51 protein-coding genes and 1 pseudogene (1 of these 52 only partly in view) are annotated in these 57360 nt (G+C 64.5%); 31 read left to right on the top strand and 21 right to left on the bottom strand.

Annotated elements, in window-relative coordinates; genetic code table 11:
* On the top strand, positions 1-527 hold the 3' portion of the coding sequence (locus tag F6X37_RS02535; RefSeq protein WP_316251928.1) for an amino acid ABC transporter ATP-binding protein. 361 nt of this gene lie to the left of the window's left edge; 527 of the gene's 888 nt are visible here — the last part of the coding sequence; the start codon falls outside the window, past its left edge; it ends in the stop codon at positions 525-527.
* On the top strand, positions 524-1336 hold the full coding sequence (hutC, locus tag F6X37_RS02530; protein WP_187610194.1) for a histidine utilization repressor: 813 nt from the start codon (positions 524-526) through the stop codon (positions 1334-1336). The genes F6X37_RS02535 and hutC (F6X37_RS02530) overlap by 4 nt, the downstream gene beginning before the upstream one ends.
* 20 nt (positions 1337-1356) lie before the next feature.
* Here the strand turns inward: hutC (F6X37_RS02530) and hutC (F6X37_RS02525) are convergent, their stop codons facing one another.
* The 4 genes from hutC (F6X37_RS02525) to F6X37_RS02510 all read right to left on the bottom strand — a co-directional run bounded on the left by hutC (F6X37_RS02525) (position 1357) and on the right by F6X37_RS02510 (position 4564).
* Complete coding sequence (gene hutC, locus F6X37_RS02525; RefSeq protein WP_187610193.1) at positions 1357-2142, bottom strand: histidine utilization repressor; 786 nt, start codon at positions 2140-2142, stop codon at positions 1357-1359.
* A 112-nt stretch (positions 2143-2254) separates the two neighbouring features.
* The gene (locus F6X37_RS02520) at positions 2255-2935 is read right to left on the bottom strand and encodes a methyltransferase family protein (protein WP_090810077.1); all 681 of its coding nucleotides are present in this window, start codon (positions 2933-2935) and stop codon (positions 2255-2257) included.
* Between the two features lie 23 nt (positions 2936-2958).
* Complete coding sequence (locus F6X37_RS02515; protein WP_187610192.1) at positions 2959-3795, bottom strand: arylamine N-acetyltransferase family protein; 837 nt, start codon at positions 3793-3795, stop codon at positions 2959-2961.
* Positions 3796-3886: 91 nt separating this feature from the next.
* Positions 3887-4564, bottom strand: a complete 678-nt coding sequence (locus tag F6X37_RS02510; protein WP_187610191.1) for a hypothetical protein — start codon at positions 4562-4564, stop codon at positions 3887-3889.
* A 329-nt stretch (positions 4565-4893) separates the two neighbouring features.
* On the opposite strand from F6X37_RS02510, the gene F6X37_RS02505 reads away from it, so the two are divergent.
* The 6 genes from F6X37_RS02505 to F6X37_RS02480 all read left to right on the top strand — a co-directional run bounded on the left by F6X37_RS02505 (position 4894) and on the right by F6X37_RS02480 (position 12854).
* Positions 4894-6417 (top strand): carbohydrate porin, encoded by a 1524-nt coding sequence (locus tag F6X37_RS02505; protein ID WP_187610190.1) that lies wholly within the window; start codon positions 4894-4896, stop codon positions 6415-6417.
* A gap of 181 nt (positions 6418-6598) precedes the next feature.
* Positions 6599-7693, top strand: a complete 1095-nt coding sequence (locus F6X37_RS02500) for a hypothetical protein (RefSeq protein ID WP_222944741.1) — start codon at positions 6599-6601, stop codon at positions 7691-7693.
* Positions 7694-7726: 33 nt separating this feature from the next.
* Positions 7727-9040, top strand: coding sequence for an iron uptake transporter deferrochelatase/peroxidase subunit (gene efeB, locus F6X37_RS02495; RefSeq protein WP_187610188.1), 1314 nt, complete (start codon positions 7727-7729; stop codon positions 9038-9040).
* Positions 9041-9111: 71 nt separating this feature from the next.
* Positions 9112-10143, top strand: a complete 1032-nt coding sequence (locus tag F6X37_RS02490) for an iron ABC transporter substrate-binding protein (RefSeq protein ID WP_187610187.1) — start codon at positions 9112-9114, stop codon at positions 10141-10143.
* Entirely contained in the window at positions 10144-11748 is a 1605-nt protein-coding gene (locus tag F6X37_RS02485) for an ABC transporter permease (protein WP_090806137.1), read from the top strand.
* A gap of 50 nt (positions 11749-11798) precedes the next feature.
* A complete protein-coding gene (locus F6X37_RS02480; protein ID WP_187610186.1) occupies positions 11799-12854 on the top strand; it encodes an ABC transporter ATP-binding protein in 1056 nt (351 codons plus the stop codon).
* 23 nt (positions 12855-12877) lie between these two features.
* On the opposite strand, the gene F6X37_RS02475 is transcribed toward F6X37_RS02480, so the two are convergent.
* Complete coding sequence (locus F6X37_RS02475) at positions 12878-13735, bottom strand: LysR family transcriptional regulator (protein ID WP_090806141.1); 858 nt, start codon at positions 13733-13735, stop codon at positions 12878-12880.
* Between the two features lie 102 nt (positions 13736-13837).
* Here F6X37_RS02475 and F6X37_RS02470 point away from each other — a divergent pair, with 102 nt between their 5' ends.
* Positions 13838-14770, top strand: coding sequence for a DMT family transporter (locus tag F6X37_RS02470; RefSeq protein WP_187610185.1), 933 nt, complete (start codon positions 13838-13840; stop codon positions 14768-14770).
* A 21-nt stretch (positions 14771-14791) separates the two neighbouring features.
* On the opposite strand, the gene F6X37_RS02465 is transcribed toward F6X37_RS02470, so the two are convergent.
* Positions 14792-16090, bottom strand: a complete 1299-nt coding sequence (locus tag F6X37_RS02465; RefSeq protein ID WP_176078874.1) for an MFS transporter — start codon at positions 16088-16090, stop codon at positions 14792-14794.
* A 205-nt stretch (positions 16091-16295) separates the two neighbouring features.
* Between F6X37_RS02465 and F6X37_RS02460 the strand changes: the two genes are divergently transcribed.
* The 15 genes from F6X37_RS02460 (at position 16296) to F6X37_RS02390 (ending at position 32714) form a co-directional block, all read left to right on the top strand.
* Complete coding sequence (locus F6X37_RS02460) at positions 16296-17066, top strand: GntR family transcriptional regulator (protein ID WP_187610184.1); 771 nt, start codon at positions 16296-16298, stop codon at positions 17064-17066.
* Positions 17067-17086: 20 nt separating this feature from the next.
* Entirely contained in the window at positions 17087-18757 is a 1671-nt protein-coding gene (gene mdcA, locus F6X37_RS02455; RefSeq protein WP_187610183.1) for a malonate decarboxylase subunit alpha, read from the top strand.
* A gap of 2 nt (positions 18758-18759) precedes the next feature.
* A complete protein-coding gene (locus F6X37_RS02450; protein WP_187610182.1) occupies positions 18760-19722 on the top strand; it encodes a triphosphoribosyl-dephospho-CoA synthase in 963 nt (320 codons plus the stop codon).
* 5 nt (positions 19723-19727) lie between these two features.
* On the top strand, positions 19728-20051 hold the full coding sequence (locus tag F6X37_RS02445; protein WP_184038621.1) for a malonate decarboxylase subunit delta: 324 nt from the start codon (positions 19728-19730) through the stop codon (positions 20049-20051).
* Positions 20048-20932 carry a biotin-independent malonate decarboxylase subunit beta gene (locus F6X37_RS02440; protein ID WP_187610181.1) on the top strand — a complete coding sequence of 295 codons (885 nt, stop codon included), beginning with the start codon at positions 20048-20050 and terminating at the stop codon, positions 20930-20932. Before F6X37_RS02445 ends, F6X37_RS02440 begins: the two co-directional genes overlap by 4 nt.
* Complete coding sequence (gene mdcE / locus F6X37_RS02435) at positions 20929-21750, top strand: biotin-independent malonate decarboxylase subunit gamma (protein WP_187610180.1); 822 nt, start codon at positions 20929-20931, stop codon at positions 21748-21750. Before F6X37_RS02440 ends, mdcE begins: the two co-directional genes overlap by 4 nt.
* Positions 21750-22448, top strand: a complete 699-nt coding sequence (locus F6X37_RS02430; RefSeq protein ID WP_187610302.1) for a malonate decarboxylase holo-ACP synthase — start codon at positions 21750-21752, stop codon at positions 22446-22448. Before mdcE ends, F6X37_RS02430 begins: the two co-directional genes overlap by 1 nt.
* The gene (gene mdcH / locus F6X37_RS02425; RefSeq protein ID WP_187610179.1) at positions 22448-23380 is read left to right on the top strand and encodes a malonate decarboxylase subunit epsilon; all 933 of its coding nucleotides are present in this window, start codon (positions 22448-22450) and stop codon (positions 23378-23380) included. Before F6X37_RS02430 ends, mdcH begins: the two co-directional genes overlap by 1 nt.
* Before the next feature lie 314 nt (positions 23381-23694).
* On the top strand, positions 23695-23907 hold the full coding sequence (locus F6X37_RS37560) for a potassium-transporting ATPase subunit F (RefSeq protein WP_316251933.1): 213 nt from the start codon (positions 23695-23697) through the stop codon (positions 23905-23907).
* Positions 23904-25712: a potassium-transporting ATPase subunit KdpA gene (gene kdpA / locus F6X37_RS02415; protein ID WP_187610178.1), complete on the top strand. Its 1809-nt coding sequence runs from the start codon at positions 23904-23906 to the stop codon at positions 25710-25712. The genes F6X37_RS37560 and kdpA overlap by 4 nt, the downstream gene beginning before the upstream one ends.
* A gap of 85 nt (positions 25713-25797) precedes the next feature.
* A complete protein-coding gene (gene kdpB / locus F6X37_RS02410) occupies positions 25798-27882 on the top strand; it encodes a potassium-transporting ATPase subunit KdpB (RefSeq protein WP_187610301.1) in 2085 nt (694 codons plus the stop codon).
* 19 nt (positions 27883-27901) lie between these two features.
* The gene (gene kdpC, locus F6X37_RS02405) at positions 27902-28486 is read left to right on the top strand and encodes a potassium-transporting ATPase subunit KdpC (RefSeq protein WP_090806159.1); all 585 of its coding nucleotides are present in this window, start codon (positions 27902-27904) and stop codon (positions 28484-28486) included.
* Between the two features lie 76 nt (positions 28487-28562).
* Positions 28563-31391, top strand: a complete 2829-nt coding sequence (locus tag F6X37_RS02400; protein WP_187610177.1) for a sensor histidine kinase — start codon at positions 28563-28565, stop codon at positions 31389-31391.
* Entirely contained in the window at positions 31388-32101 is a 714-nt protein-coding gene (gene kdpE / locus F6X37_RS02395; protein ID WP_090806163.1) for a two-component system response regulator KdpE, read from the top strand. Before F6X37_RS02400 ends, kdpE begins: the two co-directional genes overlap by 4 nt.
* A gap of 1 nt (position 32102) precedes the next feature.
* The gene (locus F6X37_RS02390) at positions 32103-32714 is read left to right on the top strand and encodes a universal stress protein (RefSeq protein WP_410451184.1); all 612 of its coding nucleotides are present in this window, start codon (positions 32103-32105) and stop codon (positions 32712-32714) included.
* A 69-nt stretch (positions 32715-32783) separates the two neighbouring features.
* On the opposite strand, the gene F6X37_RS02385 is transcribed toward F6X37_RS02390, so the two are convergent.
* The 3 genes from F6X37_RS02385 to F6X37_RS02375 form a co-directional block, all read right to left on the bottom strand.
* Positions 32784-33080 carry a cation:proton antiporter gene (locus F6X37_RS02385; RefSeq protein WP_316251927.1) on the bottom strand — a complete coding sequence of 99 codons (297 nt, stop codon included), beginning with the start codon at positions 33078-33080 and terminating at the stop codon, positions 32784-32786.
* A gap of 558 nt (positions 33081-33638) precedes the next feature.
* Positions 33639-34736, bottom strand: coding sequence for an alpha/beta hydrolase family esterase (locus tag F6X37_RS02380; protein ID WP_187610176.1), 1098 nt, complete (start codon positions 34734-34736; stop codon positions 33639-33641).
* Positions 34737-34781: 45 nt separating this feature from the next.
* Entirely contained in the window at positions 34782-35207 is a 426-nt protein-coding gene (locus tag F6X37_RS02375) for a CopG family transcriptional regulator (protein WP_018420777.1), read from the bottom strand.
* Positions 35208-35800: 593 nt separating this feature from the next.
* On the opposite strand from F6X37_RS02375, the gene F6X37_RS02370 reads away from it, so the two are divergent.
* Complete coding sequence (locus F6X37_RS02370) at positions 35801-36610, top strand: class I SAM-dependent methyltransferase (protein ID WP_090806167.1); 810 nt, start codon at positions 35801-35803, stop codon at positions 36608-36610.
* Positions 36611-36630: 20 nt separating this feature from the next.
* Here F6X37_RS02370 and F6X37_RS02365 read toward each other — a convergent pair whose 3' ends face one another.
* From F6X37_RS02365 to F6X37_RS02335, 7 genes are all read right to left on the bottom strand, one after another.
* A complete protein-coding gene (locus tag F6X37_RS02365; protein WP_187610175.1) occupies positions 36631-39384 on the bottom strand; it encodes an HAD-IC family P-type ATPase in 2754 nt (917 codons plus the stop codon).
* A gap of 45 nt (positions 39385-39429) precedes the next feature.
* Complete coding sequence (locus F6X37_RS02360) at positions 39430-40377, bottom strand: polyphosphate kinase 2 family protein (protein ID WP_090806170.1); 948 nt, start codon at positions 40375-40377, stop codon at positions 39430-39432.
* Between the two features lie 423 nt (positions 40378-40800).
* Positions 40801-41898: a galactofuranose ABC transporter, permease protein YjfF gene (gene yjfF, locus F6X37_RS02355; RefSeq protein ID WP_018420772.1), complete on the bottom strand. Its 1098-nt coding sequence runs from the start codon at positions 41896-41898 to the stop codon at positions 40801-40803.
* Positions 41895-42938 carry an ABC transporter permease gene (locus F6X37_RS02350; protein ID WP_184068306.1) on the bottom strand — a complete coding sequence of 348 codons (1044 nt, stop codon included), beginning with the start codon at positions 42936-42938 and terminating at the stop codon, positions 41895-41897. The genes yjfF and F6X37_RS02350 overlap by 4 nt, the downstream gene beginning before the upstream one ends.
* Positions 42935-44578 (bottom strand): sugar ABC transporter ATP-binding protein, encoded by a 1644-nt coding sequence (locus F6X37_RS02345; RefSeq protein ID WP_187610174.1) that lies wholly within the window; start codon positions 44576-44578, stop codon positions 42935-42937. The genes F6X37_RS02350 and F6X37_RS02345 overlap by 4 nt, the downstream gene beginning before the upstream one ends.
* A 252-nt stretch (positions 44579-44830) precedes the next feature.
* Positions 44831-45817 carry an ABC transporter substrate-binding protein gene (locus F6X37_RS02340; protein WP_090806177.1) on the bottom strand — a complete coding sequence of 329 codons (987 nt, stop codon included), beginning with the start codon at positions 45815-45817 and terminating at the stop codon, positions 44831-44833.
* Between the two features lie 181 nt (positions 45818-45998).
* The gene (locus F6X37_RS02335; protein WP_187610173.1) at positions 45999-46601 is read right to left on the bottom strand and encodes an alpha-ketoglutarate-dependent dioxygenase AlkB family protein; all 603 of its coding nucleotides are present in this window, start codon (positions 46599-46601) and stop codon (positions 45999-46001) included.
* 140 nt (positions 46602-46741) lie between these two features.
* Here F6X37_RS02335 and F6X37_RS02330 point away from each other — a divergent pair, with 140 nt between their 5' ends.
* Positions 46742-47326: a malonic semialdehyde reductase gene (locus tag F6X37_RS02330; protein ID WP_187610172.1), complete on the top strand. Its 585-nt coding sequence runs from the start codon at positions 46742-46744 to the stop codon at positions 47324-47326.
* Positions 47327-47384: 58 nt separating this feature from the next.
* Here F6X37_RS02330 and F6X37_RS02325 read toward each other — a convergent pair whose 3' ends face one another.
* Positions 47385-47723, bottom strand: coding sequence for a hypothetical protein (locus tag F6X37_RS02325; protein WP_187610171.1), 339 nt, complete (start codon positions 47721-47723; stop codon positions 47385-47387).
* Positions 47724-48123: 400 nt separating this feature from the next.
* Here F6X37_RS02325 and F6X37_RS02320 point away from each other — a divergent pair, with 400 nt between their 5' ends.
* The 3 genes from F6X37_RS02320 to F6X37_RS02310 all read left to right on the top strand — a co-directional run bounded on the left by F6X37_RS02320 (position 48124) and on the right by F6X37_RS02310 (position 50888).
* On the top strand, positions 48124-49287 hold the full coding sequence (locus tag F6X37_RS02320; protein ID WP_090806186.1) for a metallophosphoesterase: 1164 nt from the start codon (positions 48124-48126) through the stop codon (positions 49285-49287).
* Between the two features lie 476 nt (positions 49288-49763).
* On the top strand, positions 49764-50471 hold the full coding sequence (locus F6X37_RS02315) for an MgtC/SapB family protein (protein ID WP_187610170.1): 708 nt from the start codon (positions 49764-49766) through the stop codon (positions 50469-50471).
* Positions 50472-50633: 162 nt separating this feature from the next.
* Positions 50634-50888: a GlsB/YeaQ/YmgE family stress response membrane protein gene (locus F6X37_RS02310; protein WP_187610169.1), complete on the top strand. Its 255-nt coding sequence runs from the start codon at positions 50634-50636 to the stop codon at positions 50886-50888.
* A 104-nt stretch (positions 50889-50992) separates the two neighbouring features.
* Here the strand turns inward: F6X37_RS02310 and F6X37_RS02305 are convergent, their stop codons facing one another.
* The 3 genes from F6X37_RS02305 to F6X37_RS02295 form a co-directional block, all read right to left on the bottom strand.
* Positions 50993-52492 carry an acetyl-CoA hydrolase/transferase family protein gene (locus F6X37_RS02305; RefSeq protein WP_187610300.1) on the bottom strand — a complete coding sequence of 500 codons (1500 nt, stop codon included), beginning with the start codon at positions 52490-52492 and terminating at the stop codon, positions 50993-50995.
* Between the two features lie 177 nt (positions 52493-52669).
* Positions 52670-52888, bottom strand: coding sequence for a hypothetical protein (locus F6X37_RS02300; RefSeq protein WP_187610168.1), 219 nt, complete (start codon positions 52886-52888; stop codon positions 52670-52672).
* Between the two features lie 138 nt (positions 52889-53026).
* Entirely contained in the window at positions 53027-55240 is a 2214-nt protein-coding gene (locus F6X37_RS02295; protein ID WP_187610167.1) for an FUSC family protein, read from the bottom strand.
* A 199-nt stretch (positions 55241-55439) separates the two neighbouring features.
* On the opposite strand from F6X37_RS02295, the gene F6X37_RS02290 reads away from it, so the two are divergent.
* On the top strand, positions 55440-56450 hold the full coding sequence (locus F6X37_RS02290) for a LysR family transcriptional regulator (RefSeq protein WP_187610166.1): 1011 nt from the start codon (positions 55440-55442) through the stop codon (positions 56448-56450).
* Here the strand turns inward: F6X37_RS02290 and F6X37_RS02285 are convergent.
* Positions 56439-56917 (bottom strand): annotated as a pseudogene (locus F6X37_RS02285) (integrase core domain-containing protein); the annotation flags it as partial. The gene F6X37_RS02290 and the pseudogene F6X37_RS02285 sit on opposite strands and share 12 nt — an antisense overlap.
* Positions 56918-57102: 185 nt before the next feature.
* Between F6X37_RS02285 and F6X37_RS36345 the strand changes: the two are divergent.
* A partial coding sequence (locus F6X37_RS36345; protein WP_222944739.1) for a hypothetical protein occupies positions 57103-57360 on the top strand: 258 nt, incomplete at its 3' end.

The following is a 57360-nucleotide window of genomic DNA, read 5'->3' as shown; positions in this document are numbered from 1 at the left end:
TGTTCCAGCAGTTCAACCTGTGGCCGCACATGACCGCGCTCGGCAACGTGATGGAGGCGCTGCTGCGCGTGCGGCGCCTTTCGCACGACGAAGCGCGCCGCCGCGCGAGCGCGATGCTGGAGACGGTCGGCCTCTCGCACAAGGGCGACGCGTATCCGGCGAAACTGTCGGGCGGTCAACAGCAACGCGTCGCGATTGCGCGCGCACTCGCGATGGAGCCGCACATCATGTTGTTCGACGAACCGACCTCGGCGCTCGATCCGGAGCTGGTCGGCGAGGTGCTGCAGGTGATGAAGCAGCTCGCGCGCGACGGCATGACGATGGCCGTGGTCACGCACGAAATGGGCTTTGCCGCGCAGGTCGCCGACAAGGTCGTGTTCATCGATCAAGGCCGCATCGCCGTGCAGGGCAAACCGCGCGACGTGTTTCACGATGCCGCGCAGCCGCGTCTGCGGCAATTTCTGCAAAACTACTTCGACCGCAATGCGTTCTGGACGCGCGGCCCCGACGACACCCCGCCCCTATGAGCGCCACCGTTCGCAACAAGCCTCATGGCAAATCGTCCGCCAGCGCGGCCAGCGCCGCGGCCAAAATCGCGCGCGGCAGCGGCGAAGCGCCGGCCGCGCGCTACGAGCAGGTCAAACAGCACATTCGCCAGATCATCGGCTCGGGCGAACGCCAGGCGGGCGACCGTCTGCCTTCGGAGCTCGACCTCGTCGCGACGCTCGGCGTCTCGCGCATGACGGTCAACCGCGCGCTGCGCGAACTCGCCGACGCGGGGCTCGTCACGCGCCTATCGGGCGTCGGTACTTTCGTCGCGCCGAACAAGCCGCAGTCCACGCTATTGATGATCGCCCATATCGGCGACGAGATCCGCTCGCGCGGCCACGCTTATCGCTGCGATATGGTGCTGTTGCAGCGCGAGACCGCCTCGGTCACGGTGTCGAACGCCTTGGGGCTGGCGCCGGGCGCTTCGGTGTTTCATGTGATCTGCGTGCATCGCGAGAACGGTCTGCCGGTGCAACTCGAAGACCGCTATGTGAATCCGGCCGTCGCGCCGGATTTTCTGCAGCACGATTTCTCGGCGCTGAAGCCGTCCGAGTATCTGCTGACGGTCGTGCCGATGCACGATCTCGAACACGTGGTCGACGCGGCGCTGCCGACGCCTGCCGAAGCAGCGCTGCTCGAAATTCACGCCGAAGAGCCGTGCCTGACGCTGACGCGCCGCACATGGACGGGCGGCGTCGCCGTGACGTTCGCGCGTTTCGTGCATCCGGGTTCGCGCTACCGGCTCGGCTGCCGCTTTTCGCCGAATACCTCGCAGCGCCAGGGATAACGCGCGCTTCAGAAACCGTACTAGACGGTCCCCGCCAGATGAAAACGCGACGCCGGATGCCATAGCCGCACCGACGTCGCGACGTTCTCGCCGACCCACGTGCGCCGCCACAGCAGCAGACACGGCTCGCCGATATCCATCATCAGATGACGCCGCACATGGGCGTCGGGCTTTTGCGCGTAGATGCGAAACTCGGCGCGCTGCACGGGCGCGAGCCGCACCATGTAGTGATTCGGCGTTTCGACCGAGAAGTCCTGCTGCAGATATTCAGGGAACACCTTCGGATTGACGAAGCGGTCCTCGTACTGGATCGGCTCGCCCTCCTCGCTGTGCACGATGCACGAATGAAACGCGGGACCGTTCGCGAGACCGAGCGCTTCGAGCGCGTCGGCGTCGTCGCTCGGTTCGAGCGTCAGCACGCGCGCCGAATGACGATGACCGCGCGCGGCGATTTCATCGGCGATATTGCGGATCTCCAGCACCGTCGATTCATACCGCTGCGGCGCGACGAAGGTGCCCGAGCCTTGCACGCGCGTGAGCACGCGCTCGGCGGTCAGCTCGCGCAGCGCGCGCGACACCGTCATGCGCGCGACGCCGAACTCCTTGACCAGTTCCGTTTCGGAAGGGATCAGCCCGCCCGGCTTCCATGCGCCTTCGCTGATGCGCTGAAGCACGTAGCGTTTGATCTGCTCGTAGGCGGGCATCGCCTTGACCGGCGTGTCGCGATCGCGATCGCGTTCGGCGGAAAGCTGTTTCTGCTCGGCCTGTGCGGCGGGCGCTATACGCGCCTGTGTCGTTGTTTTCACTCCAAACCTCATCGGTGGTTCGCCGGTGGTACATGAGGTACACCGTGGCCGGTTCTCCGACGGCCGGGCCCAATCTTACCCGGTTCGACGGTGGGGAGACGGCTGGAACGCGCTACCAGATAAACGGCACGAAACGGTAACGCACACGAGCCATGTATTGGGTGTAGCCGTCGAGCTGCCCGGCGAGCAGCCGCTCCTCGCGCACCGCGCGCCAGCCCATCCCGTACCCCATCACGGGCAGCGCCACGAGCCCCCACCACGAGCCGAGCATCAGCGGCGTGCCGACGAAGAACACCAGCGCGGCCGCGTACATCGGATGACGGACGTACGCGTAGGGCCCGGTGTCGGCGACCTTGTGCCCGCGGCTCGACTGAATCTTGACCACCGGTGCGGCATAGCTGTTCGCGCGAAACACGAACCGGCACGTGAAGATGCACAGGAACACGCACAACGCGCCGAGGCCCATGAGCCACGACGGCAGCGGCGCGGACCAGCGAAACCGCATCGCGTCGAAACCCATCAGGATCAGCCAGCCGCACCACGCGGCCCCGATCGCGGCCATGAACACACGATCCCAGCGGCTCTGCTGCGCCTGCACGAACGGCGCGAGCCGCTCCGCGAGCAGCGCGGGATCATGACGCGCGAGCCACAAGCCGAGCCACAGGCTCAATACCGCCAGCTCGAACAGATACCACCACGCGGCCGGCCACGCGAGCGTGCCGGCCGCGCCGAACAGCAGCACGCCCATGAAAACCAGCCACGCCAGCGATTGCAGGATCAGACGTGCGACCATCGCGGCTCCCTTGAGCGGTCGGCTCATGCGGCCTCATCGCGCGTGCGCACGCGCTCGAACACGTCGGCGATATCGATGTCCTCCAGATTCAAGCCGAAACGCTCACGCAGACAGTCGGCGAGTTCGGCGGCGCTCGCGAGGCGCCGTTCGTTGACGATCCGCCCTCGTGCGTCGCGCTCGTTGAACTGATCGTTGAATAGCGCCAGGTGCAGTTCGGGCAACACGCGGCACGCCAGCAGGTTATGAACGAACTTCGAATCCGGTGACGTCGACGTGTACCAGTTCGAGGTTTCGTAGTCGATCCACTCGACTGCGCGCAGATCGACGTGATAAACGCGGGTCCAACTCTCGTCCGGCGCCAGCACCTCGAGATAGACGGTGTCGCGCCCCGCGTCGGCGAGACGGAACGTGCCGAGCGGAATCGGCTGCGCGAGGCCGGCGGTCAGCCGCAGCGGCGCGGTCAGCGTCACGGCGCCGAAGCCGACGTCGGCGGTCCATGCGTCGCCGTCGATATCGACGCGCAGCACCATATGCGTGCGCGGCGCAATCGTGCCGGGGTCGCGGCCCCACACGACGCGCGCAAGCATCGGCGTGACCCGGAAGCCGAGTTGCATCAGCACGTTCGCGAACAGAATGTTCTGCTCGAAGCAGTAGCCACCGCGCTTTTCGGTCACGAGCTTGCGTTCCACGGCTTCGAGCTCGAGCCTGACGGGCCGGCGCGTCAACGGGTTCAGGTTCTCGAACGGGATCGCGGCGGGATGGAGCCGGTGAATCGCCCGCAGCACGTCGAGCGTGGCGGCGCGCGGGCCCTGATAGCCGATCCGGGCGAAGTAGTTTTCCAGATTGATGGTGTGGGACATCGGCGGAATTCCGGTTGGGTTGCGGGTTCGACGCGGTCATAGCGGCTTTCGGCGCTGACTCGACCGCGCGCGGGACGAAGCGAAAACGCGCCTACAAGCCCTTCAACGCCGACGTCGCGATCGACGGCACCGTGATGCCGTGGCTCGATGCGAACTGCACGGCCGAGCCCAGCGTCGACATCAGCGACTGCAACTGCCCCGGCGCCGATTGCGCGATATACGAAGCGCTTTGCGCGGTCTGCGGATTGAGGCCCGATTGCAGCAGCGACGACGGACTCATCTGACCGAGGCTGCCGAGCCCCGACTGCAAGCTCGAATACTGGCTCACACCCTTGCCGAGCGACGACAGACCCTGCGTGAACGCTTCCTTGTTGACCGGCGTCGCAGACGCGCCGCCACTTGCATGATTCGCGAACGCATCGGTCAGCTTCTGCGACAGCGACTGCTGGGTGCTGCCGACCTGCGTCAACTGACTGACCGACGGCGTGCCGCCGCTGAGCAGCCCCGCCGCCTGCTGCGCCTGGCCGGCGGCACTCGTCATGCCCATCGCCGACGCGAGGCTCGACTGTCCGCTCAGCACCTGCTGGTTCGCGCCAACGTAACTCTGCAGCAACTGCGACACGCCGCCCGACGACGCCCCGGCACCCGCCGCGCTATCGCCGCCCCCGCCGATGCCGAACTGCTTCAGATTCAACTGCGCGTGCGCTGTGCCGCCCAGCAACAGACCACCACTCACCAGCAACGAAACCAGAAGAATGCGCTTGCCCATCTCTACCTCCTTACTTTGACTTTCGGGGTGACTCGTGCGCTTCGACACCTCGCCGTTTCGCACGTTCGGCCTGACTACATCAATACGTTTTCATTACGCGCCAATGAATATCTGTTTACGTCCTCATAAAGTTTAGACGCAGTCCGTAAATCCGGGAATTACATGCCAGTAATATTGTTGCGAATCGTTCTCATTTGTGTTGACTGCCGCAATACGCCTGCGTACGATCACGCCATCAGCCGCTTTGGCAGCCTGGGACAACACGCGATGTCGCGCCAGGCAGTCGCAGATTGATCACATCGATCGAAACAACACTCATAAGGATTTCGATGAAGTTCGCCCAACTCAATGGATCGCGTGCCAATGCGCGTCCGCTTTGCGACGCTTGCGCAGGTCCCGGCGCAACTCATCGTACGCGTTTGCCTTCGATGCGGCGCGTCGCACTGTGCACGGCCTTCGCGTGTGCCTCGTTGAGCGGCCACGCGGCGCTGGCCGAAGCCAATCCCGATGCGAACCCGGAAGCGCCCGAGGCCGACCTGAACATTCAGGCGACGCAAACCGACCAGTGGACGGGCCTCTGGAACCGCCAGCAATTGCTCGGCGACATGGGCGGCCTGCGTCCGTGGCTCGGCAAGTACGGCATGACCTTCACGCTGACCGAAACCAGCGAAGTGCTGGCCAATCTGCGCGGCGGTCTCGCGCGCGGCGTCGACTACGACGGCCTGACCACCGCGACCTTGCAGATGGATACGCAAAAGGCGTTCGGCCTGCCGGGCGGCCTCTTCAACGTCAGCGCACTGCAAATTCACGGCGCGAACCTGAGCGCGAACAAGCTCGGCACGTTGAATACCGCGAGCGGCATCGAGGCCGACGACGCGACGCGTCTGTGGGAGCTCTGGTATCAGCAGTCGTTCCTGAACAAACGCGTGGACGTGAAGATCGGTCAGCAGAGTCTCGACCAGGAATTCATCACGAGCACGTATGCGGCCCTGTTCCTCAACACGATGTTCGGCTGGCCCGCGCTGCCCTCGTACGACATGCCGTCGGGCGGTCCCGCCTATCCGCTCGCGGGTCTCGGCGTGCGCGTGCGCGGCCAGATCACCCCTTCGTTGACCGCGCTTGCCGGCGTGTATTCGGGCGACCCGCTCGGCAACGACCCGGACAACATGAGCGGCACGAACTTCAACCTGCATAACGGCGCGTTGTGGATCGGCGAGTTGCAGTACTCGATCAACCAGCCGGCCGAAGGCGAAATGGTCGGCATGGGCGGCGGCGGTCTGCCGGGCACCTACAAGCTCGGCGTCTGGTACAACACCAACAAGTTCGCCGATCAGCGCTACGACAACATGGGGCTGTCGCTCGCGAATCCGGCGTCGACCGGCATTCCCGCGAATCACAGCGGCAACTACAGCTTCTATGCGGTCGCCGATCAGATGGTGTGGCGCCCCGACTCCGACGAACCACGCAGTCTCGGCGTGTTCGCGCGCGTGATGGGCGCGCCGGGCGACCGCAACCTCGTGCAAGTCGCGGCCAACCTCGGCGTCGTGCTGAAGGCGCCGTTCAAGGGCCGTGACAACGACAGCGCCGGTCTCGCGCTGACCTACATCAAGGTCGGCAGTCACGTGAACGGACTCGACAAGGACTTCCTGGCATTCAACGGCAGCCCCTACGGCGTGCGCACCAGCGAAACCACGCTCGAGGCGACCTACCAGTACCAGGTCAATCCGTGGTGGCAGTTGCAGGCCGACGCGCAATACACGTTCAACGCCGGTGCGGGCCAGAACCCGAACGACCCGACGCAGCCGCTGCGCAACACCTTCGTCGTCGGCATGCGGACCAATATCAACTTCTGACGCCGCCCGCCGCGCGCTTTCATCCTCGCAAGCACATGCCACCCCACGCAACCGGACCAGCACTTCCCATGCTTTCTATCGTCACCGCCACTCCCGCTTTGTGCACCCGTACGGAGGCCCAATCGTGAATCAACTCACGCGCAAGCTTGCGGCGCGCGCCGCGCGAGCCCTGCTCGCCGCGATGGCCGGCGCCGCCGCTCTCACGACGGCCGCCAGCGCGCAGGCCGAGCCGCAAGGCTTCCTTGAAACGATCAAGCATCACACGACGCTGATCAACACCGTGCCGGATAACGGCGACCAGAATCCGTACGCGCTCGTGGTCGCGCCGGTCAGCGCGGGCACCGTGAAGAAAGGCGACGTGCTGGTCGGCAACTTCAACAACTCGACGAACCTGCAGGGCACCGGCAGCACGATCATCGACTATCACCCGGACACCAGACAGATGACGGTGTTCGCGACCGTGCCGCGCAATCTGAAGGAATGCCCGGGCGGCATCGGCCTGTCGACCGCGATGACGATGCTGAAGTCGGGCTGGGTGATCGTCGGCAGCACGCCGAGCAACGACGGCACGACCGGCACCAAGGGCGCTGGCTGCCTGATCGTGATCGACCCGCAAGGCAAGATCGCGTCGACGATCTCGACGCCGAACATCAACGATCCGTGGGGCAACATGGCGGTCGTCGACAACGGCACGAGCGCAACGCTGTTCGTCAGCAACGCGGGCTTCGGCGTCGGCGACGCGCAAGGCAATCCGCCCGTGTTCAAGCAGGCCACCGTGCTGCGCCTCGACCTCGACGTGCCGGCAGGCAAGCCGCCCGTCGTGAAGCAGGAAACCGTGATCGGCAGCGGCTTCGGCGCGCAGGCCGACAAGGGCGTGTTCCTCGTCGGGCCGACCGGCCTCGCGCTGTCGGCCGATCAGAAGCTGCTGTACGTGTCCGACGCGATCGGCAACCGCATCACCGAGATCGACGATCCGCTCACGCGCGACAGCAGCGCGGGTGTCGGCCGCCAGTTGACCGCCGACGGCCTGCTGCATCGTCCGCTCGCGATGGTCACCGCGCCCAATGGCCACCTGCTGGTGACCAACGCGTTGAACGGCCAGGTCGTCGAGATCGATCCGGCGACCGGCAAGCAGCTGTACGCACGCTGGATCGATACCGACAAGGCGCAATCGCCCCCCGGCAACGGCGACCTGTTCGGTATCGCGATGACGCCGGAAGGCGACGGCTTCTACTACGTCGAAGACGACGTGAACACACTGGTGCTCGCGAAGTAGGCGGCACCCAGGTTTCAGGAAGGTGAACTGACCATGACAAACGATCACCCCCCACGGCCGTCACGGCGCGGCTTCCTCAAGGCGGGGGGCGCGGCGGTCGCCGCCGGCGCGAGTCTCGGCGCAGGCCTCGCGACCTCGCCGCCCGCGCTCGCGAAAGCGCCCGCGCATAGTGCCCAGAACGCCGATCCGCAGTTCGCGGCCGAGCCGTTCTACGGTCCGCATCAAGGCGGCATCGTCACGCCGCAGCAGAGCCACACCTACGTCGCCGCGCTCGATCTGACCACCGACAAGCGCGACGACGTAATCGCCCTGTTGCGCACGTGGACCGAAGCAGCCGCGCGCCTGACGCAAGGCGGCACGGCCTTCGCGCTGGCCGCCGGCGACGGCGGCGGCGACCAGGCCGCCCCCGATTCCGGCGACGTGCTGGGCCTCGGCCCGAACGGTCTAACGATCACGTTCGGCTTCGGCCCCGGCCTCTTCACGAAGGACGGCAAGGACCGCTACGGGCTTGCGTCGCGCCGCCCCGCCGCGCTCGTCGATTTGCCGCGCTTCAACGGCGATCAGCTGATCAAGGAGAAGACCGGCGGCGACCTGTTCATCCAGGCGTGCGCGAACGACGCGCAGGTTGCGTTTCACGCGATACGCCAACTGACGCGCCGTGCCTACGGCGTCGCGGCGATGCGCTGGGGCCAGGCCGGTTTCCTGTCCGGTCCGCGCGCTCAGACGCCGCGCAACCTGATGGGCTTCAAGGACGGCACCAACAATCCGGCGACCGCGAAGCCTGAGCTGATGAACCAGTTCGTGTGGGCTCGCGCCACCGACGACGCGCCGTGGATGGAAGGCGGCACCTACACGGTCGTGCGCCGCATCCGCATCACGCTCGAACACTGGGACAACACCGAGCTCGGTTTCCAGGAACAGGTGTTCGGCCGCCACAAGTACAGCGGCGCGCCGATCGGCAGCAAGCATGAATTCGACGCGGTGGATCTGAAGGCCGAGGACAAGGACGGTAACCCGGTGATCCCCGAGAACTCGCACGTGCGTCTGTCGAATCCGGCGAGCAACAACGGCGCGCAGATTCTGCGCCGCTCGTATTCGTACAACGAAGGCACGAACTTTTATATCGAGCGCTGGCCGCCGTGGCGCCAGGAAACCGAGTACGACGCGGGGCTGATTTTCATCGCGCACCAGAGCGACCCGCGCACCGGCTTCATCCCGATCAACGACCGGCTCGCAAAGTTCGACATGATGAACCAGTTCACGACTCACGTCGGCAGCGCGATTTTCGTCGTGCCGCCGGGCGCGAAGCCGGGTTCGTATGTCGGCGCGGGGCTGTTCGAGACGTGATGCAGCAAATGAAGCACGCCGGGCGCGCAGCACCCGGCTCACTCAACACAATCAAAACGGACTTCTGCAACATGGCTCATTCCTGGTTTGCCACCCGTCTGCGCGCGCTCGGCAGCATGGCCGCGCTGTCGCTCACCGCGCTCGCGACGATGCCGTCGGCGGCTCACTCGGCGTCGATCACGCTGTACAACGCGCAGCACGAGCAGGTCGTCAATCTGCTCGCGAAGGACTTCGAAAAGCAGTCGGGCATCTCGGTGAAAGTGCGCAACGGCGAAGGCCCGGCGCTCGCCGCGCAGATCGTCGCGGAAGGCGCGGCCTCGCCCGCCGACGTGTACTTCACGGAGAACTCGCCGGAGCTGATGCTGCTCGAGGAAAAGGGGCTGCTCGCGAAGGTCGACGAAGCAACGCTCCGCGCGGTGCCGGCACGTTTCAATTCGCCGAGCGGTGTATGGGTCGCCGTGACCGCGCGCGAGAGCGTGCTCGCATACAACACGACGAAGCTGCAGCCATCGCAACTGCCGCAATCGGTGTTCGACCTCGCGAACCCTGAATGGAAAGGCAAGGTCGGCATCGCGCCGAGCGACGCCGACTTCCTGCCTCTCGTGAGCGCGGTGCTGGCCCTGAAGGGTGAAGAGCAGACGCTCGCGTGGCTGAAGGGTCTCAAAGCCAACTCGCAGATCTTCGACGATGACGAAGGCGTGGTCGCCGCGGTCAATCGCGGCGGGGTCGCGACCGGTCTGATCAACAACTACTACTGGTCGCGTCTGCATGCGGAAATCGGCGATGCGAAAACCCGCAGCGCGATCTATCACTTCGGCCACGGCGACGCCGGCGCGCTCGTCAACGTATCGGGCGCGGGCGTGCTGAAGTCCGCGCACAACGCGGACGGCGCGCAGAAGTTTCTCGCCTATCTGGTCAGCGAACGCGCACAGCAGCTGATGGCCAACAGCCACGTGATGTTCGAATATCCGCTGCACGCGGGTGTCGCGCCGGACCCGATCCTCAAGCCGTTTGCCGAACTGACTCCGCCCACGCTGACGATCCAGCAGCTCGGCGACGATAGCCAGGCCGGCAAGCTGCTACGTCAGGCAGGCCTGCTGTAAATGAGCGAAGCACTGTCAGCCGGTCCGCCGGCTGTCCCCCCAGCCCCGGCGCGCGGGCGGACGCGCGCGCCGCGCAGCCTTTTTGCGGCGGCAGCACTCAGCGCTTCGCTGGTGCTGCTGCCGATTGCGTTTACGTTCTGGCGCGCGGCGAGCTTCGGGATCGGCGACGCGCTCGATCTGATCTGGCGGCCGCTCGTCGGCGAGCTGCTCGTCAATACGGTGCTGATCACCGTCACGACTACCCTCGTTTGCGCGGTGATCGGCACGGCCGCCGCGTGGTTCGTCGAGCGCACGCATCTTCCCGGACGGCGCGCGTGGGCCGTGCTATGCGCCGCGCCGCTCGCGATGCCGGCCTTCATTTCGAGCTATGCGTGGGTGTCCTTGAGCGAGGACTTGCAGGACTTCAACGGCGCGTTGCTGGTCTTGACCTGCGCGTATTTTCCGCTCGTCTATCTGCCGGTCGCCGCCGCGCTGCGCGGCATGGACCCGGCACTCGAAGAAAGCGCGCGCGCACTCGGCTGCAACCGCTGGACGAGTTTCGCGCGCGTCGTGCTGCCGCAACTGCGGCCGGCGCTGCTCGGCGGCATGCTGCTCGTCGCGCTCGGCGTGCTATCGGAATTCGGCGCGTTCACGCTGCTGCGCTTTCATACGTTCACCACGCAGATCTACGCGGAATATCGCACCAGCTTCGACGGCGGCGGTGCATCGCTGCTCGCGTGTCTGCTGATCGTGATCTGCCTCGTCGTGCTTGCGTTCGAGTTTCGCGTGCGCGGTGCAGCGCGCTATGAGCGCGTCGATCGCGGCACGCGCCGCGCGGTGTTGCGCTACGAGCTCGGCGGGTGGCGCTGGCTCGTCGTCGCGGGCTTTGCGCTGCTGACGCTTGCGACGCTCGGCGTACCGCTCGGCATGATCGGCTTCTGGCTCACGCAGCCGGGCGCGGCCGCCGTGACGCCCGCCGACGTATCGCCCGAACTGCTGTGGAACGCGACGTGTTCGTCGCTGGGTTTCGGCCTCGCGGCCGCCGCGCTGACCACGTTGCTCGTGGTGCCGCTCGCGTTTCTGCTGGTGCGTTATCCGACGCGTTTCGCGACGCTGTTCGAGCGCACCGTGTTTCTCGCGCAGGGCGTGCCGGGGCTCGTGATTGCGCTCGCGATCGTCTCGCTCGCCGTGCATGCGCTGCAGCCGCTCTATCAAAGCGCGACGCTGCTGATCGTCGCCTACGCGATCCTGTTCATGCCGGTCGCGCTCGTCAGCGTGCGCGCGGCATTCATGCAGGCGCAGCCGCGCCTCGAGGAAACCGCGCGCGCGCTCGGCCTTGACTGGACGCAGACGCTCGTGCGCGTCGTGCTGCCGCTCGCGGGCCCCGGGCTCGGCGCTGCCGCTGCGATGGTGTTCATCTCGGTCGTCACCGAACTGAACGCGACGCTGCTGCTGTCGCCGCTCGACACGCAAACGCTGGCGACCCAGGTGTGGGCCGACACGTCGACGATGGCGTTCGCCGCGGCCGCGCCGTATGCGGCGCTGCTGACCGGCATCTCGCTGTGCGCGTCGGGGCTGCTGTTCGCGCTGCTCGGCCGCTCGGCGCTGCTCGGCGAGCGCGGCTGACACGCGCCGGCTTTTTCATCGCTGCTTTTGTTCGACTACTTCGGATTTTCATGAGCGAACTTCGTATCCGCGGACTGCAGAAATCGTTCGACGGTCACCCGGTGCTGCACGGCCTCGATCTCTCGGTCGAGCGCGGCACGCTGCTCGCGCTGCTTGGGCCCTCGGGCAGCGGCAAGACCACGCTGCTGCGGCTGTTGTGCGGCTTCGAGCGCGCGGACGGCGGCAGCGTCGAGATCGATGGCCGGCGCGTCGTCGGCGACAACCTGCACGTACCGTCGGAGCAACGCCGCATCGGCTACGTGCCACAGGAAGGCGCGCTGTTTCCGCATCTGTCGGTCGCGGACAACATCGTGTTCGGTCTGCCACGCACGCAGCGCCGCGCGCGCCATCGCGTCGCTGAGTTGCTGGAGCTGGTCGGCCTGCCCGCGCATTTTGGCGAGCGCGCGCCGCAGCAACTGTCGGGCGGTCAACAGCAACGTGTCGCGCTCGCCCGTGCGCTCGCACCCACGCCGACGCTGATCATGCTCGACGAGCCGTTCTCCTCGCTCGACGCCGCGCTGCGCGTCGAAACGCGCCTGGCGGTCGCAAGTGCGCTGGCCGCGGCCGGCGCGACTGCCGTGCTGGTCACGCACGATCAGTCCGAGGCGTTGTCGCTCGGGCATGAGGTCGCGGTGCTGTGGAATGGGAGGCTGATCCAGACCGCGACGCCCGAAGTGCTATACCGCCGGCCGGTGACGCGCGAGCTTGCGTCGTTCATTGGCGAGGCGGTGTTGTTGCCGGGCATCGCGCAACAGGATCGCGCGAGTTGCGAGCTCGGCGAACTCCCACTGGTCGCGCCCGTCGGCCACGGTGCGGTCGACGTGATGGTGCGTCCCGAGCAGATCCGCCTGCTGCGCGCCGATGAAACCGCGCGCACAGGCGCCGCGCACGACGCGCTCGTCACTGACGTGATCTTCCAGGGGCAGGACGCAAGCGTCGCGCTGCAATTGCAGTCCGCGACGCGGGCGATGGTGCGCGCGCGCGTGCCCGGTTATCTGTGCCCGCGTCCGGGTGAGCGCGTGCGGCTCGCGGTCGAGGGTGAAGTGACCGCCTATTCGCGTGCCTGAACGGCTAAGGCTGGCACGCTCGGCTACCGCAGCGACAGATCCTGCACCATCTGCTGCGCCAGATAATCGCAGGTCGGCCGATCCGATTTCGCGCTGCGCGCGACCACGATTTCGAGCGGCGCGATTCTCGGCAGGCCTTGCGCGTCGCCGAGTATCGCGAGCCGCGGCGGCACGCTGCACCGCGTCAGCGCAATCACCGACAAACCGGCATCCACGGTCGCGACGAGCCCCATCAGGCTCGCGCTGCTGAACGCCGCGCGATAACGGATGCGCGCGCCATCCAGCGCAGCCAGCGTGTGCTGGCGCGCGACGCAGCCCGGCTCGTACAACCCCACCGGCAACGGCGAGGCCTTCAGCACCGGCGTATCGACCGACGCCCCCACCCACACCATCGGTTCGCTGCGCACGAACTCGCCGCGCATCCTGCGGTCGCGCGTGACGAATGCGAGGTCGATCTTGTTGTCCGCGAGCATCGGCGCGAGTGCCGTGCTTTGCGCGCAGACGATCTCGATCTCGACGCGCGGATACAGCGTCGCGAAACGCCGCAACACCGGCGATAGCAGCGACGACACATAGTCGTCCGGCGCGCCGAGCACCACCCGCCCGGTCACCTCGGGCCGCACGATCGCCGACCACGCCTCCTCCTGCAACGCAAGCGCGCGCCGCGCGTATTCGAGCAGCGTACTGCCGGGCCGCGTCAGCGACAGGTTGCGCGTGTTGCGTGCGAACAGCGTCGTGCCGAGCATCGTTTCGAGCCGCTTGATCTGCATGCTGACCGCCGCCTGCGAGCGATGCACGCTCGCCGCCGCCTTCGTGAAGCTGCCCGCCTCCACGACCGCGACGAAGCTGCGCAACAGATCGACGTCGAATTCAGGGTTCACGATTTATCAACCTGGCTTATGGAATTGCTCAATTTAATTCGTTTGTGAACAGGCCACAAGCGGCGCAATACTCGCGGGCATCATGTTTCGGAGTCGTTGCGCATGTCCCTCACCTCACGTCAACAAGGCGCGATCACGCTGGCGAGCGGCGGCCTGCTGATGGGCACGATCGGCGTTTTCGTCGAGGAGGCGCGGCTCGATGCGCTGACGCTCGTGTTCTTCCGCTGCCTGTTCGGCTTTCTCTCGCTCGCCGCCTATTGCGCATGGAAGGGCTTTTTCACACGCGCGCAGTTCACGCGCCGCACGGTCGCGCTCGCGCTGATTTCCGGCGTGCTGATGGTCACGCAATGGGTCGGCTTTTTCGATGCGATTCATCGCACCAGCATCGCGGTCGCGACCGTCGTGTTTCATGTGCAGCCGTTCTGGGTCGTGCTGATCGGCGCGGCGCTCTTTAACGAGCGGCTCGGCGCGGACCGGCTCGGTTGGATCGCGACGGCGTTCGTCGGGCTCGTGCTCGCGTCGGGCGTGATCGCGGCCGGAAACCTGCAAGGCCACAGCAGCTATCTGATCGGCTTGAGCGAAGCGCTGCTCGGCTCGCTGCTGTATGCGAGCGTCACGCTGATCGCGAAGAGCCTCGGCGAAATGCGCCCGCATTTGCTGACGCTCACGCAATGCGCGGTCGGCGTGATCTGCCTGCCGCTGATCGCGCCGCTCATCGCGCCTTTGACGCTCACGCATATCGGTCCGATGCAGTGGTTCTGGCTGATCGGCATGGGCGTGCTGCACACGGGATTGTCGTATGTGCTGATTTACGGCGCGCTGCCCAAGCTCAGCACGCCAGTGATCGCGGTGCTGTTGTTCGTTTATCCGCTGACCGCGATCGTCGTGGATGCGCTCGTGTATGGCCGTGCGCTGTCGCTCTCGCAACTGGCGGGCATGGCGCTGATCGTCGCCGCGAGTCTCGGCGTCAATCTCGGCTGGCCGTTGCTGACGCTGCTGCATCCGGGTGGGCGGGCACGCAGTCACGCGAAGTAAAGCGCGCCGCCCGCCCGGTTCTTACTGCGGCAGCGTTTCGCCCTTCGTCTCCGGCGCGAACGGAATCACGAACAGGCCGAGCACGAACACGAGCGCGGTCAACGCGATCGGCACGCCGAGCGTCTGCATATGCAGCACCGCCGCGCCGAGCAGAAAGTTGACCCCGGCGCCGACGAAGCGTCCAAACGACGTGCAGAACGCAAACGCCGTCGCGCGTACGCGGGTTTCGAACTGCTCGGGCAGCCACAGGCTGAACAACGCGAAGTTGCCGCCGAAAAAGCCCAGCACGAACAGCCACGCGATGAACGGCGCGAGCCCGTTCGGCAGATAGAACGCCCAACCGAAGCTCGCCGCGATCGACACCGCCATCCCCGCGAAGTACACCGCGAGCGTCATCTTGCGGCCGATGCGCTCGGCCAGTGGCGGCAGCGCGAGACAACCGAGGATCGTGCCGATCGACAGCAAGCCGGTCGCGAGCGACGCGGTGCGAATCGAATCGCCCTTGGACATGCCGGCGCGCGCCGCCAGTTGGATCACCGCGGACGGCTCGTAGACGGCGCCCGCCCACAGCCCGATGATCGCGATCGTCAGCAGAATGCACGCGACCCATGTGCGACGCCGGTAAGCCGGCCCCATGATCTCGCGCAACGGCTTCACGCGCACCGTCTTTGCGTCGGCTTTCTGCCACTTCTCCGGCTCCTTCACGCGCAGCAGAATCAGAATCGCGACGACGACCGGTACCGCGCCGGTCAGGAACATCGCGCGCCAGCCGAAATGCACGCCGACCGTGTAATTGAGCGCAGCCGCGAGAAAGAAGCCCGCGTAGTAGCCGGTCTGCAGATAACCGGCGCCCATTTTGCGACGATCCTCCGGCCAGGCCTCGGCAACGTAGGTGCCCGCGAGCGCCCATTCCCCGCCGATCCCGACGCCGGCGATGAAGCGAAAAATACCGAGCTGCCACACATTGGTCGAGGTCGCGGCGAGCCCGGTGAAAATCGCGAACGTGAAGATGGTGGCGGCGAGCACCTTGGTGCGGCCGAAGCGATCGGCGAGCGGTCCCCAGATGAACGACAGTCCCCAACCGACCAGAAACAGCGCGAACAGGATCGATCCTGCGAGGCCGACATTCGACGGCGTCGCCGCGAAGCCCGAACGCGGCAACAGCTCGGTCAGCGCGGGCGTGAGCACCAGCGCGTAAATGAACGAGTCCATGCCGTCGAGCGTCCAGCCGGCCCACGCTCCCCAGAACCCTGCGATCTGCGAACGATTGAGCGGTGTGCGCTGACGCGCGACCGCTCGTCGGTCGGTTACTGTATTCATCATGCTCCTCCGGCCTACGATAGTTGAACGTAACGAAGAAAGGGACGGGCGCGCTTGGGGATGGCTCGACGACGTTGATTGATCGGCGATGTCCTCGTACAACTCATTCAGAGGACGGCGCGAGCACCTGCCTGGAATGTGGTTCAAGACTTCCGGGTTTGCCCGCGCCGAAATGCGCGTCTTTTCATATATAATATTTGATACCATGACCGACGCAACTGAAGGTTTTCCCCTGGGCGCCGCCATGTCCGGTTCGTTTCTTCCGGCCGCCGCGCCGCGCGAAAGCACCTCGCACATGATTGCTGAGGCGCTGCGCGCGGCGATCGTCGACGGCACGCTCGCGCCCGGCGCCCCGCTGCGCCAGGACGCGATTGCCCGGCATTTCTCGGTCAGTGCGATTCCCGTGCGTGAGGCGCTGCGCCAGCTCGAAAGCGAGGGCTGGGCACGCGCGGCGGTCCATAAAGGCGCGAGCGTCGCGCCGCTGTCCGCCAACGAAGCGCGCGAGATCTACGAGATCCGCTCGGCGCTCGAAAGTCTCGCGCTCGGGCTTGCGATTCCGCATCACACCGCCGCGACGCTGCGCGAAGCCGTGGACTTGTGCCGCGCCGCCGAGCGCGAAGAGGATCCGTCGCAGTACGTCACGCGCAATGCCGCGTTCCATATGTGTCTCTACGCGCCCGCAGGCCGGCCGCAGCTCGAGGACATGATCGGCTTGCTGCACCGGCGCGGCGAACGCTATCTGCGCCTGAAGTTCGGCTTGCCGTCGTACAAGGGCGAGTCCGACAGTGAGCACGCCGCGCTGCTCGATGCCGTCGAGCGCCGCGATATCGCGACCGCGCAGTCGCTGGTGGTCGCGCATCTGCTCGGCACCGGCGAGCTTCTGCATCGTTTCCTGACCGAGCGCGCGCGCGAAGAAGCGCTTGCGCATCAACCGAAGCCGCGCGGCCGACGCCCGCGCGTCACCACCGGGAGCTGATCGAACCGATGACCGAGCCGATGAACCACCCCGCCGAAGCCGCCGCATCGCGGTCCACTACCCGCTCGTGGACGACCCGGCGCGACGAAAAGAACCGCCGCCTCGCGGCCATCGCGCCGTGGCTCGAAGACGGCGTGCTGCCCACGCAGCGCATCGTCGATGCGCTCGAAACGCTGATCCAGCCCGGCGAGCGCGTCGCGCTCGAAGGCGACAATCAGAAACAGGCCGACTTCCTGTCGCGCTCGCTCGCCACGGTCGATCCGCACAAGCTGCACGATGTGCATCTGCTGATTTCGAGCATCAGTCGTCCTGAGCACTTGACGCTGTTCGAGCGCGGCATCGCGCACAAGGTCGATTTCTCGTTCGCGGGGCCGCAGAGTCTGCGCGTCGCGCAACTGCTCGAAGACGGCCAGCTCGAAATCGGCGCGATCTATACGTATGTCGAGCTGTATGCGCGCATGTTCGTCGACCTGACGCCGCACGTTGCACTGCTGTGCGCGGACAAGGCCGACCGTCACGGCAATCTGTACACCGGCCCGAATACCGAGGACACGCCGACGATCGCCGAGGCCGCCGCGTTCCGTCACGGCATCGTGATCGTGCAGGTCAACGAGATCGTCGACGAATTGCCGCGCGTCGACATTCCGGGCTCGTGGGTCGACGTGGTCGTGCAGGCGGACCGGCCGTTCGCGGTCGAGCCTCTGTTCACGCGCGATCCGCGCCATATCGGCGACTTGCAGGTGCTGACCGCGATGATGGTGATACGCGGCATCTACGAGCCGTATGGCGTCACGTCGCTGAATCACGGCATCGGCTTCGATACCGCGGCGATCGAACTGCTGCTGCCCACCTACGGCGAATCGCTTGGTCTCAAGGGCAGGATCTGCCGCAACTGGACACTCAATCCGCACCCGACGATGATCCCCGCGATCGAATCGGGCTGGGTCGACAGCATCCATTGCTTCGGCAGCGAGGTCGGCATGGAGGCGTATATCGAGGCGCGCCCCGATGTGTTCTTCACCGGCAACGACGGCAGCCTGCGCTCGAACCGCGTGCTGTGCCAGTTGGCCGGGCAATACGGCGTCGACCTGTTCATCGGCTCGACGCTGCAGATCGATGCGGACGCGAATTCGTCGACGGTCACGCGCGGACGGCTCGCCGGTTTTGGCGGCGCGCCGAACATGGGCCACGATCCGCGCGGCCGGCGTCATTCGAGCGAGGCGTGGCTGAAGCTGTTGAAGGGCGACGGCGCGGTGTCGCGTGGCCAGAAGCTCGTCGTGCAACTCGCGGAAACGTACAAGAAAGGCGGCGAGCCAACCTTCGTCGATGAACTCGACGCGGTCGCGGTCGGCGCGAAAAACGGCATGCCGATCGCGCCGGTGATGATCTACGGCGACGACGTGAGCCATGTGGTCACCGAGGAAGGCATCGCGCATCTGCACAAGGCCGAAGGCATCGACGAGCGGCGCGCGGCGGTCGCGGCGGTGGCCGGTGTCACGCCGATCGGTCTGCGCGCGAAGCCCGAGAAAACCGCGGAATTGCGCCGGCGCGGCATCGTCGCGTATCCGGAAGATCTCGGCATCCGGCGCGGCGACGCGAAGCGTTCGCTGCTCGCGGCGCGCAGCATCGACGATCTGGTCACGTGGTCGGGCGGACTGTACGCGCCGCCCGCGCGCTTCCGGAGCTGGTGACGATGGCGTCCGCTGCTGTTCTTGAACGGTTGGACGCGCCGCATGCTTCGGTCCTACACGATGCATGTGGCAGGTTGCCGGTCGCGCCGTTTTCCGACGCCCAACTCGCGCGCGACGCGATCACCGCGCTGATCGACGAGGCGGAGCTCACGCCGAAGCCCGCGCTCGTCGACCGGCGCGGCAGCGGCGCGCATCGCGACCTCGATCTCGCGATCATGCGGCGCTCCGCGCACGCGCTCGAACCGACCTTCGCGGCGCTGGCGCGCACGGCGCGCCGCCGCGGCGAACCCTCGGCGCTGCTGCGCGCCGAACTCGCGCAGATCGGCCGCGCGGGCGAACAGGAGATGATGCAGGCGACGGGAGGGAGCAATGCGCATCGCGGCGCGATCTGGATCATCGGCTTGCTGGTTGCGGGCGTGGCGCTCGAAACGGCTTCGAGTTCCTCCATGCGTGCGCACAGACCTGGCGATCCCAACCGTGTCGATACCTCGCGCGTCTGCACGCTGGCCGCGCAGATCGCCTGCTTCCCGGACCGCTTCGCCGCTTCGTCCGATAGCCACGGCGAACGCGCGCGTCGACGCTATCAGGTCGGCGGTGCGCGGCGCGAAGCGCAGGACGGCTTTCCGCACGCGCTCGACGTCGGCCTGCCGGCATTGCACGCGGCCCGCGCGCGCGGCCTCGACGAAAACGCCGCGCGCATCGATGCGCTGCTCGCGATCATGAGCACGCTCGACGATACCTGCCTGCTGCATCGCGCGGGACTCGCCGGCTTGCATGCGGGGCAGCGCGGCGCGCGGCGCGTGCTCGACGCGGGCGGCAGTTCGACAGCCGCGGGCCGCGTCGCGCTCGACGCGCTCGAACGCGAACTGCTGTCGCTGAACGCATCGCCGGGCGGCGCGGCCGATCTGCTCGCCGCCACCCTCTTTCTCGACATGCTGGCGCATCGCGACGCCAGCCGGAGCTGAGCCTCATGGAACATCTGACCTTCGACTATCCGGCGCAACGCGCCGTCACGACCCGCGCGCACGTCGGCGTGGTCGGCTCGGGCGATCTGGAAGTGCTGCTGTCGCCTGCCGCCGCCGATCCAGGCGGTTCGGCGCTCGCCGCGCACGTGGTGGTGCGCACCAGCGTCGACGGCTATAGCCACATCTGGAAGAGCGTGCTCGACCGCTTCTTCACGCGCTACGACGGCGCCGCGCACATCGAGATCAACGACTTCGGCGCGACGCCGGGCGTGGTCGCGTTGCGGCTCGCCGAAGCGGTCGAAGCGGCCGAGGAAGGAGACAGCGTATGAGCACGAGCGCCAGCGTACATCGCGCGCCGCTGCTGCGCGAAAGCTTCATCGAACTGCCCGCGCGCGAGCGCGCCCGCTCGGTGCTCGACGCGGGCAGCTTCCGCGAACTGCTCGGACCGTTCGATCGCATCGGGTCGCCTTGGCTGCCCTTGCAGGGCATCGTCTGCCAGGCCGACGACGGCTGCGTGATCGCGCGCGGCACGATCGACGGCGAACCGGCCGTAGTCGCCGCGATCGAATCGGCGTTCCAGGGCGGCAGCATCGGCGAAGTGTCGGGCAGCAAGATCGCCGCGGCGCTCGAGATGGCGCTACGCGACTGCGAGCGTGGCAAGCGCGTGCGCCCGGTCGTGCTGTTCGAGACCGGCGGCGTGCGGCTGCAGGAAGCGAACCTTGGGCTTGCGGTCATCGCCGAGATTCAGGCGGCGATCGTCGCGCTGCGCCGGCGCGTGCCGGTGATCGGCGTGATCGCCGGCATGGTCGGCTGCTTTGGCGGCATGTCGCTCGCGGCCGCGCTGTGCTCGTATCTGATCGTGACGAAGCAGGGACGGCTCGGCATGAACGGACCTGAAGTGATCGAGCAGGAAGCCGGTATCGAAGAACTCGATGCGAGCGATCGCCGCCGCGTATGGCAACTGATCGGCGGCGAGCAGCGCGTCGCGAGCGCACTCGCCGACACGCTCGTCGACGACGATGCCGAGGCCGTGCGCGCCGCCGTACGCGCCGCGTTCGCGCAAGGCGTGCCGGACACGCATCGCAGCGAGCAGGTCGACATGTTCTTGCAGCGGCTCGCGCGGATCGATCCGGCAAGCGTCACGCCCGAGACGCTGCGTGATGTGTACAACCCGCAAGGGCGCGATGCGTCGAACAAGGAGCAGGCATGAACGACACGACACTCACGCGCGGCGCGCGCTGGTTCAATGCACTTGCCGGCGAATCGTCGAGCGCGGCGCCCGTCTGGAGCGGCGATGCGCCGCTCGGCGGCGACACCGCGCGCTTCATCACGGTCGTGCCCGATCCCGCGAACCGTTTTCCGCGCGCGACCGCCAACGTGGTCGGGCTCGAACAAGGCTGGCAACTCGCGCGCGCGGTGCGTGAAGCAATCGAAGCGGATGCGGGTGTGGACGCCGGCACGCGCCGCCCGATCGTCGCGATCGTCGACGTGAAGAGCCAGGCGTACGGCTATCGCGAGGAAATGCTCGGCATCCACCTCGCCTGCGCGGCCGCCGTCGACGCCTATGCGAGCGCGCGCGACGCCGGCCATCCGGTGATCGCGCTGATCGTCGGTCCGGCGATGTCCGGCGCGTTCCTCGCGCACGGCTATCAGGCGAACCGCATCGTCGCGCTCGACGCGCCCGGCACGATGGTCCACGCGATGGGCAAGGAAGCGGCCGCGCGCGTCACGCGCCGCACGGTCGAAGAACTCGACGAACTCGGCGACACGATCGTGCCGATGTCGTATTCGATGACGTCGTTCGCGAAGTTGGGGCTGCTCGATCAGTTGATCGAAGGCATCGACGCGGACGCGCCCGACGCGGCACAGATCGAGCGCGTGCGCACGGTGCTGGTCGAGCAGATTCGCAGCGCGCGCGAGGGGGATCGTACGCTCGCGCGTCGGCTGGAATCGGCGGCGGCGCGGCAGACTCGCGCGGCGTCGATCGAGGTGCGGCGGCGTCTTGCCGAACAATGGGATGCCGTGTGATGCGCGTGTGTGCGGCTGCGCCCTTCTCCACCGTGCACGCCACGTCGTGCGACGCGCGGTGGCGGCCGCATGATCTGCTGCGCTTGCGGCGGCTGGACTCGCCCGATGACGAACCAGCGTGGGTTCGCGACGCGTTCGAACGCGCGCCGTATGCGGTCGTCCGACGCGCGCTCGCCGCTGATGGTTTCGTCGCGATCGGCGTACGCGGTGCGAAGCGAGCGCAACGCTACGGCACGTGGGTGCATGCGGACGATATCGTCGGTGCCGTGCCGCCGGAATCGCTCGCGCAGACGCAAGCCGATGCCGGACGTGATGCATTGCCCTCGTTCGTTGCACTGCTTTCGTTGCAACGTGATTCGGGCGGTCCGCTTGGTGGATTCGCTTGGGGACCTATTGGCAGCACCGGCTTTGAACTGGCGACGCACGTGCCGACTGTCAACGAAACGAGCGACCTCGATCTGTTGATCCGCGTGCCGCAACCGCTGGCGCTGAATGTCGCGAGTGCTTTGCTGGAGCAACTGCAAACGCTCGCGGCGCATATCGGTATCCGCATCGATGCGCAACTCGAAACGCCCGCGGGTGGCGTGGCGCTCGCGGAATGGGCCGCGGGCAAGGCGCGCGTGCTTGCCCGCGATGCGAGCGGCCCCCGCTTGATCGCCGATCCGTGGGCGGCGGTTGCTCACCATGGCATTGCCTGATGCTCGCGCTTCTGTTCCCCGGCCAGGGTGCGCAGAGCGAAGGCTTTCTGCATCGACTGCCGCAGCATCGCGCGGTACAGGACACGCTCGCTGAAGCCTCCGACACACTTGGCATCGACGTGCTGACGCTCGACTCAGCCGACGCTTTCGATTCGACGGTCGCGGTGCAACTGGGCTTGACCGTCGCGGGCGTCGCGATCATGCGCGCGCTCGCCGATGAAGGATTGGCGGCGCAGATCAGCGCGGGACTGTCGATCGGCGCGTATGCGGCGGCGGTCAGTTGTGGCGCGGTGGCGTTCCGCGACGCGCTGAAGATGGTGCAGCGACGCGCCGAGCTGATGGAAACCGCTTATCCGGCGGGCTATGGTCTCGCGGCCGTCTCCGGCTTGAGCGAGCAGCAGGCGGAAACGCTCGTTGCACAGCAGGCCGCGGAGCAACGGCAACGCGTGTATATCGGCAACGTCAATGCACCGCGCCAGATCGTGATGGCCGGCGCGGACGATGCGCTCGACGGGTTCATCGAACGCGCGCTCGCGGCCGGCGCGCGCAAGGCCACGCGGCTCGCGGTCAGCGTGCCCTCGCATTGCGAATTGCTCGCGCGTGCGAGCGACGAACTGCTGGCGTACTCGCACACGTTGCATGTTGAAAGACCGCGCGGTGTTTATATCGGCAATCGCGGTGGACGCCCGTTATATACGGCCGATGCGATTCGCGAGGATCTTGCGACCAATATGCGTTACACCGTGCGCTGGTTCGATGCGCTCACCGTGATGCAGGAAATGGGCGCGCAGGTGCTGGTCGAGGCGCCGCCGGGGCAGGTGTTGACAGATATCGTGAGGGAGAATTTTTCTGAGGTCAGTGCGCTGGCTGCGAGTACATTGCCGTTTGACAGGTTGGTGGGGACGGTACGCAGGCGGTTGGAGCGTGGCTGACGGGGTGTGCTTTGCGGTGTGCGAACTCTGCTCAGAAGAATCATTCCGGCAGCCTCAGACAGATAAAGGTCGCGTCTGGTCCATGCTGCTTCGGCGCGCCCGGAGAAAAGAGCTGCCTGCGCCTGACGCAGTCCGGATCTGCGCAAACGGCTGACGCCGAACCCGGGGAGGACGCGCATCGCGCAGATCGCCTTGACTGGTGTTCCTTCGAGGCGAGAACCGGATCCCGTTTACATATTTTTTATACCCCAGCACGTGGTCTTACCACGGCGTTTACGCCCTCTTTCATAGGCTTGATCTTGGAAAGATCCGTCATGGGAGGGCATCGTCATGGATCTGGTTTACCTCATCGCCATCGCCGCATTCGGGGGGCTGGTCGCAGCGCTTGCGGTCGGCTGCGACAAGCTCCGCCGCGCCCCCGGAGGCCGTCCATGACTTCCTGGATGACGTGGCTCGCCGCAGTGTCGACGCTCTTACTGTTTGTCTACCTCGTGTACGCCCTGCTGCGAGCGGAGGCCCTCGAATGAACGCCAATAACCTGTTCCAGACAGGACTTTATATCGTCGTGCTGATCGCGCTCGCGATTCCGCTTGGCCGCTACATGACCAGCGTGCTTGACGGCTCGTCCGTCGTCGTGCGGCGTATCGGAAGGCCGCTGGAGGCGGTCTTATACAAGCTCGCTGGCGTCAATCCCGAAGCCGAAATGGCATGGACGCACTATGCCCTCGCCTTGATCGTTTTCAATGCGCTCGGCGCGCTGGCCGTGTACGGATTCCTGCGCCTCCAGCAATGGCTGCCGGCAAACCCGCAGGGTTTCGGCCCGATGACCCCCGACGCTGCATTCAATACGGCCATCAGCTTTGTGACCAATACGAACTGGCAGGATTACACGCCGGAGTCGACCGTCAGCTACCTGACGCAGATGGCCGCGTTAGCCGTTCAGAACTTTTTTTCGGCCGCCACCGGTATTGCCGTCGTCGTAGCGCTGATCCGCGGCTTTGCACGCCATACGACGAAAACCATCGGCAACTTCTGGGTCGACCTCACGCGCATCACGCTTTACATCCTCGCGCCGCTCGCGACGGTCATCGCGCTCGTATTCATCAGCCAGGGTGCGATCCAGAACTTCGAGTCATACAAGGACGTCGCCACGCTGCAGGTCACGACCTACCAGACGCCCAGGACCGATGCCCAGGGCAACCCGGTGAAGGATGCGAAGGGCAATCCGGTCATGGTCGACAACAAGGCCGACAGGCAGACCATCGCCATGGGACCGACCGCGTCACAGGAAGCAATCAAGATGCTGGGCACCAATGGGGGCGGCTTCTTTAACGCCAACTCCGCGCACCCGTATGAAAACCCAACGCCGTTCGCGAACTTCGTGCAGATGATCGCGATGCTGGTCATTCCGGCCGCGCTGTGCCTTGTGTTCGGTCGCATGGTGGGCGACCAGCGCCAGGGATACGCCATCCTCGCCGCGATGACGATCGCCTTCGCGGCCGCCTGCTGGGTGGAGATTTCCTCCGAGCAAGGCGGCAATCCGCTGCTTGCCTCGCTGCATGTGGATCAAACCGCGTCCGCCTTGCAGCCGGGCGGCAACATGGAAGGCAAGGAGACGCGCTTCGGCATCGCGCAGTCGGGGATCTTCACCGTTGCGACGACGTCGGCTTCATGCGGCGCGGTCAATAACATGCACGATTCGCTCACGCCGATCGGTGGCATGGTCCCGCTACTACTGATTGAACTTGGCGAAGTGATCTTCGGCGGTGTGGGCTCCGGGCTATACGGGATGCTTGTGTTTGCGTTGCTCGCGGTATTCGTCGCCGGGCTGATGATCGGCCGCACGCCCGAGTACGTCGGCAAGAAAATCGAGTCGTACGAGATGAAGATGGTGTCGATTGCCGTGCTGCTCACGCCATTACTCGTACTGTTAGGCGCGTCGGTTGGTGTGCTGACGGCAGCGGGTGTGGCTGGAATCGCCAACCCCGGTCCGCACGGGTTCTCTGAAATCCTCTATGCGTACAGCTCGGCCGCGAACAACAACGGCAGCGCATTCGCCGGCCTGTCGGTCAATACGCCCTTCTACAACGTGACGCTCGCGATCGCGATGTGGTTCGGGCGCTTTGGATCGATTGTTCCGGTGCTTGCCATCGCCGGTTCGCTTGCGGACAAGAAGCGCATTGCCGTTACCGCCGGTACGCTGCCCACGCATGGCCCGCTGTTCGTCGTGCTGCTGCTCGGCACCGTGGTACTGGTCGGTGCGTTGACCTATGTGCCCGCGCTCGCGCTCGGCCCGGTCGTCGAACACCTGATGATGATCTCGGCTCACTGATTTCGAGGACAGCATGACTACCCATACCCAACCGCCTGTCCATCAGCCGGGCAATATCGGTCAGGCGCGCACCGCGGCCAGGTCGATGTTCGATCCGACGCTGGTTCGCCCGGCAATCGTGGACTCCTTCAGGAAACTCACGCCGCGAACCCAGCTGCGCAACCCGGTGATGTTCTGCGTCTACGTCGGCAGCCTCCTGACGACGATCCTGTGGTTTGCTGCGCTCGCCGGCCAGGCCGAGGCGCCTGCGGGGTTCATCCTCGCGATCGCGCTGTGGCTGTGGTTCACGGTGCTCTTTGCGAACTTTGCCGAAGCGCTGGCCGAAGGCCGCTCGAAGGCCCAGGCCGCGTCGCTGCGCAGCGCCAAACACAATGTGGTGGCAAAGAAACTGCAGGAGCCGCATCCGAAAGCGCCGATCCGCATCATGGCCGCGAACGATCTGCGCCGCGGCGACGTCGTGCTGGTCGAGACAGGTGACGTGATCCCGGCCGACGGCGAAGTGATCGAAGGGGTGGCGTCGGTCGACGAATCGGCGATCACCGGCGAATCCGCACCGGTGATCCGCGAGTCGGGCGGCGACTTTTCATCGGTGACGGGTGGCACGCGCGTGCTGTCGGACTGGATCGTCGTACGCGTCAGTGTGAACCCGGGTGAAGCGTTCCTTGACCGCATGATCGCGATGGTCGAAGGCGCGAAGCGTCAGAAGACGCCGAACGAAATTGCACTGACGATCCTGTTGGTCGCGCTGACGCTGGTTCTGCTGTTCGCTACCGCCACGCTGCTGCCGTTCTCGATGTTCTCCGTCGAAGTGGCAAAAGCCGGCCACGCCGTGACGATCACCGCGCTCGTTGCCCTGCTCGTGTGCCTGATTCCAACGACGATCGGCGGCCTGCTGTCGGCGATCGGTGTTGCGGGCATGAGCCGCATGATGCAGGCGAACGTGATCGCGACCTCGGGCCGTGCTGTTGAAGCCGCCGGCGACGTAGACGTGCTGCTGCTCGACAAGACCGGCACGATTACGCTCGGCAACCGTCAGGCCTCGGCCTTCATACCGGCACCGGGTGTCACGGAGGAAGCGCTCGCCGACGGCGCACAGCTGTCGTCGCTTGCCGACGAGACGCCGGAAGGCCGCAGCATCACTGTGCTCGCGAAGCAGCGTTTCAACATCCGCGAGCGCGATATGAGCTCCTTGCACGCGACCTTCCTCGCGTTCAGCGCGCAGTCGCGGATGAGCGGCGTCGACCTGTCCCCCAAGGGGACTTCCTCCGGGGCGCCGGGCCGCGAGATCCGCAAGGGCGCGGCAGAAGCGATCAAGCACTATGTCGAAATGCACGGCGGGCAGTTTGCATCCGAGGTCGAGAGCGCCGTGACGGATGTCGCGCGACGTGGCAGCACACCGCTCGTGGTGGCGGAAAAACACGGCGACGTAGCGCGCGTGCTGGGTGTGATCGAACTGAAGGACATCGTCAAGGGCGGCATCAAGGAACGTTTCGCCGAACTGCGCCAGATGGGCATCAAGACCATCATGATCACCGGCGACAACCGGCTGACCGCCGCGGCGATCGCGGCCGAAGCGGGCGTCGACGATTTCCTCGCCGAAGCCACGCCGGAGGCGAAGCTCACGATCATCCGCACGCATCAGGGTGAAGGACGCCTAGTCGCGATGACCGGCGACGGCACCAATGATGCCCCCGCACTCGCGCAGGCCGACGTCGCGGTGGCCATGAATACGGGCACGCAGGCGGCTAAGGAAGCCGGCAACATGGTCGACCTCGACTCCAACCCGACGAAACTGATCGAGATTGTCGAGATCGGCAAGCAGATGCTGATGACGCGCGGGTCGCTCACGACATTCTCGATTGCCAACGACGTCGCGAAGTATTTCGCGATCATCCCGGCGGCGTTCGCGACGACCTATCCGCAGTTGCGGGTGCTCGACGTGATGCATCTGAGTTCGCCGGCCTCGGCAATCCTGTCGGCAGTGATCTTCAATGCGCTGATCATCGTGGCGCTGATCCCGCTTGCGCTCAAGGGCGTGAAGTACCGACCGCTGGGGGCTGCCGCACTGTTGCGCCGCAACCTGCTGGTCTATGGGCTCGGCGGAATTCTGCTCCCGTTTCCGTTCATCAAGCTGATCGACATGATCATGTCCGCGTTTGGCTGGGTTTGACACAAGGAGCGCAAACATCATGAAAAACCTGATTCGCCCCGTACTTGTGCTGTTCGTCGTACTGACCGTGATCGCGGGGGGCATTTATCCGATTGCTGTGACGGCCATCGGACATATGGCGTTTCCACACCAGGCGAGCGGCAGCCTGATTGAGCACAACGGCAAGGCAGTGGGCTCCGCCTTGATCGGCCAGCAGTTCGACGCACCGTACTATTTCTGGGGACGCCTGTCGGCGACCACACCGAACCCTTACAACGCGCAAAACTCGGGCGGTTCGAACCTTGGTCCGACCAACCCCGCACTCGCTGACGAAATCAAAGGTCGCATCGATGCCTTGAAGGCAGCGGGCACCGACATGTCGCAGCCGGTACCGGTGGATCTTGTGACGTCCTCAGCCAGCGGTCTCGATCCCGAGATCAGTCCCGCTGCGGCGGCCTATCAGACCGCACGCGTTGCCAAGGCCCGCGGGCTGACGACCGACCAGGTCACCGAGCTGGTTGCCCGCTCTACGTCCGGGCGGCAGTTCGGCATTTTTGGCGAAGCGCGCGTCAATGTGCTGAAGCTCAACCTCGCGCTCGACGACCTCAAACCCATGCACGGATGATGTGCTGCCAACGTGCGTCTGGCGGGAAGGTGGGCGGGTCTGACGTCTGCCGCCGGCCGTTTATGGGAGACACTCGATGGACCGCCCCGACCCAGACGAACTTCTGGATAGGATCCAGCGGGATAAAGAGAAACAGCAGCGTGGCCGCCTGAAGGTCTTCTTTGGCGCGTCAGCGGGCGTGGGGAAGACGTTTGCGATGCTGCAGGCCGCCCGGCGGCAGCAGGAAGAAGGCGCCGATGTGGTTGTCGGGATCATCGAGACCCATGGCCGCAAGGAAACCATCGCGCTGCTGGATGGTCTCGAGATACTGCCGCTCGCGCGCCACGAATATCGCGGCCACCAGCTCTCCGAGTTCGACATCGACGCCGCGCTCGCCCGCAGGCCAAAGCTCATCCTCGTCGACGAGCTCGCGCACTCGAACGTGCAGGGCGCGCGGCACCTGAAGCGCTGGCAAGACGTCCACGAACTCCTCGACGCGGGCATCGACGTCTACACGACGGTCAACGTCCAGCATCTCGAAAGTCTCAATGATATTGTCGGTCAGATCACGGGTATCCGGGTCTGGGAAACTGTCCCCGACCGGGTGTTCGATGGCGCCGACGAGGTCACACTAGTCGACTTGCCCGCCGAAGAGCTGCTCGACCGGATGCGAGACGGCAAGGTCTACCTGCCCCAGCAGGCCGAGCATGCCGTGCGTAACTTCTTTCGCAAGGGCAACCTGATTGCGCTGCGCGAACTGGCGCTGCGCCGTACCGCGGATCGCGTCGATGCGCAGATGCGTGAGTATCGCGCCGACCAGTCTATTGAGCGTATCTGGCAGGCACGCGAGCGGCTCATTGTGTGCGTCGGACCGGGGCCGGAAGCGCCAGTGCTGGTGCGCGCCGCTTCGCGACTCGCAACGAGCATCAAGGCCGACTGGATAGCCGTGTATGTCGAGACGCCGAAACTGCAGCGCATGCCGGACGACTTGCGCAAACGAACGCTCGATGCGTTGAAGCTCGCCGCCGAACTCGGTGCCGAAACTGCCACGCTTGACGGGACTGACGCCGCACAAACGCTCGTTGCTTACGCCCGCATGCGCAATGTGTCCAGGTTGGTTGCCGGCGCGTCAGCGCGGGGACGCTGGCGGCGGCTGATCGTGCCGCCGGTCGGCGAGCAACTCGTGCAGAACGCGCGCGACATCGACGTCACGCTGATGAGCGCGGCCCCGGAGCGTGAGGGCCGGAATATGCGAACCGGTGCTCCGAGCTTTGCTGTAGCGCCCGGAGGCGGCGGGCGCTTGAAGCCGCAAAGCTATTTTTACGCCCTGGCAATCTGCGGAGGAATCACAGCCGTTGCGTCAGCCTTTCTCCACCATATCGCTCTGGCGAACCTGGTGATGCTGTATCTGCTCGGCGTGATCTTCGCGGCCGCGCGACTCGGGCGCGGGCCGGGCGTGCTGCTGTCGTTCCTCAGCGTGGCGGCGTTCGATTTCTTCTTCGTACCGCCGCAGATGACATTCGCGGTTTCGGACACGCAATACGTGCTGACCTTCTTCGTGATGCTGCTGACTTCCTTGACAATCAGTCATCTGACGTCGAGCCTGCGCCGTCAGGCGCACATCGCGACCATGCGCGAACGGCGCACCAGTGCGATGTACGCCATGTCACGTGAACTGGGCGCGGCGCTGACGACCGGGCAGATCATCGAGATCGGTACGCGGCACGTCGGCGAAGTGTTTCACGCGCGCGTCGCGATCCTGCTGCCGGACAGCGCAGAGAAGATCTGGCAGAAAGTCGAAGAGCCTAACCCTGCTGTCATGCTGGACGCACAAGCGCTCGACCTCGATATCGGTCAATGGGTGTATGACCAGCAAAAACCTGCCGGACGTGGCACGGATACGCTGCCCGCCACGGACGCGCTGTACCTGCCGCTAAGGGCACCGATGCGTACGCGCGGCGTGCTCGCGATGATATCGGAGCAGACTTCGGATCTGGCGAGTCCAGAGCAGCAGCGGATGCTCGATGCGTTCGCCGCCCAGATTGCGCTGGCGCTCGAACGCGTTCACTACGTGGAAATCGCGCAGGACGCGCTCATCAACATGGAGTCCGAACGACTGCGCAACTCCCTGCTGTCGGCGATCTCACACGACCTGCGCACGCCACTGACCGCAATCGTCGGATTCGCGTCGATGCTTGCCGAACAGGACAAAAGCGGTGTGCCTGCGAGAACGACCAGCGAAGTCGTCGACGCAATCCACGAGGAGGCGCTCAGGATGAATGGTCTTGTCACGAACCTGCTCGACATGGCACGCCTCGAAGCGGGTGGCGTGCGCCTGAACCGGCAATGGTCGATGCTCGAGGAGGTCGTCGGCGCGGCCCTCGGCGCTTGCCGGCGTACGCTCGCCGGGCGCCCAGTCCGGGTGCATGTACCGCCTGATCTGCCACTGCTGCAGCTTGATGCGGTGCTGATGGAGCGGCTCTTTGTGAATCTCTTCGAGAACGCGGCGAAGTACACGCCACCGGGGACGCCGCTCACGATCGATGCCACGCCGGCCCATGATGGCGGCCGGAAATATGTGAAGGTCTGCGTCGACGATAGCGGGCCCGGCCTGCCGCCGGGCATGGAGACGCGCGTGTTCGACAAGTTCACGCGCGGCGAGAAAGAATCGGCGAAGGCCGGGATAGGTCTTGGCCTCGCGATCTGCCGTGCCATTGTCGAGGCGCATGGCGGCAGGATCGGGGCCGAGAATCGTACCGGCACAATGGGTAAGATCATTGGCGCGCGCTTCTGGTTCATGCTGCCCGCCGATGAGACCCCGCCGGCCGAAGCGCCACCCGCAGAGCTATGGCCCGACGATGGAGAGCAGGCGGCGTCAACAGGGGGCGCCTTTCCGGCACCGGCCGTCGATCCGGCAAAACCATGAGCGAGCCGACGGTCACCGTTGTTCTGATTGAAGACGACAAGCACATCCGTCGTTTCGTTCACACGGCACTGGAAGCGGATGGCATGAGGGTCTTTGATGCCGAAACGGGGGAGCAAGGGCTGGCGCAGGCCGCAACACGGCGGCCTGATCTCGTCATCGTCGATCTTGGTTTGCCGGATATGGACGGCATTGACGTGATTCGGGAACTGCGTAGCTGGTCCACTGTGCCGGTGCTCGTGCTAACGGCGCGAACCCGGGAGGAGCATAAGGTCGCGGCGCTCGACGCCGGGGCCGATGACTACCTGACCAAGCCGTTCGGATTGCCGGAACTGACTGCGCGAATCCGCGCCCACCTGCGGCGGCGAACCTGCGGCGGCAGGACGGGGTCGACCAAAGTGCATTTCGGCGCTGTCACGATCGATCTTGCTGAACGGAGGGTAACGCGCGACAGCCAGATCGTCCATCTTACCCCGATCGAATACCGGCTACTGTCGGCGCTTGTGTCACGCGCAGGATGGGTGCTGACGCATCGACAGCTACTTCAGGAGGTGTGGGGCCAAACGCACGCTGATAACGACCACTATTTGCGAGTCTACATGGGGCACCTGCGCCAGAAACTCGAACGTGATCCGGCGCAACCAGAGTACATCATCACGGAGACTGGCGTAGGCTACAGACTGGTCGGAGCGAACGACTATCAGGGGCAGTAGCATGCAATCCGCACTGAAGCGTCGATTCAGTGGGAAATTGCGCTCAGAAGTGCTGCCGTCATGTTTGCACCGCGTTCGAGACGTCGCGTTAACGGGATTTTTACGTGTCCTGCGTATAGTTTTGCAACTCATTGACACGCTCTATGCTGAAATGGAAGTGTCAAAGTCGGTCTGCTGGCCGAAATCGGAGTACTCAATGTTACGGTTGCTGATCCCCGTAGTCGATAGCGGCGGTGCCGTACAGGCTGCCCGACACGCCGCATTTCTGTATCTGGAACACTGCGTGTCCGAAGTCGAACTGCTTGAAGTGCTTGAGCCTATTGACGAAGGGCGTGCGGCAGCGTTTCACTCGCGCAGCGCACTGCGTCGCCATGAGAAGCACATAATGCTCGACGCGCTGATCCAGACATGCTCAGTCCTTGAGGATGCAGGCGTTCCGTACAAATGGAAGCGGGTGTTCGGGCACGGCGCAAGAGCCATTGCCGCCTATGCTGCAAAGACTCAACCGGATGTCGTCGTGATCGACGCCAGCCATTTCGGTTTCTTTCGCAGACTGACCATGCTCGCCGGGTTGTGGCGCGTGACTACCAGGCCGGTAACCATGGTTCACTAGACTGCATGCGTGAGCGCAACGATGAGGATGAAAAGCAGGCGTGCATGAAACTTTTGAGGCCCCGCATCTTTAAACGACACCCAATCGCCTTAGTAGCGGCGTCATCGTGGCGCCCTGAACGAAGATTGAAAAAGCAACGACGGCAAAACACACAGTAGTGATTTCTTCGCGCCGTGGTAGTCCGGGCGGCAATCCCATCGCGAGCACCAAGGCCAAGGCACCGCGTAGCCCGCCCCAGAACAGGATATGTTGATGCCGCACCTCGATCTGCAGCGACGAGCGCGAGAAGAGCATGCAACACGGGGACACAGCCACGGCACGCCCCAGCATCACGACCATGATGGCGATCCCGATCGATAGCCACACGGTGCCGTATTCCCTGCGCGCTGCTCATTGACGTCAGTTGCGCCATTGCGGGACGAGTAGCTGCCGTTCTCCACCGATCGGTCTTCGCAACTGCAATGTGAGGGCGAGTCACGCTCCCGATGCCAGCGATTTCAGCGTCCCGGACCCTCGCCCACCGAATGCGGAGGACGGTCAAACTATCTGCGTTGTCGAACAGTCGGCGGCGGGTCGAAAGCGCAGTTGACTGACCGCGTTCGGGCGTCCCCGCCGACCGGCCGTTCATGGCCGATGACTGCCTCATGCAATGGGCACACATCGCTCGAACTTCGCAAGGCCGCAATCGGCGACACGCGACCCGTTGTTGACGATGGACCAGCACGCGTGGATGTCTCCAATTGAATGGCAACCCGCCGTACGTTGAGTGCGGCGCAAATCCGGCTTCGCCGACCTGCCGCCGAGGATTCGCCCCGGAAGTGATTCATCGGGCAGCCTTTTATGCAGTTGAGCAAGCGGACTTGCTCTACATGCACAGCGGACGCCACTCCGTCGCAATCATAGGAACCACAAGAGAGGCCTGCACTATTGTCGTTGCGGATGATCAAGAAAAAAGCGCAGCATTTCGGCACTCGCATCCGGACCAGTAGCGTCCGTATAACTGCCTCGTGCATTGCCGCCTGCCCAAGCGTGTCCTGCGCCATGAATGGTCCACAACTCGGCGTCGATACCGTCGCCGGAAACCAGCCGCGAGACGGTACAGGCGCGTCGGCCCGCGTCGACCCGACGCCGTTCGCTGCCAGCGTCCGGCCGTGCGCCGAACCTCTGCACGAGCCGCGTGGCATTCGCTACGTGAACGGTGGCATCCGCGTCACCATGAAAGACGATCATGGGCCGCGTCGGTGACAAGTCTGTATCGCCTTGCACGCGCCGTGCGTTTCGGGGGTGCTTGCCGCCTTTCATCGCCGCGAGCGCAGAGGGTAAATTGTGCGCGCACCGTGCCGGAAGACCGGAATGCACGCCGACCGCGGCATACAGTTCGGGATACTCGGCGATCATGATCGCCGCCATCGCGCCCCCGGCGGACATCCCCGCGACGTACACGCGCGCAGGATCGACGTTGTGGGCCGAGATGATTTCGCGCGTGATGCCTGCGATCAGCGACGGCTCGCCGCGCTCGCGATGCTGATCGTCAGGTTTGAACCAGTTCCAGCACTTCGACGGATTCGCCTGCTGCGGTTGCACCGGATAAGCTACGAGACATCGATGCCGCTCGGCAAGCGCGTTCATCTGCGTGCCTGCTGCGAACTCGTCGGCGTCCTGCGTGCAGCCGTGCAGCATCACAATCAGTGGCAGCGGCTCGCCGGCGCCCCCCGCCGGCACATACAGCCGATATTGACGGCGACCGGCGGCATTCGCATAAGCAAGCGTGATGAAATGTCCTCGTTCCTCCACGTCAAGGCAGTCTTCTCGCGCCTTGCGCGCGGTCGCGTCCTTGGTCTTTGCAAACGGGAAAACAACGGGCTCTGGCGTCTTGTCCCGCGACGCAGTTTCGTTCACTGCACCGACGCTTTCCCCTCGCAGTGCGCGTTGTATCGCTTCTGTCGCTTCGGCAACGCCGCGGGTACGCAGCAAAGTCATCGCTTCGTGCATTGAGTTCAGAAAGCCTTCGTTGAGTTTCATCACATTTGTCCGATTACCGGTGTTGAGGGGGTGGGCCTCGCGCGGCTAGTGGATTCTGCCGGCAAGCGCCGTCTTGACTGCGGGCGAAGCGTGAAAGGCTCCCAGCACCACGACGCTTTCGATAGTCGCGAGCGCGAGTTCCGGGGAGACATCGGCGGCAATGCTGGCCAATCCCAGGACCTGAATGTTGAGACGCTCGCGCGCGGCTCGAATCGCCTCGAGATCCTGCCTGGAGAAATGCTGCAGCCCGAGCACGAGCGAACGACGCGCAACCGTTTCCTGGACGACCCGCGCATGTAGCGCGAGCTGGTTGCGAATCGCCGTTCGGATCAGGTCGGTCCGGTTCGCATAGAAGCCTTCTTCAACCAGCAGGTCGATCTGCCCGAGGTCGACGGGTCCGAGGTTGATCGTGATTTTTTCCGAGTCGCCGCCTTTCGAGCGGGGGGTGTCCAATACCGCGGGTTTTTTCATCACACCATCCTCACACCATCCATGTGGATGGTTATAGGATGGTTTTAGATGCGCCGCAACATAAAAATTTGGGGTCGAGACGCCTTCTGGGCTCGCCGCATCGCCGGTCGATGCGCACTTGGATAGCTACGAGGTACTGGCCGGTTGGAGGACGGACATCGCGCTGTTCGACCGCATTGTTAAGTTAACGCTGAATAAGGCGGCCGAGCAACGGGAGGTTGGCACTGATGTTCGCTCGAACACAACGGATGAGCGTCAAGGCGCAAAACCATCAGAATAAGGCGCGAAATGGAGAGGTTCCCCGACCAGTTTTGACAAATTCAACTGCTATCCTTCAAAACTCGAACCCGTTCACTATCGCGGCTTTATCGAGGTAGTTGCTGCCGCAGGTCTCGCCAAGCGCAGTCCATCAGCGCTCAAAATCGGAGTAGTCAACATCCCGCGAACCTCTCAACCCCGATGTCACTCGGGCAGCGAAAGCCGGTACTGCGGAAACGGATTGCGCAGACCTCAACATGGACCAAGGATTACCACCATACTGGCCCGGTAGAGCCTGAAATTCGTCGTATCGTTCGCACCGCCATGAGGGAGATATGCATAAACCCATCGACACTGAAACGATCCCGAGCAATGAATTGCAGCAGGTCAAGGCGACTTATGCCAAGCTTTGCGAGGACTACATTGCACATCGTAGCGATGGTGAATACCGGGACTATGTGCAATCGGTCATTGCCAACAACGCGAGTCTCGATCGCCACGTGCGCGCGTTCGAAATTTACGCACCGTATATCAAGCGTGGCATGAAAGTGCTCGACTGGGGATGCCGGCACGCGCCAGATTCGTGCATGCTTCGCACGCTCTACCATGACATCGATATATATGGCTGCGACATCTGCAAGGATGGGCAATTCGCGGAATTCCATGAGTACGCCGGGTTATCTTTCGCATCGCTCGATCATGAATTTCTGCTGCCCTACGAAGACAATCAATTCGATGTGGTGATCGGAAGCGGTGTACTCGAGCACGTGGCCCGCGAGCAAAAGAGCCTCGATGAGCTATGGCGCGTGCTGAAAAACGACGGTTTGCTGATAATCACATTTTTACCTAACCGCTTATCGGTGACCGAAAACGCGTGCAGAGTCATGAAGAAGTACACGGGCCATAATCGGCTGTACAGCCTCAGCGACGCGAAGCGCCTGTTTCTCCGGTCGGGATTCGTACTGGAAGAATGCGGCTATCACCAGGTCTTTCCCACCTTCGCAAAAGGCATAAAGGGCGGCGGAGCGCTCAACGCCCTGGCCAATATCGGCATGAAGCTGAACCGGCCTTTCGAGCGGATACCGATCGTGAATGCAGTCTCGGCTAATCTGTTTTTCATCCTCCGCCGCGTGCATGAGATGTAGCAGGCGGCCGCCAAGGCGGCCTACCTGGCGGGATCATTGCGCAAGGCCGCGCCCTCCTGTTGCGACGTCACAAATCCTCTCAATGCAGGGGTGAGCCGGAAAACGAGCTTCTCGATCTCCACCACGAGGAAAAACAGGACGCCACCACCGACGAGCCACCCCCACGCCGACAAGGGCAGAGCCTCGGTGTGGAAAACGGCATGGAACGGGAACGTATAGGTGAACAGAAGCTGCAAGACCACGACGCCGGCTATTCCGTACCAGAGATAGCGATTGCCTGTATGGGCGCGCACGGACAGCGACGAATCGAGCAGATACCGGATGTTGAGCAGATAGAACACCTGGCCCAGCGTAATGGCGTTGACCGCGGCCGTGCGCGCCATCTGATCCGACGCCCCTTGCGACTTCATCCAGAAGAAGGTGGACAGCGTATAGATCACGAGCGCCGCGCCGACGAACAGGATGCGCCAGATGCCGAAGCGCGTGACGATCGGCCGGTCGATTGCGCGTGGCGAGCGGCGCATCACGTCTGCCTCGTGCGGCTCGAACGAAATGGTCAGGCCGAGCGCGACGGAAGTAACCATGTTGACCCACAGGATCTGCGGCGCCGTGATCGGCAGCGTGAAGGCGAACAGGATCGCCACCGCGATCACCGCGCCTTGCGCGACATTGGTCGGCAGCATGAACAGCATCGCTTTCTCGATGTTGTTGTAGACCGTGCGCCCTTCCTTCACCGCCGCGGAGATCGACGCGAAATTGTCGTCGGCGAGGATCATGCCCGCCGCCTCCTTCGTCACTTCGGTGCCCTTGATTCCCATCGCGACACCGATGTCGGCTTTCTTGAGCGCCGGCGCATCGTTGACGCCGTCGCCCGTCATCGCGACGATCTGCCGATTCGCCTGGATCGCCTTGACGAGCCGCAGCTTGTGCTCGGGACTCGCGCGCGCGAACACGTCGACGCTGCGCACGCATTCCTGCAGCGCCGCATCGTTCATCGCCTCGATCTCGGTGCCGGACACGGCGGTCTTGCCGTCGCCGATGCCCAGCATTCTTGCGATTGCCGCCGCCGTGATCTTGTGGTCGCCCGTGATCATCGTCACGCGAATGCCGCCGCCGTGGCATTCGCGCACGGCGTCGATCGCCTCTTTGCGCGGCGGGTCCATCAGGCCCACGAGGCCGAGCAGTACGAGGGTACGCGGCAAGTCCTGCGGCCCGAGGCCGCCCGTACGCAGGCCCGGGTCCGACAGCCACGCGAGCCCGAGCACGCGCTCACCTTGCGCGGCGAGGCGGTCGCCCTCCCTCGCGAAGTGCTCGCGATCGAGCGGCGCCGGGCCTTGCGCCGTCTGCTGCCGGTCGCAGTGCTCGAGGATCACCTCCGGCGCGCCTTTGACCAGCAGCATCTCGCCGTCCGTCGAACGGTTCAGCGTCGCCATGAACTTGTGCTCGGACTCGAAGGGGATCGCGTCGATCCTCGGCGCGGCGGCCGTCTCGGCGGCACGGTCCATGCCCAGCTTGGAAGCGAACGGATAGAGCGCGCCCTCGGTCGGGTCACCCTCCACTTTCCATTTGCCGTCTTCCTCGAAGAGCTCGGCGTCGTTGCACAACAGCGACACGCGGCCCATCAGCTTGAGCACGTCCGGCGCGGCGCCGAGCGGCTTGCCATCGGCGCTGACCTCTCCTTCGCTGGCGTAGCCGTCGCCCGTAACGGCATAGGCCGCTTCGGCCGTTACGACGGAGGTCACCATCATCTCCATCAGGGTCAGCGTGCCCGTTTTATCCGAGCAGATGCGCGAGACGGCGCCCAGTGTTTCGACCGCCGGCAGGCGGCGAATAATGGCGTTGCGCTGGGCCATGCGCTGCACGCCGATGGCGAGCGTGATGGTGATGAGCGCCGGCAGGCCTTCCGGGATGACCGAGACCGCAATCCCCACGATGGCCTGGAACAGCTCGACGAAAGTCATCTGTCCGAGCCAGTGCCCCCAGGAGAAGAGCAGCACGCTGACAACGGCGATCACTGCCGTGATGACGTAGCCGAACTTCTTGATCTGGCGCAGCAGCGGCGTCTCGAGCGCGCTGACCTCGGCGAGCATCTGGTTGATCCGGCCGAGTTCGGTCTGGCTCCCGGTCGTCACCACGACGCCGGTTGCCCGGCCCGACAAGACCATCGTGCCGCAGAACGCCATGTTCTCGCGGTCGCCGACCGTGGCTTTGGCGGGTACCGGCGTGGTGCCCTTCTCGGCCGGGAGGGATTCCCCCGTGAGAGCCGCTTCTTCCGTGCGCAGGTTCCTGGCGTCGACGAGACGCATGTCCGCCGGGATTTTGTCGCCCGATTCCAGTAGCACGATGTCGCCAGGAACGAGTTCCTCGGCGGGGATCAAGCGAACCGCTCCGCCACGCATCACGCGCGCTTCCGCGGACAGCATGTTGCGAATCGAGTCGAGCGCCTTCTCGGCGCGTCCTTCCTGCAGGAAGCCGAGCAGCGAGTTGAGGATGACGACGGCCAGAATGACCGAGCCATCGAGCCACAGGCCCAGCATGAACTTGACGAAACCGGCCGCGAGCAGCACGTAGATCAGAACGTTGTGGAGCTGCATCAGGAAGCGTACGACCGGCCCCCTCTTCTTGCCCTGCGGGAGGCGGTTCGGCCCATAGGTGGACAGCCGCCCGGTCGCTTCCGTTGCATCGAGGCCCTGCGCGGGATCGACGTTGAACTGCCGTTCGATGTCACCGGCCGGCATCGCATGCCACGGCGTCGCACTCTCAACTGAGCTCATCCTCGTGTCTCCCGGTTCCAGTGATTTCGGGTCAGGGGGCCGCTCTCAATGGTCTGGATCGTCCCCGGGTTGATCGGGTCTCGTCGCGTCCACCGCTTCAGCGTCGAGCTCCTCCCTCGCGGCGGCGAGATCCTTCATCTGCTCTTGCGTGGCTTTCGGATATTCGAGGTCGAGCTTCTCGACGGCCTCGACGATCGCGGCCGCGACGATGAGGCGCGTGAAAGGTTTGTTGTCGGCGGGCACGACGAACCACGGAGCCGCTTCGGAGGCCGTCGCGCGGATCGCCTCTTCATAGGCGTGCATATAGTCGTTCCAGTAGCGACGCTCGCGAACGTCGGCTGCGGAAAATTTCCAGTGCTTGTCGGGATTGTCGAGGCGATCCATGAATCGCCTCTTCTGCTCCCCGTACGACAGGTTCAGATAGAACTTGAGAATGACCACGCCCTGGCGCGTCAGATAGTCCTCGAAGCGCGCGATGTCGGCGAGCCGCTCGTCCCATATGTTGTTGCCCACCCGTGCCGGTGGGATCTTCTGCGCATGGAGCAGATGCTGATGCACGCGCACCACCAGCACCTCTTCATAGTACGAGCGGTTGAAAATGCCGATGTGCCCGCGCTCGGGCACTTTCCTCGAATAGCGCCAAAGGAAGTCGTGGGAGAGCTCCTCATCCGACGGCTGCTTGAACGAGATGACATCGCACCCCTGCGGATTGACGCGCGACATCACATGCTTGATCGTCCCATCCTTTCCCGCGGCGTCCATGGCCTGGAACACCAGCAGCACGGACCAGGAATCCTGCGCGTAGAGGATCTCCTGCTCCATCGCGAGCCATTTCGACCCGCGCTGGAGTAGTTGCTGCGCCTCTTCCTTATGCATTCTGAGTCCCACCGTCTCGCCGGGATCGAAATCCTTCAGGAAGAAATCTTTGCCGCTCGTGACGCGGAACGGATCGGTGTATGCCCGCAGCGCGTCGAGTATTTCCATGCGAACCATCGCTCTTTCTCCACGGCATCTGCATTCAGTTGCACGATTCGCGGATTGCATCGCAACCGCAGTCGTACTGTTCACAACTCTTTCTGATAATAGGTCACGCAAACGGAAACGTGCTCATCGGCAACGACGCTGCGCACCCGCGTAGCGACGGGAAACACACTGATCCTGTCGACGCCGACGCAAGGCGGTCACTATCTCGCCGATGTGATTGCGGGTCTGCTGCTCAGTGCGCTGACGATTGCAGCGCTCAAGCGCGGCATGCACCTGCTGGCGCCGCGCAAATCCGCGAATGCGCCGAGCTCGCGGTCCATGCCGGTGCGAACGGCATGAGCTGGACGCTCGGCAGCGGCCGCGCGGACTAACGTGAACGCGGCGCGGCTTGCGCCGCGCCGCCGTGGTTCGAAGCGACTGGAAGACCGCGCGCTAGCCCGGCGCCCGCCCCAACACCTGCGAATCCGACGACGCCGTCGTCGACGTCTCGTCACGCCCGTGCCCATGCCCCGTCGTCGTGACCGCATTGGTGCCGCCGGGCCGACGCACCGATTTCGCGTGCCGCTCGATCAATCGCTGCAGCAAACAGAACGCGCACAGCAGCGCGCCGATCACGATGCGCGTCCACCACGAACTGAGCGTGCCGTCGAACGTAATCAGCGTCTGGATCGTGCCCAGAATGCCGACGCCGAACAGCGAGCCGACCACATAACCGACGCCGCCCGTCAGCAGCGTGCCGCCGATCACCGTGGCCGCAATCGCATCGAGTTCCATGCCCTGCCCTTGCAGCCCATAGCCCGACAGCACGTAGAACGTGAACACCGCGCCGCCGAGCGCCGAACAGAAGCCGCTCAGCGCATACACGCCGACCCGCGTGCGCGCGACCGGCAGGCCCATCAGCAGCGCCGAGCGCGGATTGCCGCCGACCGCATACACGTTGCGGCCGAAGCGCGTGAAATGGGCGACATAGATCGCGGCCGCGAGCGTCACAGCCGCGATCAGCACGTTCGCCGATACCGAACCGACGCCGACACTGAGACGAAACGCGGAGATCGCCTTGAACGTCGGATCGGTAATCGTGATCGACTGCGTCGTGATCAGAAAGCACAGGCCACGCGCGAAGAACATCCCCGCCAGCGTCACGATGAACGCCTGCAGGCGGAAGTAGTGAATCAGCGCGCCCTGCACCGCGCCGAACACCGTGCCCATCAACAGCACGATCGGAATGATGAGCCACACCGACACATGCATGTGCTCGGACAGCACGGCTTCGACGATCGTCGTCAGCGCGACGATCGAGCCCACCGACAGATCGATGCCGCCCGACACGATCACGAACGTCATGCCGATCGCGACGATCAGCAGGAACGCGTTGTCGACGAGCAGATCGAGCAACACCTGCCACGCGAAGAAACCGGTGTACATCACCGAACCAAAGCCGAACAGCGCGCAGAACAGCAAGACCGTCACAGCGATCGGCAGCGTGCGCGGATCGACCACGCGGGCGAGTGCTTCGAGAACGCGCGTCATCGTGCCACCCCGCGCGATTTGACGAGCGACGCGCCGAACGACACCGCGAGCGCGCGTGCCACCGGCGACTGGATCACGCTGACCGCGAGCACGACGGCCGCCTTCACGACGAGCGTCGCTTCCGGCGGCACGCCGATCGAATACGTGGTGTACGTGAGCGTCTGGATGATCAGCGCGCCGAGCACCGTGCCCGCGAAACTGAAGCGGCCGCCGAGCAGCGACGTGCCGCCGAGCGTCACGGCGAGAATCGCGTCGAGTTCGAGCAGCAAGCCCGCGTTGTTGCCGTCCGCGCTACGCACGTTCGAGCTGATCAGGATGCCGGCCAGCGCCGCGGTCAAGCCCGAGAAGCCGTACACCGCGAATACGATCGCCTTCGAGCGCAAGCCGACGAGCCGTGTCGCAACCGGGTTCACGCCGATCGCGCGAATGAACAGGCCGAGCGCCGTGCCCTCCACCAGGGCGGCGGTCGCCAGCACGGCTACGGTCGCGATCCATACCGAGCACGGCACGCCGAGCCAGTAGCCGCCACCGACGAACAGATAGCCGGGCGCGCCGATCGGGATGATCTGCCCGGCGGTCAGCAGTTGCGCGATGCCACGGCCCGCGACCATCAGAATCAGCGTCGCGATGATCGGCTGCATGCCGACGAACGCCACGAGCAGCCCGTTCCACATGCCGCTCAAGATGCCGACGACGAGCGCGGCCAGCAGCGCCTGCGCGATCAGCGCACCGCTCGGCACGGCCTGGGTCGCCAGTATCGTCGCGGCCGCGGCGCCCGCTATCGCGACCACCGCGCCGACCGAAATATCGATGCCGCGTGTCGCAATCACGAGCGTCATGCCGATCGCGACCAGCACGAGCGGCGCCGCGCGATTCAGGATGTCGATCGGCGCGCCGAACAGGTGGCCGTCGAGCGTGCGCAGCGCGAGAAAATGCGGATTGGCCAGCAGGTTCAGTCCGAACAGCAACACGAGCGTCACGCATGGCCACAGCAGCGGACGCTCCACCCCGTCGCGCGCGAACCAGTTCGATAGCTTCATTCGCCGCTCCCTGCGATGAGTCGGTAGATGTTGTCCTCGTTCGATGCCTTACCGGCCACCTCGGCGATCTTGCGGCGATCGCGCAGCACCGCGACGCGATGGCTCACGCGCAGCACCTCGCTGATCTCCGACGAGATGAACAGGATGGACAGGCCGTTCGCGCACAGCGCGAGCAGCCGGTCCATGATGTCGAACTTCGCGGCGACGTCGATGCCGCGGGTCGGCTCGTCGAGGATCAGCAGTTTGGGATCGGTTGCCAGCCAGCGCGCGAGCAGCGCCTTCTGCTGGTTGCCGCCGGACAGCAGCGCGATCGGCTGCTCGGCGTCGGACGCCTTGATGCCGAGCCGCTCGATCCACATATCGGCGAGCTCGCGCGCGCGTTGCCGGCTGATCTTGCGCCACCAGCCGCGCCGCGCCTGCAACGCGAGCATGATGTTTTCGCGGATCGACAGTTCGGCGACGATGCCTTCCTTCTTGCGGTCTTCCGCGCAATAGCCGATGCCGTGGCGCACCGCGTCGTGCGGCGTGCGCAGCCGCACGGCGCGCCCTTCGACGAGGATCGTGCCGCTGTCCGCGCGATCCGCGCCGAACAGAAGCCGCGCGGTTTCGGTGCGGCCCGAGCCGAGCAGACCCGCGAGGCCGAGAATCTTGCCGGCCTGCATCTCGAGATCGATCGGCTGCAAGGTGCCGCGACGGCCGACGCCGCGCAGCTCGATGAACGGCTGCGTGGCCGTTGCTTCCGTGTGGTCTTGCGCGACCTCCTGATCGTCGGCGGCCTGTCCGTCGTGCGCCGCTTCGCGCAGACGCGCGCTCATGCGCTCGTGGCCGACCATCTTCGCGACCAGCTGATCCGCGGACAGATCGCGCGCGAGATATTCGCCTTCGCGCTCGCCGTTGCGCATCACCGTGATGCGATCGGAGATCGCATAAGTCTGCTCGATGAAATGCGTGACGAACAGGATCGCAATGCCCGATCGCTTAAGATGTCGAAGTATTTTGAATAGCTGCGCGACTTCGCTGTCGTCGAGGCTCGAAGTCGGTTCGTCGAGAATCAGCACGCGCGCATCGACGGACAACGCTCGCGCGATCGCGACCATCTGCTGCACGGCGATCGGATAGGCGTCGAGCGAGCGCGTGACGTCGAGCGACACGTCGAGGCGCGCGAGCGCTTCCTGCGCGCGCCGCTTGATGTCGGGCCAGTCGATCGCGCCGAAGCGGCGCGGCTGCCGGCCCGCGAAGATGTTCTCCGCCACCGACAGATTCGGGCACAGGTTCACTTCCTGGTACAGCGTGCGCACGCCGGCCGCCTCGGCTTCCTGCGGCGACGCGAACGCGACCACCTCGCCGCCGAGGCGGATCGTGCCGGCATCGGGTGCGAGCACACCGGTGAGCACGTTGATCAAGGTGGATTTGCCGGCGCCGTTCTGGCCCATCAGCGTATGGACCTCGCCGGGAAACAGGCGGAAGTCGACGTGTTGCAACGCCTTCACGCCCGGAAATGTCTTGCTGACGCCGGAGGTCGCCAGAATCGGTTCGCGCGCGCTCATGTCATTCTGTTGGCTTGGCGCGCCCGGCGGCGTGCCGCGCCGCGGCTGGTCCGGCTGGTCCGGCTGATTCGGTTCGGTAGCGGAATGGGTCATGGACCTCGCTCGATCGGCTATGCATGGTTCGGCAGGCCCCAGTGACATGCTCCTGCGGGCGCATGCTCCTGAAAAGAGACCGCCCGCTGCAGAAGAAAGCAGCCCGGGCGGTCAGGCACCACTGGAGAAACCTGTTCGATGCGTCCGTACTGCACATCTCCTTCGCGCCGTGAGCCCGTTGGCCCCGGCGCCTGAACACGCACACGCCGCGGCGCTCGCGCGAGCGCTGCCGCGGCGACGTTGCGCGCCGCGTCAGTACTTACGCGACGGCAGAGTTTGCGCGGCCACGCTCATCGGGAAGACAGTCTCCTGAGTCAGGATGCGCTTCGGCAGCGGCTTGCCAGCCACCACGTCTTTCACCGCCGACATCAGCTGCGGTCCGAGCAGCGGGCTGCACTCGACGTCGACGTTCATCTTGCCGGCGGCCATCGCCTGGAAGCCGCCCTTGGTTGCGTCGAACGAAACCACCACGACGTCCTTGCCCGGATGCATGCCGGCTTCTTCCATCGCCTGGATCGCGCCGAGCGCCATGTCGTCGTTATGAGCATAGACGACGTTGATCTTGTTGCCGTAGGTCTTGATGAACGCTTCCATCACCTGCTTGCCGCCGGCGAGCGTGAAGTCGCCGCTTTGCGACGCGATGATCTTGAACTTCGGATCGCTCTTGATCACTTCGATCAGACCCGCGTGGCGGTCGTTGGCCGGCGCGGAGCCGACCGTGCCTTGCAGCTCGGCGATGTTGACCGGACCTTTATCGTCCTTGTAGTGATCCGCGAGCCAGTGGCCGCCGCGCCGTCCTTCTTCGAGGAAGTCCGAGCCGATCATCGTCACGTACAGCGACGTGTCCTTCACGTCGATGTTGCGGTCGGTCAGGATCACCGGAATCTTCGCGGCCTTGGCTTCGAGCAGCACCGGCTCCCAGCCCGATTCGACGACCGGCGAGAACGCGATCACGTCGACCTTCTGCGCGATATACGAGCGGATCGCCTTGATCTGGTTTTCCTGCTTCTGCTGCGCGTCGGAGAATTTGAGGTTGATGCCGGCCTCCGTCGCCGCCGACTTCACCGATTCGGTATTCGCGGTGCGCCATGCGCTTTCCGCACCGACCTGCGCAAAACCGAGCGTAATTTTCTTGTCCTCGGCATGCGCGCCAGGCGTGGCCAGCGTCAGCGCTCCGAGACTCGCGCAAAGCGCGAGCGCGCCCAGAGCGCGACACGCGGCACGTCGTGTATTCGCCATGACAGTCTCCAATCGTTGTTGTGTAGACGACCCAGCGGTCTGCCCGGCCCTCGTGGCCCTCACGGCCCATGGATCGTGATGTAGCGTACTGTGCGAGGCGTTAACCGTCCAATCATATGATTCGCGCCCTCGATATCAATTTTGGTATGGCGCGCCGGTCAGAGCATTGCCGCTCGCTGCCTCAGGTCGGCGTCATTCTCGGAGTGACCCAGCGAAACGTCAGATTGATGCGCTCGCCGCTCACGCGCGGCTCCTTCGGCACCCGATGACGCCACTGCGCCTGGGTGTCGCCTTTCATCACGAGCAGGCTGCCGCCCTTCAGCGAGAGCGATTGCACGACGCCGCTGCGGTTGTGCTGCAGATCGAACCTGCGCGCGACGCCGAGGCTCACCGACGCGATCACCGGTCGCTTGCCGAGTTCGGGCTCGCGGTCCGCGTGCCAGCCCATGCTGTCGGCGCCACTGCGGTAACGATTCAGCAGCACGCTGTTAAAACGCGCGCCGCTGGTCGCCTCGACGGCCGCCTTCAGTTCGGCGACGGCGGGCGTCCATGCTTGCGGCACGTTGCGGATGCCCGAGTACACGTACACCGCGTCCGGCTCGCCCTGCCAGGCGGTCAGACGCGGCAGTGCAACACGGCCGGCGGGCGTGCCCATCAGGTCCTGGCGCCATTGCACTTCGTCGATCAGTCGGGCCAGCAGGCGTTCGGCGTCGGCCGCTGCGAGCCAGTCGGGATACCAGTCGACGTCGGGCGTCGGCAGGTCGTTGAATAAATCGGTGCTCATCGGAATGTCTGGATGCAAGCGGACAAGTCAAAACCCTGACTATTATGGCGACACCGGCTCACCCGCTGATTCACGCGCGTTGCTCTTTCATTCGACGCGGCTCTGCGCGTTCCCTCTGTTCTTTCGCACGGACTACTTCCATGACACTTTCGGATCAGGCGCTCGCGCAGCTCTTTCGCGACGCGCGTACGCACAATGGCTGGCAGAACAAGCCGATCGACGACGCCGTGCTGCGCGAGCTGATGGAGCTCGTACTGCTCGGCCCGACCTCGGCCAATTCGAGTCCGGGCCGCTTCGTGTTCGTCAGGACGTCGGAGGGCAAGGAGAAACTGCGCCCGGCGTTATCGGCTGGCAATCTCGAGAAAACGATGGCCGCGCCCGTCACGGTGATCGTCGCCATGGACATGGCCTTCTACGAGTATCTGCCGAAACTGTTTCCCCATGCGGATGCGCGCAGCTGGTTCGTCGGCAACGAGCGGTTGATCGCGGACACGGCGTTTCGCAATTCGACGCTGCAAGGCGGGTATCTGATTCTCGCGGCGCGTGCGCTCGGTCTCGACACTGGGCCGATGTCGGGCTTCGATCAGGCCAAGGTCGACGAAGCGTTTTTTGCGGGCACGACGCTGAAGTCGAACTTCCTGATCAATCTTGGCCACGGCGATCCGTCAAAGCTGTTTGCACGCAGCCCGCGTTTTTCGTTCGACGAAGCGGCGCGCATAGTGTGACGGGGCGTTGATGATGGATGGCACTGCGGGTGCGCGCCACGCGCTGGATCGGATCGCGTCAGGTCAGCACCGCGATATAAAAGACCACCGTGCCGATCAGCGCACCGATGAAGCAGAAGCCCTCTTCGGCTTCGTCGCCATTCGAGCGCAGCCACGCGCCGACCGCACCGAACAGGCCAGCGATGCCAAGCGCGACGCACACCATCACGACGTCGAACAGCGCGCTTTTGCCGAGTTCGGAGAAATCGATGTTGCGTACGCCGACGTAAAGCGCAATCGCCATCAGCGAGATACCGACGAGCGGCAGCATCACGTGGCTGCCCTCGTGCCCGACATGATGCTCATGATGCACGTCGTGCGCGTGATGCCACAGGTGGCCCGATTTGAGCAGCTTCATGGTGTGCCTCCCCCCGCCCGATCTTTCCCGGCGACAGAACCAGTCATGGCCGAAGCGCCCTACGCCGCCCCGGCAACAAGCTGGCTTGTTTCAAGCATACTCCACGCATGAATACAATTCAAAGCCCATTTAATTCGCTTGCATAGGCATTGAATGCGTGGCGCGCGGCCCTGTAAGTATGTGCTGAGCACGGAATGCGCCTGCCCCGGCGAACACCTTTCGTGGCGCGTCCCGGCGGCTTCGGGGCCGGCGTGTCGTGCGGTGCGGGAGCACGAATTTTGCGGCTACGGCAAGGGACTGAACATGTCGGTAGAATGATTCGCCGCGTTCCGTCAACCGATCGCCGCCGCGCTGTCGCTGATGCCGGCCCTTTGGCCTCCTTCCCGCCCTGATCCTTTTTATGCGACGTTCATCGTTTCTTGTCCGCATCATCCTGATTGGCATCCTGCTGCATATCTACGTCGGCTTGCGCCTGATTCCCGACATGCCGATCACCGCGGCCGGCCGCGGGCTGTGCGCGCTGTGGCTCGTGCTGTCGATCTTCCTGATCCCGGTCGGCATGATGGCGCGCGGCTTCAAGCGCCAGCCGCTCGGCGACCGTCTCGCGTGGGTGGGCCTGCTCGCGATGGGCTTCTTCTCGTCGCTGCTGGTACTGACGTTCGCGCGCGACCTCGTGCTGGCGTCGCTGCTGACGATCGACGCGATCTGGCCGAACACGCTCACGATCGCGCATTGGCGCACCGGCTCGGCGGCGGCGGTGCCGCTGCTCGCGCTGCTGTCGACGCTGATCGGCCTGTTCAACGCGCGCCGTCGCGCGCGCGTCGTCACGATCGACGTGCCGATCGACGATCTGCCTGCCGCGCTCGACGGCTTCACGATCGTGCAGATCAGTGACATCCACGTCGGCCCGACGATCAAGGGCCGTTATGTCGACGCGATCGTCGACGCGGTGAACCGGCTCAAGCCGGATCTGATCGCGGTGACGGGCGACGTCGTCGACGGCAGCGTGCCGCAGCTGAGCCGGCATACGCAGCCGCTGTCGCGGCTCGCCGCGCGGCACGGTGCGTTTCTCGTGACCGGCAATCACGAGTACTACTCCGGAGCGAACTCGTGGATCGCCGAATTCCGCCGGCTCGGCTTGCGGGTGCTGCTGAACGAACACGTGATCGTCGACCATGACGGCGCGCGCGCCGTCATCGCCGGCGTCACCGATTACTCGGCGGGTCATCACGACCCCGCGCATCGCAGCGACCCGGTCGCGGCGCTCGCCGGCGCGCCGGGCGACGTGCTGATCAGGGTGCTGCTCGCGCATCAGCCGCGTTCGGCCGAAGCGGCCGCGGCGGCCGGCTTTACGCTGCAGTTGTCGGGTCATACGCACGGTGGTCAGTTCTTTCCGTGGAATTTCTTTGTGCGCCTGCAACAGCCGTTCACGGCAGGCCTCGCGCGCCTGAACGGACTCTGGGTTTATACGAGTCGCGGTACGGGCTATTGGGGTCCGCCGAAACGACTCGGTGCGCCTTCGGAAATCACGCGCTTGAGACTCGTGCCGGGCGAACCGGATTGAACTCAACATTCGCAGTCCGGAGCAATTAATCACGGCCTGTCTACGATACGGCTGTAGCAAACCCACATGCGCTCTCTCCGCCGATCGCGGCTTGACTGAACTTTGCGCCGCCCTCTAAAATGCGCGCAATTCTTTTAACCGGAATCACGATCTTGGACAGTAGCAGTTGTACCAGCCGAGTATCGATTTGCCCGCTCGCCTGAGCGGCAGGATTTCCGCGTCAGGTGTCCCTGTCGCCGTCCTGCCCTCGGGCTCGATGGCGCACGTCGCTCTCATTTCATTGTCATTCGCGTACTGTCGGTGAAGCGCAGCGTGGCTCCATGCCATGCCGATGCCGCACGCTTGCGGCCGCTGCACGCGTGTGCGCGCGTATTTCGTTCCACCCTCATGCGCTTACCGCGCACGAGGTAGACGACCTGACGTTCCCACGCCTAGGCTTCACCCTGCGGCAGCACGCACGCCAACCTTTCTGAACGATGACACTCGAATTCTTCCTGCGGCTTCTGACCGCTTTTGCTTGCGGCGTCGCGATTGGCCTCGAACGACAGATGCGCCAGCGCACTGCCGGCCTGCGCACGATCACGCTCGTGGCGAGCGGCGCGTGCCTGTTCGTCACGCTCGGCGTGCTGACCGGCAACGGCGTCAGCGGCGTCACGCAGATTGCCGCCTATGTGGTGTCCGGCGTCGGCTTTCTTGGCGGCGGCGTCATCATGCGCGACAAAGGCTCGATCCAGGGGATCAACACCGCGGCGACGCTGTGGTGCTCGGCGGCCGTCGGCGTGTTGAGCGGCGCGGGACATTACGGACCGGCGCTCGCGGGCACCGCGGTCGTGCTGCTGGCCAACACCGTGCTGCGTGAAGTGAGCCGGATGATCAACTCGACGCCGGTTTCAAACGCCGACCTCGTGCGCGAGTACGTGCTGACGATCGTCTGCCGCGAAGCCGACGAGATCAACATTCGCACCGCGATTTCCAACTCCATGTACTCGGCGCCGCTGTCGTTCCAGAGCCTCACGAGCGAGGATGTCGAGGACGAACCGGCGCGCATTCGCGTGACGGCGACGCTGACGATGCATCCGAAGGATCAATCGAAGCTCGAACAGATGGCGAGCCGCCTAAGCATGGAAAAGAGCGTGTCCAGCGTCAGTTGGACCGCGCGGGAAGCGGAGCCGACGCCCGAGTGAAGCGCGGCGCGTAAGTCTCCTTTGTTCGCGCGCATCGTCTACACTTAGCTGGCAGCAGATTCAGAGAATGTTAATTCCGCGTCGTGAACGTGGACGGTCCCATAACCTTCGACTAAGCTCTGTCACCGTGATTTGTTCACACTCAACCAGGGAGTCTCGAATATGGAACACGGCATCATCGCATGGATCATCATCGGCGCGATCGCGGGCTGGCTCGCGGGTGTGCTGGTCAGGGGCGGCGGCTTCGGCCTGATCGTCGACATCATCGTCGGGATCATCGGCGCGTTCATCGGCGGGTGGCTCGCCGGCGTGCTGCATTTCTCGCTTGGCGGCGGCTGGATCGGCTCGATCATCACCGCATTGATAGGAGCGGTCATTCTGCTGTTTATTATCCGGCTCGTGCGACGAGGGTCCTGAGCACGGCATCCGACGTCATCAAGCGCCAGCGGGTTCGAATCGCTGGCGCTTTTTTATGGCCTGTTGCTTCTGCTTTTATCGCCGCGGTTGTGGCCGCCGCAGAATCAGGCCGGCAGCATCGACCCCGTATCGCGCAGCCGCGTATGCCATGCAAACGCCTGATCGAGGCAATGCGGCGTCTGCCCTCCCCAGAGCGACGCATCGCGGTAGTAGTCGCGCAACAGCTCGCGATACCGCGGATGCACGCAATGCTCGATGATCAGCGTCGCACGTTCGCGCGGCGCGAGGCCGCGCAGATCGGCGAGACCCTGCTCGGTGACGACGACGTCGACGTCGTGTTCGTTGTGATCGCAATGCGGCACCATCGGCACGATGCTCGAAATGCGGCCGTCCTTCGCGGTCGACTTGCTCGCGAACACCGCGCACGACGCATTGCGCGCGAAGTCGCCCGAGCCGCCGATGCCGTTCATCATATGCGTGCCGCCGACATGCGTCGAATTGACGTTGCCGTAGATATCGAATTCGAGCGCGGTATTGAGCGCGATCAGACCGAGCCGCCGAATCACCTCGGGATGGTTGCTGACTTCCTGCGGACGCAGCACGAGCCGGTCGCGATAGCGCTCGATATCGCCAAATACCTGCGCCTGCCGCGCGGCCGACAACGTGATCGACGCGCCGGACGCGAACGTGACCTTACCAGCGTCCATCAGATCGAACGTCGAATCCTGAAGGACTTCCGAATAAATTTCGAACACCTCGAAAGGCGAATCGACGAATCCTGCCAGCACCGCGTTGGCGATCGTACCGATGCCCGCCTGCAGCGGCGGCAACTGCTTCGGCATGCGGCCACGCGTGACTTCGTGCTGGAAAAATTCGATCAAATGACCGGCGATCAACGCGGTTTCCCGATCCGCGGGCAAGACCGTGGACGGGCTGTCGGCCATGTCCGTCATCACGATCGCCGCGATTTTCTCGGGCGCAATCTCGATAGCGGGTGTGCCGACGCGATCCTGCGCGCGCACGATCGGCAGCGGCTCGCGATGCGGCCGGCGCCCCGGAATCCAGATGTCGTGCAAGCCTTCGAGCCCGAGCGGCTGCGCAAGATTGATCTCGACGATGACCTCGTCCGCGAGAATCGCGAAGCTCGCCGAATTGCCGACCGACGTCGTCGGCACGATACCGCCGCTCTCCGTGATCGCGGCGGCTTCGATGATCGCGACATCGAGCTTGCCGAGCTGGTTCGCGCGCAGCATCTCGACGGTCTCGGACAGATGCTGATCGACGAACATCACTTCGCCGCGATTGATGGCGTCGCGCAGCGTCTTGTCTACCTGAAACGGCAGACGGCGCGCGAGCACATGCGCTTCGGTCAGCATGCGGTCAACGTCATGACCGAGCGAGGCGCCCGTCATCAACGTGATGCGCAGCGGCTCGCCCAGCCGGCGCGCACGCTCGGCGAGCGCGACCGGCACGGCCTTCGCGTCGCCCGCGCGCGTGAAACCGCTTGCGCCAACCCGCATGCCGTCGTGAATCAGAAGCGCCGCGTCGGCGGCCGTGGTGATTTTTCCGCGCAGCGCGGCGCAGCGAATTCGGTCTTCGTACATGAAAGGGAGTCTCTCCATAGTCGCCAGCTCCGTCTACTGGTGCGCACGTCTGCGGTGTGCTTCGCTCAATAGGCGGTTGCCGCACCCGCCGCGGCGTCTCGATCGGACGGCGTCGCGAGCAGGTGTTGGGTCGCGCGATAGGATCCGCGACAGGTGTTGCGCGTGAGGCAGCCGGACTCAGCTGCCGAAGTAGATGTTGCAGAAGCTCATCGGGCCGACACATTCATCAGCTTTCGCTTTCGGCGCTTCCCCATGCTTGCGCGGGGCAACCTTATCGGTGCGCTGGCCATCCGCTTGCGCAACCTGCTGCTCCGGCGCGGCCGGCGCCGTCTGTGCATAGGCGGCGGCAGCGGTGGACAAAGAACAGGCAATCAGGACCATCTTCAACACTTTCATCTCGTTCTCCAGGACTTACGACTACTGCGACGAATACTGCGAGGCAGTGACGAAACTATATGACCGCCACCTACGCGAATAAACGGGGCCGCCCGGAAGGGATCTTTCCATCTGGCAGAAAGATCCACGCAGCATTGCTCAGCGACGATTGAAGGGCGCGTCCTTGTCGAGCAACGCGCTACGAATGAAGTGCAGACAGCTCAAGATACGTTGCAGATCGTGATACCGGGCGCGCTCGGCGTGCACTGCCTGCAGCATGTCTTGCGCGAACCAGGTGGCCGAGCGCACGGCGACGAGTGCGCGTTCGAGCGAACGTGGACCTGGGCGTTCGAAGAGCCGGGCAAGATCGTCGCACGTGTGTTCGATCACGCTGCGCCGACGCGGCTGAAGGAGGTCGGCATAATCGGCGCGTGCGGCTTCGTTGCGCAGATCGATGACGGCGTGACCTACTTCGATCGTCGCGAGCATCCAGCGAAGTGCGTCGCGCCGTCGTCGTGAACGGTGCGTCAACAGCACGCGCAGTTGCGAAGTCAGATCATGCGTGCCCGACTGGAAACGTTGGTTCAGACCCGGCAGCGCGTCCTTGCATGCCGACACCGTTTGCGCTCGCAGGTCGCCCATGATCCGGTCGATGAGCCAGCGCATATCGGCGGGAAAGACCACCGCGAAAACAACCGCTGCGAGCAGCATCGACGCGGTGAGCGCGATGCCGTTGTTGATCAGCAGATCGGGCACGTAGCTGACGACGTTGTCCGGCCCGGCCAGCAGACAGAAGAACACCGAAAAGCCGATGCCAGGCCCTGCCGCGCCGCGCCGCGGCGCGATGAATGCGCCGAGCGCGAGCACCGGCGCGAGTACCACGCAAAGCAGCGGGAAACCATCGATGTTCGGATACACGTAGCACATGAACACATAGCCGGCCAGCGTCGCGAGCACCGCGCCGATCGCCATCTGGATGGCCATTCTGGTGGCGCTTGGCGCGGTGGACGTCAACGCGCAGACCAGTGTTGCGCCAATCACGGCGAGACCGCCGCTCGGCCAGTTGGTCGCGATCCAGAACGCACCGGCGATTCCGATGACGACAGCCGAGCGCACGAATGTGAACAATACGGCGAAGTGGTTTGTGCGGCTTATAGGTCTGCTTGTGCGGTGGCTCTTAGTTGGGCTTGAGCTGCATCGTAGGCGGTACTGCCGGCTTGCTGTTTTGCGCCACAAGCATGCATAGGTTTGCGAATAGTTTATCCATTCGCCCACGAATCGATACAGCAATTCGGCTGCCGTGTCGAAGTCCGCAAGCGATTCCGCGGACGCGGCTTCGAGTGGCCGCCTGGTTTCGCGTACCCGGCGTGGCAAGCTCGCTCGAAAGGGGCGCAGATCGGCTGCTGCGTGCGATGCTTCGACGCCGGCTTCAGCTTGTGCTTCGAACAAGGCTCCCAGTTCGTCGAGGTACGGACCGATGGCCGCGAGTATCGACACAGCGCGGCTGGCGCGCAACCGTTTGAGCAACTGATTCAGCGCATGCAGACGCGCGCACGCATCCATGAATTCGCTATTCAGACGCGCCAGATGCGCACTGCGCGAGCGCATCGCCGGATCTTCGAATGCGACGAACGTGCGGGTTGCTTCGAAGCCAGCGATTTCGTCGACGAAATCCGCGAAACGCCGTTCGAACTGATTGCGCTCGAGCCCGCGTGCGAGCATGTCGACAGCAAACGCAGTAAAATTCGCGTACCTGATCTGAAGGTTACGTCGCAGCGCAAGGATCGAGCGCTGGGGCAGCAGCAACGCGCTGACCGCGCTCGAACACACGATGCCGACCGCCACTTCCGCCGCACGCGTGAGTGCGGCGAGGAACAGTCCCTGAGGCGTCGTCACGTTTGGAATGCCGATCAGCGCGGCGGTGTAACCCGCGAGCACAAAACCGTACCATCTGAAATGCCGATACCGGACCGCCGCAGCAATACAGGCGCTCACCCACACGATCATGCCGAGCGTGTACAGTTCGGGCTGCTGAACGAACAGCCCGCCGAGCACGAGCGCGGCCACGGTCCCTACTGCCGTTCCGAGAATCCGGTAGAAGCTCTTCGCGAGCACCATGCCGCTGAACGGTTGCATCAACACAAAGACAGTGGTCATCGCAATGCGCGGCTGCGGCAGATCGAGCAGCATCGCGATGCCCAGCGCCAGCAGACCGGCGGTGACCGTCTTCAGCAGATGCAGCCAGGTCAGACCGTCGCTGGTGGCCCAGTCGCGCACGGCGCGATTGAGTTTGGCTCGGCTGAGGCGTCGCCGCATGACGCCGCGCGGACCGAAGAAATCCGCCGACGGTTCGATCGCATGATCGGGTTTCATCTGAAAACAGTGCACCCTACGTGGTCGCTGAGAGAGCCTCCGGACAGAATGGCCGACACCGGCAGGCGAGGCGCCGATTGTAGGAGTCCGCGATGTGTACATTAAGCCGATGGGTGCAGAACATCTGTTCCAGAACGGACAACAATAGTGTTCTGAGACTGACGGAAAATATGACCTTGATCATGAAACAGAAGGTTTGATGGACACGCTACAAAATATGCGAGTGTTTGTGCGCGTGGTTGAAGCCGGTAGCTTCACCGCGGCTGCGCAATCGCTCAATTCAACGACCGGCGCGATGTCTCGCGCGGTCTCGGAGCTTGAAGCACATCTGCGCACGCGCCTGCTGAATCGCTCGACGCGTCGGCTTGCGCTGACCACCGCCGGCGAGCGCTATCTGAAACGATCGCAGCAGATCCTCGCGGATGTCGATGTTGCGGAAGAAGAAGCCAGTTGCGCACACGAGCGACCAACCGGCGCACTGCGCATGCATAGCTTTGCGAGCATCGGCCAGCACTACGTCCTGCCGGCCATTTCGCGTTACCGCGAGCTTTATCCTGATGTGACCGTCGAGTTGACGCTATCGCAGCGCATGCCCGATCTGTTCGAGGGCAGCGCCGACGTGGCCGTGATCGGCGCATCGACGCTGCCGAATTCGGACCTCGTATCGTTTCCGCTGGGGACGACGTTCAGCATCCTGTGCGCATCGCCGGCCTACGCGCGGGCGCACGGCGCGCCGCAAGAACCGGCTGACCTTGCGCATCACGAATGTCTGATCCTGCATACGCCGGCGTTCCCGCCACATGAATGGACGCTCGACGGCCCGAACGGCAGTGAGTTGATGGAAGTCGACGGCCCCGTGCATGTGAACATCGCCGAATCATTGATCGTGGCGATCCGCGAAGGCATGGGCATCGGCATGGTGCCGCTCTACGCGGCCATTTCCGGGTTGCGCGATGGCACGCTGGTGCGCGTGTTGCCGGAATATACGCTGCAAAAGACGACTGTTTATGCGCTCTATCCGTCGCGCAAATTCATCGATGCAAAGACGCGCACGTGGGTCGAATTCTTGCGCTCGCATCTGCCGAAGGTGATTGCGCGCGACGAAGCATTGCTTGCTGAGGTCGGGCAACTAGGGGGCGGAGATGACCCAGTGCAGCTGGTTGGAGTTGCCCCTGTAACTCAGGACACGCGGACACCGTTAGATCGATGAAATCGCGGCAGCACGCCTGAACTCACGCGGCGAGCGGTATTCCAGGGCTTTGTGCGGATGGCGCTCATTGTAGTGTTCAAATGCAACAGGCAGACTCGAGAGCGCCGCTGGCGCGTCAGGCTCGTCCATACAGGCGACGTAATTGTCGCTTCATGATCTTCACGAACGATTCGACCATGCCATTGCTCTGCGGAGAACGTGCCGGCGTTGTCAATGACTCCAGGGCCAATTCGCGAGCGAAGCTGCGAGTGCGGTGGTCGAGATAAGCCGAGCCGTTGTCCGTCAACCATTCGATGGACGGCGCGACCTGCCCGGTGCCGAATTGCTGCGCGACGGCGGCCAGCATCGCGTCGCGCACTACATCACCGCTATGCCCGCCGGTCCCCGCCGCCCGGCCAATCGCCTCTCCGATCGCAGCAGTCGAGTGCGAACGTTACGCGCAACGGCGTGCCATCGTCGCACCGGAACATCTGTATCGCGATCAGCCTGCGCCACCCAGTTGTAGATGGTCTGTGCAGTCGGCTCGAACTCCTTTTCCAGTTCCTCCGGCCTGCGTCCGGCCTTCAGCAGCTCGACCATTTGCGCCCGAAATTCCGCCGGGTACGGGGTACGATGCTTGCCCATAATCGGCACCTCCTTCTCCAAAGGATAGATGTCCGTTTTTCTGGGTCAACTTCAGTATGCGCAAAAAAGCGTCGATCAACAGGCTACTTTTGGCAGTGGCTGGCAACGGCGTCCGACCACGCTTATTGTTCGTGCCCGGTCGAGCATGTTGTTGTTGATTTGGCCGCGTAAACGCAAAAACCCCACCGCGGCGGGTGGGGTTTCTGACTGGGGGGGGAGCCTGACGATTACCTACTTTCACACGGGCAATCCGCACTATCATCGGCGTGGAGTCGTTTCACGGTCC

It is taken from the genome of Paraburkholderia sp. 31.1 (genome assembly GCF_014397645.1).
GTDB classification, from domain to species: domain Bacteria; phylum Pseudomonadota; class Gammaproteobacteria; order Burkholderiales; family Burkholderiaceae; genus Paraburkholderia; species Paraburkholderia tuberum.
The sequence above is the reverse complement of the archived record's forward strand: the minus strand, read 5'-3'. Positions and strand labels throughout refer to the sequence as shown.

What these genes read in the sequence shown, in the direction of transcription:
- hutC (WP_187610194.1), top strand. Translation starts at nt 524, where the DNA reads ATGAGCGCCACCGTTCGCAACAAGCCTCATGGCAAATCGTCCGCCAGC.
- F6X37_RS02520 (WP_090810077.1), bottom strand. Translation starts at nt 2,935, where the DNA reads ATGGTCGCACGTCTGATCCTGCAATCGCTGGCGTGGCTGGTTTTCATG.
- F6X37_RS02515 (WP_187610192.1), bottom strand. Translation starts at nt 3,795, where the DNA reads ATGTCCCACACCATCAATCTGGAAAACTACTTCGCCCGGATCGGCTAT.
- F6X37_RS02510 (WP_187610191.1), bottom strand. Translation starts at nt 4,564, where the DNA reads ATGGGCAAGCGCATTCTTCTGGTTTCGTTGCTGGTGAGTGGTGGTCTG.
- F6X37_RS02505 (WP_187610190.1), top strand. Translation starts at nt 4,894, where the DNA reads ATGAAGTTCGCCCAACTCAATGGATCGCGTGCCAATGCGCGTCCGCTT.
- F6X37_RS02500 (WP_222944741.1), top strand. Translation starts at nt 6,599, where the DNA reads ATGGCCGGCGCCGCCGCTCTCACGACGGCCGCCAGCGCGCAGGCCGAG.
- efeB (WP_187610188.1), top strand. Translation starts at nt 7,727, where the DNA reads ATGACAAACGATCACCCCCCACGGCCGTCACGGCGCGGCTTCCTCAAG.
- F6X37_RS02490 (WP_187610187.1), top strand. Translation starts at nt 9,112, where the DNA reads ATGGCTCATTCCTGGTTTGCCACCCGTCTGCGCGCGCTCGGCAGCATG.
- F6X37_RS02485 (WP_090806137.1), top strand. Translation starts at nt 10,144, where the DNA reads ATGAGCGAAGCACTGTCAGCCGGTCCGCCGGCTGTCCCCCCAGCCCCG.
- F6X37_RS02480 (WP_187610186.1), top strand. Translation starts at nt 11,799, where the DNA reads ATGAGCGAACTTCGTATCCGCGGACTGCAGAAATCGTTCGACGGTCAC.
- F6X37_RS02470 (WP_187610185.1), top strand. Translation starts at nt 13,838, where the DNA reads ATGTCCCTCACCTCACGTCAACAAGGCGCGATCACGCTGGCGAGCGGC.
- F6X37_RS02465 (WP_176078874.1), bottom strand. Translation starts at nt 16,090, where the DNA reads ATGAATACAGTAACCGACCGACGAGCGGTCGCGCGTCAGCGCACACCG.
- F6X37_RS02460 (WP_187610184.1), top strand. Translation starts at nt 16,296, where the DNA reads ATGACCGACGCAACTGAAGGTTTTCCCCTGGGCGCCGCCATGTCCGGT.
- mdcA (WP_187610183.1), top strand. Translation starts at nt 17,087, where the DNA reads ATGAACCACCCCGCCGAAGCCGCCGCATCGCGGTCCACTACCCGCTCG.
- F6X37_RS02450 (WP_187610182.1), top strand. Translation starts at nt 18,760, where the DNA reads ATGGCGTCCGCTGCTGTTCTTGAACGGTTGGACGCGCCGCATGCTTCG.
- F6X37_RS02445 (WP_184038621.1), top strand. Translation starts at nt 19,728, where the DNA reads ATGGAACATCTGACCTTCGACTATCCGGCGCAACGCGCCGTCACGACC.
- F6X37_RS02440 (WP_187610181.1), top strand. Translation starts at nt 20,048, where the DNA reads ATGAGCACGAGCGCCAGCGTACATCGCGCGCCGCTGCTGCGCGAAAGC.
- mdcE (WP_187610180.1), top strand. Translation starts at nt 20,929, where the DNA reads ATGAACGACACGACACTCACGCGCGGCGCGCGCTGGTTCAATGCACTT.
- F6X37_RS02430 (WP_187610302.1), top strand. Translation starts at nt 21,750, where the DNA reads ATGCGCGTGTGTGCGGCTGCGCCCTTCTCCACCGTGCACGCCACGTCG.
- mdcH (WP_187610179.1), top strand. Translation starts at nt 22,448, where the DNA reads ATGCTCGCGCTTCTGTTCCCCGGCCAGGGTGCGCAGAGCGAAGGCTTT.
- F6X37_RS37560 (WP_316251933.1), top strand. Translation starts at nt 23,695, where the DNA reads ATGGGAGGGCATCGTCATGGATCTGGTTTACCTCATCGCCATCGCCGC.
- kdpA (WP_187610178.1), top strand. Translation starts at nt 23,904, where the DNA reads ATGAACGCCAATAACCTGTTCCAGACAGGACTTTATATCGTCGTGCTG.
- kdpB (WP_187610301.1), top strand. Translation starts at nt 25,798, where the DNA reads ATGTTCGATCCGACGCTGGTTCGCCCGGCAATCGTGGACTCCTTCAGG.
- kdpC (WP_090806159.1), top strand. Translation starts at nt 27,902, where the DNA reads ATGAAAAACCTGATTCGCCCCGTACTTGTGCTGTTCGTCGTACTGACC.
- F6X37_RS02400 (WP_187610177.1), top strand. Translation starts at nt 28,563, where the DNA reads ATGGACCGCCCCGACCCAGACGAACTTCTGGATAGGATCCAGCGGGAT.
- kdpE (WP_090806163.1), top strand. Translation starts at nt 31,388, where the DNA reads ATGAGCGAGCCGACGGTCACCGTTGTTCTGATTGAAGACGACAAGCAC.
- F6X37_RS02390 (WP_410451184.1), top strand. Translation starts at nt 32,103, where the DNA reads ATGCAATCCGCACTGAAGCGTCGATTCAGTGGGAAATTGCGCTCAGAA.
- F6X37_RS02380 (WP_187610176.1), bottom strand. Translation starts at nt 34,736, where the DNA reads ATGAAACTCAACGAAGGCTTTCTGAACTCAATGCACGAAGCGATGACT.
- F6X37_RS02375 (WP_018420777.1), bottom strand. Translation starts at nt 35,207, where the DNA reads ATGAAAAAACCCGCGGTATTGGACACCCCCCGCTCGAAAGGCGGCGAC.
- F6X37_RS02370 (WP_090806167.1), top strand. Translation starts at nt 35,801, where the DNA reads ATGCATAAACCCATCGACACTGAAACGATCCCGAGCAATGAATTGCAG.
- F6X37_RS02365 (WP_187610175.1), bottom strand. Translation starts at nt 39,384, where the DNA reads ATGAGCTCAGTTGAGAGTGCGACGCCGTGGCATGCGATGCCGGCCGGT.
- F6X37_RS02360 (WP_090806170.1), bottom strand. Translation starts at nt 40,377, where the DNA reads ATGGTTCGCATGGAAATACTCGACGCGCTGCGGGCATACACCGATCCG.
- yjfF (WP_018420772.1), bottom strand. Translation starts at nt 41,898, where the DNA reads ATGACGCGCGTTCTCGAAGCACTCGCCCGCGTGGTCGATCCGCGCACG.
- F6X37_RS02350 (WP_184068306.1), bottom strand. Translation starts at nt 42,938, where the DNA reads ATGAAGCTATCGAACTGGTTCGCGCGCGACGGGGTGGAGCGTCCGCTG.
- F6X37_RS02345 (WP_187610174.1), bottom strand. Translation starts at nt 44,578, where the DNA reads ATGACCCATTCCGCTACCGAACCGAATCAGCCGGACCAGCCGGACCAG.
- F6X37_RS02340 (WP_090806177.1), bottom strand. Translation starts at nt 45,817, where the DNA reads ATGGCGAATACACGACGTGCCGCGTGTCGCGCTCTGGGCGCGCTCGCG.
- F6X37_RS02335 (WP_187610173.1), bottom strand. Translation starts at nt 46,601, where the DNA reads ATGAGCACCGATTTATTCAACGACCTGCCGACGCCCGACGTCGACTGG.
- F6X37_RS02330 (WP_187610172.1), top strand. Translation starts at nt 46,742, where the DNA reads ATGACACTTTCGGATCAGGCGCTCGCGCAGCTCTTTCGCGACGCGCGT.
- F6X37_RS02325 (WP_187610171.1), bottom strand. Translation starts at nt 47,723, where the DNA reads ATGAAGCTGCTCAAATCGGGCCACCTGTGGCATCACGCGCACGACGTG.
- F6X37_RS02320 (WP_090806186.1), top strand. Translation starts at nt 48,124, where the DNA reads ATGCGACGTTCATCGTTTCTTGTCCGCATCATCCTGATTGGCATCCTG.
- F6X37_RS02315 (WP_187610170.1), top strand. Translation starts at nt 49,764, where the DNA reads ATGACACTCGAATTCTTCCTGCGGCTTCTGACCGCTTTTGCTTGCGGC.
- F6X37_RS02310 (WP_187610169.1), top strand. Translation starts at nt 50,634, where the DNA reads ATGGAACACGGCATCATCGCATGGATCATCATCGGCGCGATCGCGGGC.
- F6X37_RS02305 (WP_187610300.1), bottom strand. Translation starts at nt 52,492, where the DNA reads ATGTACGAAGACCGAATTCGCTGCGCCGCGCTGCGCGGAAAAATCACC.
- F6X37_RS02300 (WP_187610168.1), bottom strand. Translation starts at nt 52,888, where the DNA reads ATGAAAGTGTTGAAGATGGTCCTGATTGCCTGTTCTTTGTCCACCGCT.
- F6X37_RS02295 (WP_187610167.1), bottom strand. Translation starts at nt 55,240, where the DNA reads ATGAAACCCGATCATGCGATCGAACCGTCGGCGGATTTCTTCGGTCCG.
- F6X37_RS02290 (WP_187610166.1), top strand. Translation starts at nt 55,440, where the DNA reads ATGGACACGCTACAAAATATGCGAGTGTTTGTGCGCGTGGTTGAAGCC.